Genomic DNA, 57294 nt, shown 5'->3' on the forward strand with positions numbered 1-57294 from the left:
GCAAGGGGGCCATGAGGAAGATGCGCCGGCCAGCGCCATATCGGATGCGGGTATATCGGAACCAGCCGGTCTGCAGAATAACCGAAGCGGCTTCCATGACAAAGACCCCGCCCGCGATCACCAGGACAAAGGGCTGATGAATCAAGACGGCGATGATGCCCAACGCCCCGCCTAAAGCCAGCGAGCCGGAATCACCCATAAACACCTGGGCAGGGTGGCAGTTGTACCAAAGAAAACCTAAGCCGGCGCCAATCATCGCGGCGCAGAAGACGGTCAATTCACCCGCGCCGGAAACAAACGGGATTTGCAAGTAGGCAGCGGCCCTGGCGTTACCGGCAAGATAGGTCAGCACGACGAAAACAAAGGAAACAATGAGCGTGCAGCCGATGGCCAGACCATCCAGGCCATCGGTCAAATTCACCGCGTTCGAACTGCCCACGATGGTCAGTAATGTCACCAGCAGGCCGGCAATTCCTGCTTCCCTGGCGATGGGGTACTTAAAGAACGGCACCGTGATTTCAGTCACCAGTTTGCGCGTGGCCGGAACGCGCCAAAGATAAAACCCAATAAACAAAGCCAGAACGACCTGGACCCAAAGTTTAACTCGTGATTTGGCCCCGCCGCCGCTTTGTTGGAGAATTTTGGCGTAGTCGTCATAAAAACCCAAGCCTGTCAGAACGACCACCGAGAGCAAGGTCAGCTCGACCAGGGCATTCAATTGCGCCCAAAGCAAGGTGGTAAAATTCAAGGCTAACACAATGAGTATCCCTCCCATGGTGGGAGTGCCCTTTTTACTGAGCAGTCGGGCCTTGATGTCTCCGGCCGATTCGGCCTTGTCGGCATACTCCTGGCCGAATTTCAACTGTTTGAGCCAGGCTATCACCCGCGGTCCGAGCCAAAGGCTCACGACGAGAGCCGTCACGGCGGCCCCGGCGCTGCGCACGGTGATGTAACGAAACAGGCGCAGGGCGGACAGCCGGCTGGCCCAGGGAGTTCCTGCAGACCAATCGAGCATTTGCTGGCTCAAATAATAAAACATCTTAGGTAATCGGATCGCTTCGCAATAATTCGGCAATTCGTTCAAGGCGGGTGGCCCGCGAGGCCTTCAACAGCAGCAGGTCGCCCGTGCGGACAAACTGCTTCACGGCGGCGCCTGCAGTCGGCACATCGGCGAACTCCAGCACCCGATTCAGCCCGGCATCGCGCGCGCCGCGCCCCATCACGGCCGCCATTTTGCCCACCACAAAGAGCTGCCCGACCCCCAGTTCGGCGGCGCGGCGTCCGACTTCCTCGTGGGCCGCTTCGCTCGAGGCCCCCAATTCGGCCATGTCCCCCAGAACAGCCACCCGCCGGCCTTTGCAGGGCAGCTCGAGAAGCGTCTCCAAGGCGGCGGTCATTGAATCGGCATTGGCGTTGTAGGCATCGTCCAGCACCCGCACTCCGTTCAGTTCCCACATCTCCATGCGCATCTTGGGCGCTTTGCAGCAAGCCAGGCCTTGCTCGACCTCAGAGGCCGACAACCCCAACTCACAGCCCAAAGCGATTGCAAACAAAGCATTCAGGGGTTGGTGCCTGCCAACCAGATTCACCCGGTGCTCCCCGGCAAATTCCGAATGAGGCCCCTCGACGCGAAAAGTGACACCTTGTTTATCCAGGCGTATGCCGCTGAGGCTCCAATCATTTCCAGGAGACAAACCCAGGCGCAGGACCCCGGCTCGACTTCGCCGCGCGATGGGGATACTCCAATCATTGTCACCGTTTATAAACAATTTGCCATCGGCCGGCAGCAGCTCGGCCAGCCACCCTTCCTCTTGCGCCACGCCCGCCATGTCCCCGAAAAATTCGAGGTGCTCGCGTCCAATCGAGGTGAGAATGCCGTATCTGGGCTGGATCATTCGAATCAATGGTTCAAGCTCGCCCGGGTGGTTTGTTCCAGCCTCCAAGACCGCTGCCTGATGACTGCCTTCGAGCCGTAACAAGGTCAGGGGCACCCCGATGTCATTATTGAAACTGGCCTGGCTCCACAGCGTGGCGAGCCTTTGCCTGAGCACAGCGGCCACTAATTCTTTGGTTGTCGTTTTTCCATTCGACCCGGCAACGGCAATCACCGGAAGGGCAAAATCCCGGCGATAAGCGCCAGCCAACCGGCCCAGTGCCGCGCGTGTATTCTCGACCACAATCACCCCGCAATCCCCCGGCTGCTCGGGGGCGCGCCCGCGCTCGACAACCACAGCCGCCGCTTTGGAAAGAGCCTCGGGCAGAAAATCATGACCGTTAAATCGCTCGCCCTTCATAGCGAAAAACAGGCCGCCCGTTTGCAGGATACGTGAATCGGTGCAAACCTCCAGCGCGCGAGCTTGCGCAGAACCCTTCAGGAGTTCTCCGTTGCATGCGGCAGCAATAAACTGTAACGAGCGAGCTTCCATAATAATAACCTGCTCCCGCGGGCCGCGCGGCTCGATGCACATCGAGGGCGCCCCTCTGGGCGGCATCTTAACGCAAGTGGCGCCTCAGGTGTCCCAGGAAAATGATAGTCGGCTACCTGCGTTGGCTGGCCGATAATGAGGCGCGCAGAGAAAACGCCGCCTCGCGGACCAGGTCCGCTGGGCCCAGCACTTCAAAAGAAACAGGGCGCGCGCTGGGGTGAGGGTCGGCAGGCCCCCGTTCAGTCGGAGCAGCTTTCAAAGCTATCCGGTCTTCCTGCCGGACAGCCGCCACGAACAAACGGTGCGAGATGAGAGGTAGTGAACTCATGTTGTCCTTTGGTTGTGGTGTTTCATTGCGTGCGCGCAGACGCCGTCTTCAACGGGTGTAACTCGGCAGGCGCTGCGAGAGGGTCCGAAAGCGACGGGCCATCGCCATCCTCGGGACGGATATTGAGGTAATTGGCTGCTTGTTCAGCGATGGCTTTGAAAATGGGGCCAGCAATCTGGCCGCCATAGTAACCTTGGCTGGTTTTGGGTTCGTCCAATGTGATCGAGATACACAACTCGGGATGGTCTGCGGGGAAAAATCCGATAAACGAGGAGAAGTACTTGCGCACATAAACGCCATTTTCGACCTTCCAGGCCGTGCCGGTTTTGCCTGCAACCGTGTAATGGTCCAGGGCCGCCTTGGGCGCCGTACCATCTGGTGAAACGACAGTTTTAAGCGCCTCGACCATCATTTTGGCTGTGGCGGGGCTGATGACCTGGCGCACCTTCTGAGGGCTATACTGGGCCACGATGTTACGGTCGTGGTCCTGAAGACGGTTGACCAGCATCGGCTGCATGAGCCAGCCGTCGTTGGCAATTGCGCACATCGCCATCGTCATCTGCATCCGCGTCACGGATATCCCCTGGCCCATGGGAATCTGCGCAATGGAAACCTTGCTCCACTTCTTCACCGGATGCACAATCCCCACCACTTCCCCCGATAAAGGCAAACCGGTGCGCGTTCCGAAGCCGTAATCGCATATATACTTGTAAAGCAAGGCCTCCCCCATTTTCACCCCGATCTTGCCTGCGCCGATATTGGAGGATTTGGTAATGATGTTTTCTACGGACAACGCGCCGAAGGGCTCATGATCATGCAGGGAGCGTCCGCCGTAATACCAATGGCCATGCTCGCAATCAAAGAGATCGCTGAGCCGCACAACGCCCTCGTTGAGGGCGCCCGAGACCACGACGATCTTGAACGTCGAGCCCGGCTCGGCTACATCGGCAATGACCCGGTTTCGCCTCTGATCAGGAGTGGAACTAGCCAGATTATTGGGGTCGAAGTTGGGCAGGGTAGCCATCGCCAGGATTTCTCCGGTGCTTGGCCGCACCACAATTCCCGACACACTGATGGGAGAGTGCTTTTCCATCGCATCAGCCAGCACCGCCTCGACGATGTGCTGGATGACCGCGTCAATAGTCAGCACGACATCCAACCCATCGCGCGGTTCGACGTCCTGCTCGCGCATGGTCACCAGTTCGCGCTTGTGTCCATCGGTCTCGGTCAGGCGCCAGCCGCGCACGCCCGCCAGCTTCGAATCGAAGGTCAACTCAATGCCGTCTTTGCCGACAATCTCCCGCACCGGCCTGTCATCGACCTCCCGCTCTTCGAACCCGGTATAACCCAGCACATGTGCCGCCAGTCTCTGGCTCGGATACACCCGCATCTGGTCGTCTTGGGCGAAGATTCCTTTTTGCCGTAGGTCGCGCAAAAAGGCGCGCTCGGTCCGGGACAACTTCTTTTCATCCAGGTGAAAGTCGAGTGCGGCCATCGTGGATTGGATTTTCTCCCACGTCTCGACCGGGACCTTGTTCTTGAGGACAACATAACGGAAATAGCGATTGGTCTGCGCCTCTCCCTTTTCATTTTGTCTCAAGCGCGGAGTGAGGTTCTGAAGGAGTTTATCCTCGCTGATTGCCAGCAGCGGGGCCAGCGCATGGGCCACCTCGGGTTGATGGGTTCCGATACAAACCGGATCCGCACAGACGGTTTTGACGTAAATGCTCGTGGCCAGCAGGTTGCCTTTGATGTCGAGGATGTCGCCCCGGTGAGGTTCCAGGAGGAATTCGCGCTGGGTATTTCGTTGGGCCGTGGCGCTGAGTTCTTCATGGCGCAGGATTTGCAGATCGATTAGGCGATAACCCAGCCCGGCAAAGGCCAGCACCAGCAACAGCACAAGCCAAATGAGTCGGTGCAATTGTAAGCGCTTTGCCATTTTAATAAGGGCCTTGTTCCGGGGACCGGCTGCCCGCGACTCTCGATTCCTCCGCCTGCAGTGTCACGGGCGCCGGTAAAATACTTCCCAAGCCGGCCGCGCCGCCATACAGTGCGCCGGTCTGAATTTGCCGGCCGCCCGCGTCGATCGGTTCCTCATCCGACCGCGCCACGGGCGGCGGCAAAATTGTTAGTTTTCTGTTCACGGGGTCCTCGGGGGGGATTGCGCCGCGTACTGGCGCTCGGGCGCAGGCCCTTGTTCAGCGGGCTCGGTCAGGTGCCAAACCTCCGTTGCCGGGCGCTGGACCAACCCCAGTTTCAATTGCTTGATCTGATATTCCACATAGACAACCGAACGCATCGAGGCCAGTTGCCGCCTGAGAATGTCATTCTGGCCTTCCAGGGCAGCCAGGCGCGCTTCGCGGGTGGAAATCTGGCGTCCCAAACGGGCTATCTGGTCTTTCTGCCAGACATAGCCCAACCCCGAGCCACCAATGACCAGGCAGAGCAAAAAGGCCTTTACAGCCGGTCCGAACCGGATAGCTGCTGATTCTGATTTGCGATTCCGCGCCATCAATTTTTTATATTTTTTCCATCACTCGCAACTGCGCGCTGCGGCTGCGGGGATTGTCTGCCAACTCTCCCGCCGCCGGCTTGAGCGCCTTGCGCGTCACCCATTTCAACTCGGGCGCGCGCGCTTCACGCAACTCCGGAACATCCACCCCTCCAGTGAATGTGTATTCCCGCGCGCGCGCGCGCCCGAAATCCTTCACCAGCCGGTCCTCGGCGGAATGGAAGGTAATGACCGCCAAGCGCCCGCCGGGCCGCAAAAGGCCGAGCACACCTTCCAAACCCCGTTGCAAAGAACCTAACTCGTCGTTGACGGCCATCCGCAGGGCCTGGAACACCCGAGTTGCCGGATGCCTCTTGCGCCCGCGCCGAGGCGAAAGACGCTCAATCAATCCCGCCAACTGTCTCGTCGTCTCGAAGCGCCGCTGCTCCCGGTCGTGAACCAGCGCCCGGGCAAATCGCCGCGCCTCGGGTTCGCCGCCCAATTCCCAAAATATCCTGGCCAACTCTTCAGCCGCCGCCGAGTTGACTAAATCCGCTGCAGTCAGTTGCTGGCGCGTGTCCATCCGCATGTCCAGCGGACCATCCCGCTGGAAACTGAATCCGCGCTGGGCGCTATCCATTTGCGGCGAACTCACACCCAAATCCAGCAACACGCCGTCGCAACTGCCCGAGGGCACCCACTCAGGCAATTCCGCGAAATTCCCCTGGCGCGCCTCGAAATGTCCCGTAAAGGGCGCCAACCTGGCCTTGGCCGCTTCAACCGCGGCGCCATCTCGATCGCACCCATATAACCAGCCATTGGGCGAGCTCGCTTCCAAAATGGCTGCCGCGTGTCCACCCCCACCGAGCGTCCCGTCGGCGTAGCGCCCAGCGCTTCGAGGGTTCAACGCTTCCAACACCTCGGTCAGCATCACCGGTTTGTGAACGAAATCTGCCACTAGCCATCGTTGCTTCTTTAGTTAGAGCTTGCTCGCGCCCAAAAATCGTCCCGTCACACGCTGCCAGCGTGACGTTTCCAACTCCCGCCCCGTTTGCACTCGAGCCGCAGTCGGGTACACGGGCTCAGGCCGTGATGCTTTGGCAGGGTCAATCCCTGGCTGCGCTTGAACTGCGCGCGATTGCGGCGTATTGGTCCGTACGATTTCCAGGTCGCTCTCGCTTAAGTCGTTTCTTACGACTTTGACGCTGTCCAAAGAGAGTTCAACCTGGACCATTTGGTCGGCAGACACCGGCGTGGACGCTTTGGGAGCTTTTCGCCGGCGAGGCAAAGGGGGCAGGTCCTTGAGCCAACCCATGAATCGGCCTGCCGTTTCCTTCACCGCTTCATTGGAGTCAACCGGCCCGGCTTGCGCCGGAGCGGAGCCTTGGGCGTCGCCACCCTCCTGGCAAAGCGCGTTGGATAGAGCTGGATTTGATTCCGGGGCGACAGATTGCCTTTCATCAACCGAGGTCTCCGCGGGACTAACTGCTAAAGCGCCTGCAGTGTGGGGCATCGCGGCGCTTTCCCCAGATTGCTCGGTCATCCTTTCAAAAGGCGCCGGAACGCGGCGCACACCAGGGGCCTCTCGAGGTTCGGTTGCCTCTTTGCCGCGTTGGGCCAAGTCAGGCCCGGCAGAGGAGCGGAATGGATTCTTTTTCGATCCGAACTGCGGCAGCAACGGCTTTAACTTGTACTGATTTGTGGATTCCCTTAATCCTACAAAACTTCGTCCGGCACTCAGTAGTCGCAAAAGACTCATAGGATTTATTCCATCATTTTGAAGGCTTCCTGCGCCATGACAGCATCCGAAGCTTTCACGCGATCATAGCGCTCCGGGTTCCAGATTTCGAAACGGTCCAACAATCCAACCAACACTGCCTGGTCAGCTATCTGAGCGGCACTCGCCATTTCCTCCGGCAGACATATCCTCCCAGCCTTGTCGAGGGGTGCTTGAACCGATTCGCTACCGATAAACCGCTTCAGGACCACTTTATTAGGATCGTTGTTTGGCATCGCATCAATGTCTCGCATCAAGGAGACCATTTGTTGCGGCGGCAAAACACGCAGACAAGGACCCTCCTTGGCCTTAGGCCAAAGGACCAGCGTGAACTCGACGCCCGGTTTGGTAGGTCGCCACTTGGCAGGGATTTGGACGCGCCTCTTCTCATCCACTCCATGGCGGTAGAGCGAATTATAATAAACTGGCTCGATGCTGTCGTTAGGTTCCATTACTTATCCACCGCAGGGCACCACGGCTCCCATTTGCCCCACAACGCCCCACTTTCTGCCACTTTACACCACAACTGTCAATAGGTTTTCGCTTACTTTATTCAAAAGTTATTCACAATTTCACTCCTAGCCCTGGAAAACTCCGAAACGCGAGGATAATTCGATTACTTTATCGATAAATAACAATCTTTAAACAGGCGGAAAGCCCCTTCATGGTGGGTGGAGCAGCTCGGCGAAGGGCCTATTACTGTGACACAGAAGTTTCGAGACAGAGCGCCCAATCTCCCTAGAACATCGTTCATCGTTTCATTAAAACGTTTACAGAAGTCCATTGATATGTTATTGTTGAGAGCATGGCCGGAAAATCCAAGCTCCCCGCTTTGGTCCTCACCCCGGAGGAACAACAGCGACTGGAAACATTGCAGGCTTCTCGCGTTGCGCCGGTGCGTGAAGCCGAACGGGCGCGGATTCTTTTGCAATATTGCGCCGGAAACAGTCCTTCGGCTATCCAAAAAGCCCTTGGGATCAGCCGAGTCACCATTTATCATTGTCTGCACAAGGCTCTGGAGATGGGAATGGAAGCCGGGCTTAAGGACGCTTTTCATCGCCCCAAAGAGCCGCTCATTACCAGCGATGACAAGGCTTGGGTAGTGCATCTGGCTTGCACCAAGCCTAAAGAGTTGGGTTACGCTGCGGAGTTGTGGACGCGCCAATCGCTGGCGGGGTATGTACGCCAGCAAGCGCAAGCCGCCGGCCATCCCAGTCTGGCGCAGGCGGCCAAAGCCACGGTGCAAAGAATCCTGGACGAGCAGCATTTGCAACCGCATAAAGTGAAGTATTACTTGGAACGACGGGACCCTGAATTTGAGCCGAAGATGAAGGAAGTGCTGATGGTTTATCAAGAGGTAGCGATGCAGAACCAGGCGGCGGCGGGGCCTGCGGAAACTGCCCCCAGCATCATCACGGTGTCGATTGACGAGAAGCCAGGGGTGCAGGCCATTGAGAACACGGCACCGGATTTGCCGCCGGTTCCAGAAAAACACCCCACTGTGGGCCGCGACCATGAATACAAACGGCATGGGACTCTTTCTATCTTGGCTTCGTTGGATTTGCACGACGGGCACGTTGTGGCCCGTGTGGAAGAGCGGCATCGCAGCCGGGAGTTTGTCGCGCTGCTCAAGGACCTGGACGCCTATTATCCGACCGGGGTGACGATACGGGTTATTCTGGACAATCATTCGGCCCACATTTCCAAGGAGACGCGGGCTTACTTGGCCACGCGGCCTAACCGCTTTAGTTACGTCCACACGCCCAAACACGGCTCTTGGCTCAATTTGGTGGAAACGCTCTTTGGGAAGATGGCCCACACGTTCCTGAGGCACATTCGTGTGAAATCCAAAGCCGAACTCAAAGAGAGGATCCTGCGGGGGATCGCTGAAATCAATGCGGCTCCGGTAGTGCATCGGTGGAAAAAGTTCGATCTTTTGGCTTCCTGATGTGTAAGTATTTAATGAAACGATGTACTAGCCCTCTCCACCAAACGGGGGAGGGAATTGGTTCCCAACGCATGTAACGAAATTTAGTTGCCAGTCTGCCAGCGAGGCGTCGTGGGGCGTTTTGGTTACCGGGGGTTACCGTGGGTTACCGTAAGCGACCGTACGGTTACCGAGGGTTACCGTCAGACGCCGGTGGAGCGACGTTGGACGGGGCCTCGGGCGGCTGTTTTGACGTTGAGGCCCCGCCGGCTCATCTCGCGTTCGAGCATCTCGCCAAAGGTCGGGCCGGGAGGGCAAAAGGGCATCTCTTCACGAGGCGGGAGGTCGTTTCGATGCAGAACATTGTCCTCACGCGCGGATTTGGCGAGTTCTTTGGCTGAAGCGATTTTGCGGACGACTTCGATTTCGCCGGCTTCTTCATGGCGAAGATTGGGGATGGAGTTGCGGATGCCGGCGAGCCTGGGAGCGAGCAGTTGCCGAGGAGGTTCAGCAGGTCTGCAGGGACCCGCGCACTCCGGGACAGGCACGGCGTCGAGCACGGTGAGCGTGTTGTTGTTGTTGGCGGGCTGGGAGCCGTTGTTGATAGGTGATGAATTTAGCATAGGAGAATAGTATAGAAAGGGGCGGAAGACTTCGAAATCGGGTAGATTTGGAGGATAGTTGTGATGATGGTTCATGGCCGAGGGATGAACAGATGTAATATTATTGTGCTTAAGTGGTTACAGATAATCGGAGCTGATGGGGGGGCGAGGGTGGCCTTGGTAATGAAACGGTGTATGTACTATGGGCGCGGCACGCCGAACGTGCCTCAATCTGGCGACATTAGTCCATCCCTGGCGTCTGTGGGCTCTTGTCTTGAGCAAGGTTTATACGGATGCTTCACGAAATGCGGACGGCGGATTTCGATTATGAATTGCCTGAAAATCTGATTGCGCAGCATCCGGCCGCGCGGCGTGACGATTCGCGTTTGCTGGTGCTACATCGGAATTCGGGAGCCATTGAGCATCGAGGGTTCCGGGACTTGCTGCAGTACCTCCAGCCCGCAGACGTCCTGGTGCTCAATGATTCGCGCGTCATCCCAGCCAGATTGCGCGGCAGAAATCTCCGCAGCGGCGGGCATTTCGAGGTGTTGCTGCTGGAACAAAACGGAGCCAACGATTGGTGGGTTTTGCTGCGTCCAGGCAGGCGCGCAGGGGTAGGGACGCGAATAGGTTTCAGAAATGCCCGGGATGAGATGAGCGGCATTGAGGCCTGTGTGACTGAGATAAATGCCGAGGGCCACCGGCGCCTGTGCTTTAGCGGGATTGCAGATATCAGGGACGCGCTGACGGAATTGGGGGAGGTCCCTTTGCCTCCATACATTCATCGAGCAGACTCGCGATTCTCCGAAGCAGACCGCGCGCGTTACCAGAGCGTTTTTGCTCAACCGCCCGGGTCGGTGGCCGCCCCAACTGCCGGTTTGCATTTTACCGAAGAACTGCTCAAAGAGATTCGCGCGCTGGGTGTCGAAGTTTGTTTTGTAACGTTGCACGTGGGACTGGGGACATTCGCGCCGGTCAAAGTGGAGAACTTGGATTTGCATGTGATGCACGAGGAACGGTTTTGTGTAAATGCGGAGACAACTCGGCGCATCAACGAATGCAAGGCAGCGGGCCGGCGGGTGATTGCGGTGGGCACAACGAGCCTGCGAGCGATCGAAGGCCTGGCCGCAGAAACGGGCGGACGCCTGGAACCCAAAGAGGGCCGGACGCGTTTGTTCATCCGGCCTCCACATGATTTCAAGATTGCCGATGCGCTGTTAACCAACTTTCATCTGCCGCGTTCGACGCTGCTGATGCTGATCAGCGCGTTTGCGGCCTCAAACAAAACAACAGGACGAGAGCTGGTGCTGCGGGCATATCGGGAAGCTATCGAACGGCGTTACCGGTTTTTCAGTTATGGTGATGCGATGCTGATAATATGAGCGGCTCTTCAATCGCGAGGACCAGAAAAGGCATGGACGATGCCTGGTTCCAGGCTTTTCGAAGGCGCCGTGGTCTCCCATACGTTCTAGTGAATATGGCCATGACGGCGGATGGAAAGATTGCCACCGCCAATCGCGCCATTGCATCCTTCAGCAGCCGGCGCGACCGGGAGAATTTGCTGAGGCTGCGAGCTACTGCGGATGCGGTGATGGCCGGGGCCCGCACGATCGACCAAGGGCGCGTGATTCTGGGGCCCGGCTCCGCAAAGCACCGCCGGTTGCGGCTGAGCCGCGGCCTGGCCGAATATAACCTGCGTGTAATCGTCAGCGGCTCGGGAAGCGTGGACCCGAGCTCAAAGATTTTTCAGAAGCGCTTTTCACCGATTATCATTCTGACAACGGGCCGCGCGGGCGGCCCCAGGCTCAAACGGCTCCGGAGGCTTGCTGACGAAGTGAAGATTTGCGGGAGGAGGGAAATAGATTTTCCCCGGGCGTTACGCTGGCTGCAAAGCAAATGGAAAGTGCGACGCTTGGTTTGCGAAGGCGGCGGGGAGCTCAACAGCCCCTTATTTCGTAAAGGACTGGTCAATGAATTGCACCTGACGGTTTGTCCAAAAATCGCTGGTGGCCGCAAGGCCCCGACCATTGTCGATGGGGCTGCAGCGCCGAATCTCGCCAAGGCGGCGCGCCTGGAGATCAAATCCTCCCGGCGCATCGGCGCTGAGCTCTTTCTCGTCTATCGCGCCAGGGCGTCCGCCCACCGCGCCAGGAGCCAGAGCAGGTCGGAAAGCCGGTTCAAATAAACCAGAATTTCAGGATTTACTGCCGCCTTCTCCTGGGGCAACGCGCAAACGCGCCGCTCGGCGCGGCGGCAAACGGTGCGCGCCATGTCGAGCGTCGCGGCGGATAAATTTGCCCCCGGCATCACCCAGTCTCGAGGGATCACTCTTTGCGCTTCCACAAGCTTAACCACCTCTTCCAGCCGCGCCGTCAATTCGGCGCGGACCACAGAAAAACCATCTTTGACATACCGCTCCAAATCCGCCGGTGAAGTCGCTAGTTCGCCCATGAGGACAATGAGGTCTGTCTGGACGAGCGCGAGGTTTTGGCGAATGAAGTCCTGCTGGGCAGCCGCCCGGGCAAGACCCAGGGTGGCATTTAACTCGTCCACCGCGCCATAGGCCTCGACGCGCGGATGAGACTTCGGCAGGCGACGCCCGTACATGAGAGAGGTCGTGCCGTCGTCGCCGGTTTTGGTTACGATGCTCATGGAACGACGTGAATGCGCCAATCCTTCAGGCCCCTTGTTCTACGGCATGCCGGTAGGCCAGCAACCCGGCGGCAATGGCCTGCGCCATCTTCTCGCGATATGCCGCTGTGAAAATTCGCCGGCCCTCGACCGGGTGGGACATGAAACCCGCCTCGACGAGGATGGCGGGCATCGAGGCCTCGCGCAATACAGCGAAGCGGGCGCGGCGCACGCCGCGGTCTTGCAACGACAACCCCTGTACCAGCGCTTTCTGCACGTCATAAGCGAGTAAAAGGCTTCTGTCGTTCTGCCGGTTGCCCGAGCACCAGCTTTGGTCGCCCCCTTCACCTTTGTTATTGGTGGAACCCGCCCCGGCCGGGGTGATGCAAAAAACTTGCGTGCCCTGTACTGAATCGCGCGACGTTTCGCTGGCGTTGAAGTGCAGGCTGACAAACAGGTCCGCGCCTTTCAGTTTGGCCAGTTCGGCGCGGGCAGGCAGTTCGACAAAACGGTCCGAGCTGCGCGTCAGGAATACTTTAAAGCCTTCGCGAGTCAGCAAGCGGCGCACCTCCTTGGCAAATAGCAACGTGTATTTTTTTTCCTGATGGGAACCGACGCAGTAACCGGGATCCTTGCCGCCGTGGCCTGGGTCCAGGCAGATGGTCCTTATTCGAAGGCCCGGTCTGTTCCTGGCCGGCGAAAGCAAAGGGCGCAGGGCCGTCTCGATGTCCAAGGGCGCCAGGTAAACCCCGCCATTCCTGCGGATAGGAGGAAATGAAAGCCATAGATCGATGCCATTAAGCCGTGCTTCGCAGGAATCGACTGTAAAGGAAAGGTCCCAGGACGGTTTGCTCAGTTCGAAAGTTTCCTCGCGTTTCAGCCAATGGATGTCGAAGCCATTGGCCCTCGCCCATTCGGCAATAGAAACCGTTTGCCTGCTGCCGCTTCGCGGGGCGGGTTCTGTGCTCGACGCTATCGAAGCCAATCCAGCGGCACAAACAAAGAGGATCGGGGGCCAACTCAATTTTCTGGCAGGCAAATGCATGCCCCTGGACTCTGCATGGCCAAGGGGCTGAATTCAAGCGCATGCTTGCAGACTCCTCTGTAATTTCATCGGGACTAGACGCCTACTGCTTGCTTGTCTAGCCCTAGATCAATTGCTAAGTGCAACTCGGGATGGAGGTCTTCAAGGAGAAATTTCCACACTAGCGCCGAGGGCAAGAGGTCCGGGTCTCGCATAGGGAGCACCGCGGCAACCCGCAGGGCCACGTTCGGGTCCTTGCACAGCATGTAAAGCCTGCGCCAGTCCTGGGTGCTTCCACGCTGAATCCAATCTAAATACGCTAGCGCGGAAACCCCCTTCGTATTTCGGCTCTGCATCATCGGTTCGAGTCGTTGTAAAACCCTGCATCCAATGTTTGAGGCAGGACATTGTTCAGCTCCAACTTCACAAGGGCGCGCGACAAGCGGCGGCAGGCCTCGGCCACGTAGGCCCAATCGGTAAAGGGCGCCTTCAGGCATTTGTAGGCCTGCAGCGGCGTTTCTGCCAAATCCAGTGGCGGCACTTCACACGCCTCGGCGAAGCGGCTCACCAGGCTCTGCGAACCGGCGGCCGGATAAACCAGGTTCAAATAACCCAGAGCCGTCAGCGCAGCCGAATCCCCCAGCAGCCGCGTCAAGGCCGCAACATCAACATAATACCTTGTCGCCCGCCGCTCGGTCAGCAAAAAGGCCTTAACACGCAACGTCTCCGCGGCAGTCGGCATGATTAGCCCGCTTACTTCGAGTGTGCGCAGGGGTTGTGCGCGCCGCCGTTGCCGCAAGCCCAAGGCCACTCCGCCCCGCTGTCCAAGAATGAGCACAGGCGGATTCCGCCTGGCCGTCGTCCAACCCTCCCAATCCTCCAGTCTGGCAGCTACCTCTTCGTAGCGGTCCCGCAGGTGCGGCGTGACCAAATCCACGTCCAGCGAAACTCGATGCCGGCAATGTGCCGCCGCAGCGGTCCCGCCGACCGCCACCAGTTCCAAATCCTGGAACTGGCGCTGCGCTGCCCGACCCTGCTCCAACACCCGTTCGAACTCAATCATCGCCTTAACTTGCGGCACGTCACTTTGCTTTGAAAGGCCAAGTCTTCGGAAGCCTAATTGACTGACACTTTTTGCGTTTGACAGATTTGGCGCGCCGTTGGCCACGGCAGAGCCAGTAGTGGTTCGAGGTTGCCGCGAGCGGAGGCGATCACCAAATCCCCCTCGTTGAGGACGACAACGCAGCAGGCCACGTGTTGGAGCGCGCGCATGTCACGGGGCAGATAAACAGCCACGAACTGCCCGCCCCGGGCAACGCCAACCATTCGCTCCCAACCTCGCCGTTTCATGGCCTTATCCGCGCGCGTGAACAGCGCCGAATAATCCAGCGCTTGCGGCGCATCCAGAAGCTTGTAAACGCCAACGTCCGCGCCGTGCAGAGCGCCCAGGGCGGCTTTGGGCTCTGGCGGCAGGTTGAAGAAGCTCGATCCGAACCGCGCGAAAGCCAAAGTGAGGCCGCCGGCATGAATAGCAAACCGCTTGTCCCAGTGTCCGGGGACGGACTCCATGACGCTGCTGCGCAAAGCTTGGTTCACCGAACTCAACCGGAAGCAGTTGGCGATGCCAATGGCGCACAGTAAAGGCAGGCAGAGAACAAGCGCCAAAATCACGTAGCCCGCACTGGTCCGGGGGTTCAGCCGGGGCGAAGCTGGGGGCCGGAGTATCGGGGGCGCCGACGGGGCCGCTGGCGTTGGGCTGATTGGCATGACGTTTTCCATACTCGATTACTCCTGCGCCTTGTCCTTAGGTTTTTCCTCCTGTTTTTGCGCGGCGTCGCCAATCTGCTTAAGGGGGTCGATGTGGAGTTTCTCACCCAGCAAGGCCAATTGCTCGGGCTTGATATCGCCGACCACGTTGGCGAACACGGCGTGCTCCTTGCCATCGAGCACCACCGCAGCCAGACCTTGGACAGCCCCCTTGTCAGTCATCTTGAGGTACACATTGACATCCTGGTCTTTTTGCTGGGCAGTCACGATGCGTTCCCAACCCTTGGCGGCCAGGTCCTTGCGGATTTTCTGGGCGCGCTTCTGCAACTCTGCCCGATTGTCCTCACCCAAGCCGATGACATTGACTCTGACCAATTTTAATCCGTTAAGAAGGCCGGCCACGTCGGGTTGGTCCTTCTCGACCAATCGAGCCGCCAAGCCGATCAGGCCGCTCGGCACGTTCACCTCGACAAATTCCCCGCCTCCTTTGGGCGGTGAAAAGGCGCCGAAATCGACTTGACCGGGCAATATTTCATCCGCTGCCAGAGTCACGGTTGCGGCGGCGCACAGCGTTACAGTTCCAATCATCCAGGGCTTCAAATGTTTCATATTCAATTCCACGTTGAGGTTGTCCGTGGGGCACTGCGCCCCTTTAGAGATGATACCCGGCAACTCGAACGAAAGTTTCAACAAACGCGAGGAAAGAAGAAGAACCGCTGAATACCTTCGAAACACCGCTGACGTGGTGGGGACGCAAACACGCATTTGTTGATCGAGGGCGCGGCTTGCTTGCCAGCAGCAATGCACTCACGCTCCTTCCCCAAAGCTTGCACGCCGTCAGACGAGCAGCCGCGGGTCAAAAGCAAAATCCTCGGGCGTTCCGATAGAGATTTTCTTGAAATCAGGGTGGGCCGGGTTGAGCAGGTAATTGGGTTCCCCCCATACGACGACGCTGGGCAAAGCCAGTATGGCGGAGCGTCCAGCTCGCACCCAGTCGTCGCCCAACTGCCTGGTGGAAACAGGGGGCGGCTCCGCGCGCCAATCTTTGGGCAAGCCGGTGAGAAATCTCTCAACCAGCGCGGCGTCAAACTCAATGGGTATCGCGACGTATCTGAACATGACAGGGGGATTCAGATGCACCAGGTTTTCCAGCGCCGCCAGAGACTTGGTGCTGCTGGCATAGACAACAGCCACCCCCCGGGAGTTCCACCGGCCACCGGTCTTGGCTGCTCCTTCACCTGAAAAGGCGGTGGCGGCGTGCTTCTCCTTGACGATACGCCAGGCTTCCAGCATCAGGAATAAACCCCGTATTCGATGCGACCAAGCAAATCCTCGACCTCGCGCGCCCCGACCTCGGTCTCGGCATAGTCCAGAGGCACGGCGCCACCCAAACCGATTTGCGGCGAAGTCAGCCAAAGGCGGGCTGTCCCTTGGGTCTCGAAAACCTCCGTGGCTTTGCCCATCAGACGCGCAAACCTGACCAGCCGGTCGGACTCCTCTGGTTCCAGCCGCCCTTTGGCCATCCGCCGGTTCAGAGTGGCTCTGGAAATGCCGAGTTTTGGCGCGAGCCGTTCCATCGGGACACCCAAAAGGCCTTGCAGCACGGCTAACTCCCGGACTGCCAAACCCTGCTGGATAACCTCAATGATGTTCGAGGCATTGACCTCTGCCTCTTTGATCTGTCCCTTCATCTCGCCTGAACCTCTACGTACAAAAAAGTTTACCACGCCTATCTTGTTGAGATTTCCTGATGCGGTGGAATGCCTTTTCGTTTTGCGCTCAACACTTGTGTTGCTCATTTGAGACTATTTATACAATCATTTGAACCCATTGTCAAGAAGCGATGAGCGACGAAGACATTCTAGTTCGGCCTGGGACTTGGAGCGGCGTTTACTTGTCGCTTTCACAGCATCAATTTGCCCTAAATGCCGATCGGGTTTAATTCTGAATTTCCAACGCGACAAATTCCCCCCCCCCCAATGTCCCTCCCCACTTGAAGGCAAAGGCGCTCCGGTCTAGAGTAGCGCATGGGAACATCGGGGAGAGCTTCAAACAGCCACTATAAGCCAATCGAGAACTACGGAATTATCGGGGACCTGCACACGGTTGCGCTGGTCGGCATGGACGGTTCGATTGACTTCATGTGTTTTCCCAATTTCGATTCGCCCACAATCTTCGCCGCGTTGCTGGATTATAAAAAGGGGGGCCGCTTTCAACTGGCGCCGCGGCTCAAAGGCGCGCGCCAGAAACAGCTCTACTTTCCAGACTCCAATATCCTCTTGAGCCGGTTCCTGTCGGATGAAGGCATAGGGGAAGTGTCTGATTTCATGCCCATCATGGAACTGGGCCATGCCCATGACCTGGTTCGCCGGGCCAAGTGCATCCGAGGCGACATCCCATTTCAAATGGTGTGTGACCCTCGCTTTGACTATGGCCGCGCCGGGCATCGAGTCGAAAAGAAACGAAACGAAGTGCTTTTCATCAGCCGCGGCGAAGACAAAACGGTTTTGCGCTTGCGCAGTGAAGTCCCTTTGCGCGTGGAAAATGGCGCTGCCACAGCCGAGTTCACCTTGCACTCAGGCCAAACTGCCGCCTTCGTGCTCGAAGATGTCCATGCCGGGGAAGGGGGGTCACCATCGGCGGCGCCCAATTATGTGACCGAGTCGTTTAAGCAAACGATGAATTACTGGCGGCAGTGGGTGCGCCAATCCCAATACCGAGGCCGCTGGCGCGAGGTGGTCAACCGGTCGGCTTTGACGCTCAAGCTGCTGACCTCAGCCGAACATGGTTCGATTGTTGCCGCCCCGACTTTTGGGCTGCCCGAAGAGATCGGCGGCGTGCGCAACTGGGATTACCGTTACACGTGGATTCGAGATGCGTCCTTTACCACCTATGCCTTGATGCGCTTAGGCTATACAGCAGAGGCGACCGCCTTCATGCGCTGGATTGAAGCCCGTTGCGCTGAACTCAAACCCGGCTCGCCGCTCCAGGTCATGTATGGCCTGGATGGACGCCAGAATCTGCAGGAGACCGACTTGCGCCACTTCGAAGGCTACAAAAAGTCGCGCCCGGTTCGCATTGGCAACGGCGCATGCGACCAGCTTCAGCTCGATATCTATGGAGAGCTGATGGACTCGGTTTACATCTACAATAAATTCGGAGAGCTGATCTCGTATGATTTTTGGCTGAACCTGGTGGGCCTGATTGATTGGGTTTGCGCCAATTGGCAGCGGCCAGACGAAGGCATCTGGGAAGTGCGCGGAGGGCCTTACGAATTTCTCTACTCGAGGATCATGTGCTGGGTAGCGGTGGACCGCGGCCTGCGCCTGGCTCAAAAGCGCTCCTTCCCGGCCCCATTAGCCAAGTGGCGGGAAATCCGGGATCAGATTTACCGCCATGTTTATCAAAACTTCTGGGACTCGGAATTGCGCAGCTTCGTGCAGTACAAGGGCTCGAAAGCGGTGGATGCGGCGGCGCTGTTGATGCCCTTGATGAAGTTCATCGGGCCTAATGACCCGCGCTGGCGCTCGACTCTTGACTTCATTAATAGCAACCTGGTCGAGGATTCGCTGGTTTATCGCTATAATGTCATGAAAGGAGCCAACACGGGCTTTCCTGGCCGCGAAGGCACCTTCTCGATGTGCTCATTTTGGAATGTCGAATGCCTCGCCCGCGCCGGTGACTTCAAATTGTCGCGGTTTTATTTCGAAAAAACCCTGGGGTATGCCAACCACTTGGGATTGTATTCAGAAGAACTCGGCCTCAATGGGCAGCAGTTGGGCAATTTCCCGCAGGCATTCACGCATCTGGGCTTGATCAGCGCCGCTTACTATCTTGACCGCTCACTGGACAAGCAGCAGACGGCCAAGGATGGCCCGTCTTTGGCAATGTAACCAGGAACGCCGGCCAAGCGTCAATCGTTAGGCACCCAGCCTTTGCCAGGGATGTACTCGCGGCTGCCAGAATGGGAAGCGCAACCTCCCGCCAATAGGGCGGCTGCCAATATCAAGAGCAGACAAAATTTTGACATGACCGCACTTTAAATCCAGATTGCAAACAGGGCAAGCTGGTAGGGAACGCGTGATATTATGCCTGAAACTGAGAAATCGCTAAAGGGCCAGTTGCTGCTGGACAGCGGCCAATTGCAGGGCTCCTTTTTCCAGCGAACGGTAGTCCTGATCTGCCAGCACGATGCGGACGGAGCGTTTGGCCTGATCCTGAATCGGGCGGCTGGCAGCAAAGCCGGGGAGATGATCGTGGCGGACCTGCCCGAGACGCTGAAGGCCTGCCCCTTGTTCTTGGGCGGCCCTGTCCAGCCATCCGCGTTGAGTTTCCTGCACAGCGACTCCTTTATTCCAGACGCCAATGTGATGGCCAATTTGAGCCTGGGACACTCGCTCGACAGCCTGGTCGAAATCGGAGATTCGTTTTCACCAACACAGCAAATCAAGATGTTCGCCGGGTACGCCGGGTGGAGCGCCGGCCAGCTCGAAGACGAACTCAAACGCGATGCCTGGCTCACCCACCCGGCCTCACTGGACTTGATCTTCGATAGCCAGCCCGACCAGCTCTGGCAAAAAATCCTGCGCCAAAAAGGTTGGAAATACCGGCTCCTGTCCCAGATGCCGGAGGATTTGTCGCTAAATTAGTCCGGCCATCGGCCTCAACGCTCCTAGCTCGCCAGAACTCGCGCCGTGCTTGACCTCAATTATGCCAACTCGGGAAATTCAACTTGCCTGGGTTTTGCGGGGTGATTAGGTTTCAGGGGCGAAGCCAAATCCCGGCTTTGCTGTCCCTATGAATGTGCAAACGGAAATCGGCTATAATTCAAAGGTCGAAGGCGACGTGGTAGTCACCCGCCTGGATGCGGCCATCAATTGGTTCCGCAAGAACTCGCTCTGGCCGATGCCGATGGGCTTGGCCTGCTGCGCCATCGAATTGATGGCCACGGGCGCCAGCCGGTTCGATATTTCCAGGTTCGGCTCGGAGGTGATGCGTTTTTCCCCGCGTCAATCGGATGTGATGATCGTCGCGGGAACAGTGACTTACAAAATGGCCCTGGCGGTCCAGCGGATTTACGAGCAGATGACTGACCCCAAATGGGTGATTGCGATGGGGGCTTGCGCGTCGAGCGGCGGGATGTACCGCAGCTACTCGGTACTGCAGGGGGTGGATAACATTGTGCCTGTTGACGTGTATATTGGCGGGTGCCCGCCGCGGCCCGAGGCCTTGCTGGATGCGCTGATAAAGCTCCAGGCCAAAGTCGCCCGCGAACCGGTGCTCGCAACGCTGAAGGTGGCCTGAACTGGGGATACAGGTGAAACCGCACCGCGATAATCGATTCGGTTCCTCTGAGAATCCGAATGCAGCCGTTCAGCCGTCCCTTCGGGACTCGTCTGCTTGCGGGCCAATTCCCAACGCTGAAGTGTTGGGCATTATCCGATGTCCCTCCGGGACATTATCCGGGTCCTACAATGAGTGATACGACTTCAACGCCCAAGCCTGCGTCCGCACCTGCAGGCGGCCCCGCAAAGCCTGAGAGCCCCGCCGCAGGATTGGCGCGCCAACTCAAGGCCAGATTTGACCAGTGGATTTCTGAACCCATCGAATTCCGAGGCGAGCTCACGCTGAAAGTCTCAGATGTCGAGCGGATGCCGGAGATTTGCGCGGTGGCAAGGAACGAAATGGGTTTTGATTACCTGGTAGATATCACCAGCATCGATAATTATGGCGAGGACCCGCGGTTCACGCTGGTTTTTCACCTCTACGGCTATGGCCATCGCCAGTACCTGCGCCTCAAGGCCGAATTGAGCGAGGAAAAAGGCGAGGCACCGACGCTCACGGGTATCTGGCGCACCGCAGATTGGCACGAGCGCGAGATTTACGACATGATGGGCATCCGCTTCCGCGGGCACCCCGACCTGCGCCGGATTCTGATGTGGGAAGGCTACCCTTATTTTCCGTTGCGGAAGGATTTTCCATTGGCCGGAAAGCCGAGTGAGATGCCCGAGGTTGCATTCACCGAACCGGCGCCGCTGGCGGGCGGACCGTTCGTCACCATCGCGGGCGGTAAAGACGCGCTCTCACGCGAACCTCGGGTGCGAATCCCGGAAACGGATGCTATCGCGCTGAACGCGCGAGTCGAACGCCGCAGAGACATCCGGGGCGCGCACGGCCACAGCCACGGGCCTGGACCAATCCCGAAGAAATGATTCTTCCGTTGCGCCACGATGAGTGAAGAACGACATGTCGCGTTTACTGATACGGCTGGCAGAACCGCCGAGGCGTTGCGCACTCTGAATCAGCCGGCCCCGGCCAATACATCTTCCGCTGATCTGCCGGGTGAGAAAATGGTCCTGAACATGGGCCCGTCGCACCCGGCCACGCATGGTGTTTTGCGCATTGTGCTCGAACTGGACGGCGAGATTATCACAAAGGCCATGCCGGATGTGGGTTTTCTTCATCGCGGAGATGAAAAGATAGCGGAGAACATGACTTACACCCAGTTCATTCCTTATACGGATCGACTGGATTACCTGGCCCCGCTGGCCAACAATGTTGCCTACGTACTGGCTGTTGAGAAACTGCTGGGCATTGATCGGCAGTTGCCCCCCCGCTGCCAGTTCATTCGGGTCATTTGCTGCGAACTGGCCCGGGTCGCTTCCCATCTTTTGGGTTTGGGGTCCTTTGCCATGGATGTGGGCGCAATGACCGTGTTTCTGCACACATTCACGGAGCGCGAAAAGACTTACAACCTATGCGAATCGCTCACCGGCGCGCGCTTTACGACCAGCTACACGCGCATTGGGGGCTTGTCCCGTGACCTGCCGCCCGGCTGGGTCGAGCAGTGCCGAAGATTCTGCAATGAAGTGGTGGTGAACATCGATGAGACCGAAACGCTTCTGAGCCGGAACCGCATCTTTGCGGATCGCACGCAGGGCGTTGGGGTCATTTCGCGCCAGGACGCCATCGATTTCGGCTTGAGCGGCCCCAACCTGCGCGGCAGCGGTGTCGAGCACGATTTGCGCAAGGTCCAGCCATACCTGGTGTACGATCAGCTCGATTTTGAAGTGCCAATAGGATCAAAGGGCGATTGCTACGATCGTTATTTGTGCCGCATCGAGGAGATGCGCCAGAGCGTGCGGATTCTTCACCAATGCCTGGACAAGCTCCCGGGCGGGCCGGTCAATGTGCCGGATGGCAAGATCGTCCTGCCGCCCAAGGACCGCGTGCTGACGCGGATGGAGGAATTGATTCATCATTTTATCAATGTAACCCAAGGCGTTAACGCGCCGCCCGGAGAGGTCTATTTCGCGCATGAAAATCCCAAGGGCGAACTTGGTTTCTACATCAACAGCAAAGGCGGGGGCACGCCGCACCGGTTGAAAATCCGCTCCCCTTCCTTCGTCAACCTGAGCATCCTTTCGCATCTGTTGCCCGGCCATATGGTCAGTGACATCGTCGCGATTTTGGGCTCATTCGATTTTGTTATGGGGGAATGCGACCGCTGAAATCTATGCAGCCGGAGATTCAAATCAATCTACCTAACGAACAGGCGATACCGGACCCGCTCGTGGAACAGCCGGACTTCGCTGTCCCGGCTGCTTTGGCGGCTGAGATTGATGAGATCATCACCCGCTATCCCAAAAAGCGAAGCGCCTCGCTGATGCTGCTGCACGCAATTCAGGAGCGTTTTGGCTTTATTTCGCGGCAGGCGGTGGAATGGATCGCCACAAAATTGGAGCTGCAGCCGATCAATATCTATGAGCTGGTCACTTTTTACCCAATGTTCCACCAGCAACCGGTGGGGCGCCATCACCTGCGAGTCTGCCGTACCTTGAGTTGCGCCCTGGGCGGTTCCTACAGGCTGCACGAACACTTGTGCGCCCGGCTTGGCCTGGACCCCCATGGCCATGGTCCACAAACCACCAAGGACGGCAAGTTCACGGTCGAGTTTGTTGAATGCCTTGCCAGTTGCGGCACCGCCCCGGTGATGATGTGCAATGAGGCGTTTTACGAGGGCGTTTCGGAAAAAAAGGCGGATGAAATCGTGGGGGGGTGCAAGTGAAGAGGAGTTGGCTGCCCGACATGGATTTGAACCATGACAAACAGATCCAGAGTCTGCTGTGCTACCGTTACACCATCGGGCAAACGAGCGCTTCTAAGGTAGGATGTACCCTCCAGGAGTCAAGGCTGGCGGGGCGCTTGAGTCCGGTCTTAAAACCTCGGCGCGCAGACTTCAAGGCTGCTGTCCCGGAGGGACATCCGACAATAGCCCAACGTTTCAACGTTGGGGAGGCGGTGTGGGACCTACTAGTCCCGAAGGGACGGCTGAATCCGAACTCTTTCACCCTCTATTCATCCGTGCCTTCGGGACTAACCGTCGCCCCCGACGTCCATCCAATGCTGAAGCGTTGGGCTATTCCCAACCATCCCTCCGGGATGACTTCTGGGATGACTGAGCTTCCTGCCATGCCAGTTTTCGACTTGAGTCCTTAACCATGCCCCAGGAATATCGCCTCATCCTCAAGTACGCCGATCAGCCGGGTTACACACCGGACATCGAGTGTTATTTGCGCAATGGCGGGTATGAGATTTTGAAAAAGGCCCTGGCGATCCAGCCCAAAACGCTGGCTGATGGCCGAAAAATCAGTGGCCCGGAACAAATCCGAGACGATGTGCGCCTCTCGGGCCTGCGCGGGCGCGGGGGCGCCGGCTTTTCCTGCGGGTTGAAATGGTCGTTTGTTGACCGCAAGAGCGGCAAGCCGATTTACCTCATCTGCAACGCCGACGAGTCGGAACCTGGCACGTTCAAGGACCGGCAGATCCTCTACAAGGACCCGCACCAGATGCTCGAGGGGATGATCATCGCCTGTTACGCCAATGACGTGCATTTGGCATATATTTACATCCGTGGCGAATTCATGGAAGGCGGCAGGATTCTCAATCGCGCCCTCCAAGAAGCTCGCGCGCGCAGTTTTCTAGGCAAGAACATCCTAGGCAGCGGCTATGACCTGGACATCCATCTGCACCGTGGCGCTGGGGCCTACATCTGCGGTGAGGAAACCGGTTTGATCGAATCGCTCGAAGGCAAACGCGCATACCCGCGCATCAAGCCGCCTTATTTCCCCGCCGTGCTGGGCCTTTACATGTGCCCCACCATCGTCAACAACGTCGAGACCCTCTGCACGGTCAAGCACATCATCGCCATGGGCGGGGCGGAATTCGCGAAACTGGGCACGCCCAACAACACGGGCACGCGGATCGTCAGCATCAGCGGACACGTCAAGAAACCGGGTTACTACGAGATCGAGGTGGGCAAAGTCACCCTGGGCGAGCTAATCAATGAGCCGGTGTTCGGTGGCGGTTTGCGTGATGGCCGCAAGCTCAAGGCGGTGATTCCCGGCGGTTCTTCGGCGAAGGTTTTCAAGGCCGGCGAGAAGTTCAAGTTGAAACGCAAGGGACCGGACGGAAAGGATGTTGAAAAGGAATTCGACATGCTGGATTTGCCGTATGATTTCGACTCCTTGATTGGGGCGGGGAGCATGTCCGGTTCGGGCGCGATTATTGTGCTGGACGATTCAACGGATATCGTCGAGGCGCTGGCGAACATCAGCGAGTTCTATGCGCACGAGAGTTGCGGCCAGTGCACGCCCTGCCGCGAAGGCTCGCTTTGGATGGCCAAGGCATTGCACCGCCTCGCACATGGTGAAGGCCGCAAGATAGATGCGGATTACCTGGTCCGAATAGCCGATAATATCCCCGGAGGGCGCACTATTTGCGCCTTTGGCGAGGCCTGTTCCTGGCCTGTGCAGAGTTTTGTGGGTAAGTTCAAGGATGAATTTGTCGCTCGCGGAACGGAGGACGAGGAACGCAGGACTAACCAAAGCAAGCGCGCCGAATCAGCAGTAGAATTGAAAGCGGGCAATACATTGGCAATGAAAGAGATTTGAATGTCCATCGCAACTGCAATTGAACCAAAGCCCACTGCCCCGCCTACGGTTGATAAAATCCGGGTGAAAGTGGACGGCAAAGAAGTCGAGGTGCCTAAGACGACGCCGGACCCTCTTTCGGGCAAGCCGCTGCCGACGACCATGATTCAGGCCTGTGCCGTTGCCCAGGTGGATGTGCCCCACTATTGCTACCATCCCAAACTACATGTCGCCGGCAATTGCCGCATGTGCCTCGTCGAATTTGGCACGCCGGCCATGGGGCCTGACCGCAAACCAATTATCAACCCGGACGGCTCGCCTAAAATCGCCAAATCTCCCCGCCCTGCCATTGCCTGCGCTACCCCTGTCGCGCCAGGCATGGAAATCTATACCAACACACCCGCAGTCAAGCAAATGCGCGAAGCCGTCCTGGAATTCCTGCTGATTAATCATCCGCTGGATTGCCCTATCTGCGATCAGGCCGGGGAGTGCAAGCTCCAGGAATATTCGGTGGATTACGGCAAAGCCCAAAGCCGGTTCGCCGAAACCAAGGTGCACAAACCGAAGCGGGTGGATTTGGGCCCGCGCATTGTACTGGATGATGAGCGCTGCATCCTCTGCACGCGTTGCGTGCGCTTCACGAAGGACATTGTCGGCGATGACGCGCTGGGCATTGTCAATCGCGGCAGCTATAATGTCCTGACGGCTTACCCAGGCCGCAGGTTCGATAACAATTACACCCTCAACACTGTTGATATCTGCCCCGTCGGCGCGCTGACCTCGAAAGATTTCCGCTTCCAGATGCGCGTCTGGTTCCTCAAAGAAACCAAAAACATCTGCACCAGTTGCGCCACCGGCTGCAACATCGTTATCAGCTCGCGCCAGGGCAAAGTCTATCGGTACGAGCCTCGGGAAAACGACGCGGTGAATTCGGCCTGGATGTGCGACTATGGCCGGCTGAATTATAAGTGGATAGGGCGCGAGGACCGGCTCGTTGAGGTGCGTGGGCCGCAGCCCGAACTGCGTGGCTGGACGGCTGTGCTGGCGGAACTATCGCAAAAGGTCAACCAGGCCCCCCGCGGCTCGATCGCCATCATTGGCTCAGCGCGACAGACCAACGAAGAGCTTTACTTGCTCTCCAAACTGGCCCGGAAAGCTGGCGCGCTTACCGATTCGATCCCACGCATTGGGGAAGGTGACAAATTGCTGCTCAATGCCGACCGCAACCCGAACAGCGCCGGGGCGCGCCTGACAGGGATAGCGGCCGACCCGATGGGGTCCAATCTGCCTAAGATTGCCGAAGCCATTCGGGATGGCCGAATCAAAACATTAATCGTGTTTGGCGAAGATGTAACCAAACACGGGATAGGCGCAGACCTGCTCGCCCGGCTCGAGACCCTTATCGTCAGTGATATCCTGCCCAATGCCACTACCCGGGCTGCCCATTACTTGCTTCCTGGCTGCGCCGCCGCTGAGAAGCGAGGCACCTTCACCAATACCAAAGGCCGCGTGCAGAAGTTTATGAAGGCGGTTGAAGCTCGAGGGGACGCCCGGCCCGAATGGGAGTTTTTGCACGAGCTGGTTTTCGAGGTCACCGGCCAGGGCGGCTTTGTAAGCATCGAAGGGCTGTTTAACCTGATGGCCAAAGAGGTCGCGGCATTCAACGGGTTAAACTGGGCAGCCTTGGGAAACGCGGGCGTGACCATCAACCTTTGAGGGCAAAAAAACATGCATGACCTGAACCCATGAAATCGAATTTCCAAACCTCCAAACCCTGTAGGGGTGTCCTGTATGTAGAGACCGCGCCCACTTTCCATTTCCCTTTTGTTTTTTCAGCGGCGGGGCGGTTCAGCCAAAGGGTTAACATTATAACCGCCCGCCGCGGCGCTGAAAAAACAAAAGGGACAATCCGGCATGCCGGTTACTATAAACAGGCCACCCCTACGGGGTTTAGTACGCACTTGATCGGTAAACAATCGCTAAGTCTGCAGGGCCCCCGGCCGAGCTTACGCTAACTGCCCATGTTCGCCGCGACTGAACTAACGCCTGCGTCACAATTCGCGCTCTTCAGCGCCATCAAGATCATCTGCGTCTTCTCGGTGTTGATGTTCATCGTGGCTTACGCCGTGTGGGTCGAGCGCAAAGTTTCCGCAGCCATCCAGGACCGGCGCGGCCCCAATCGCGTCGGCTTGTTCGGCTTGCTGCAGCCGGCTGCTGACGCCGTCAAGGCCTTCTTGAAGGAAGATTTTACGCCGGCCCACGTGAGGAAGGCCTACTTCTGGCTGGCGCCGGCGATTGTGATGATCCCGAGCCTGCTCACCATCGCCATCATTCCTTTCGGCTCGCAATTGGGAGATCAGAAAATGGTTATCGCGGACCTCAATGTGGGCATCCTCTACACCTTCGGCATCGTCTCGCTTGGGGTTTATGGGATCGTGCTGGCCGGTTACGCAGCCAATTCCAAGTACCCGTTTCTGGGCGGCATCCGGTCCAGCGCCCAAATGATCTCCTACGAAATCGCCATGGGGATGTCGGTCATTCCGGTGTTCCTGCTGGTAGGCGGGTTGAACTTGAGCGAGGTGATTCAATATCAAACCGGCAGTTTCCTGCATTGGTTGATTTTCAAGCAGCCGCTCGCATTCGGCATTTTCCTGGCCGCGATGTTCGCGGAAACCAACCGGTTGCCTTTCGACCTGCCGGAATCGGAGCAGGAACTGGCCGGTGGCTATAATGTGGAGTACAGCTCGATTAAGTTCGCCCTGTTTTTCATGGGCGAATACGCTGCGATGACCGCTGCCTGCGCGATGATGGTGACGCTGTTTCTGGGCGGTTGGACTCTTCCAATCGCCGGGCTGGACCAACCCGCTCACACCATCGGAACAGGCATCCTCCAAATCTTTATATTTTTGGGCAAGATGCTGTTTGTGGAGTTCATGGTCATCTGGGTGCGCTGGATGTGGCCCCGCTTCCGCTACGACCAACTCATGGATTTGGGCTGGCGGCGCTTTATCCCGCTGGCCTTGGCCAATATCGTGGTGACTGCAATCGTGCTGTGGGGAATCGCAAAATGAACGCGCACGCACGCTAAATCGTTCGATGATCGTCAAACGCAAAAAGCTCAACCTTTGGGAGCGGCTTTACCTGCCCGCCATTATTGGCGGCTTTAAAGTCACCATCCGCCACTTCTTCCGCAAGAAAGTCACGATGCAGTATCCGGAGGAAAAATGGGTCGTTCCGGAGGGCTACCGTGGCGCCCCGTATTTGGTTGAAAACCAGGACGGCCAAATCAAATGCGTTTCCTGCCAGTTATGTGAGTTTGTTTGCCCGCCCAAAGCCATCCGCATTGTGCCCCCCGGCCCTGCGGGTGCGCCCGAGGCCGGCAACGTCGAAAAGGCGCCCAAAGAGTTCGAGATTAACATGCTCCGGTGCATCTTCTGCGGTTTTTGCCAGGAGGTTTGCCCCGAAGAGGCAATCTTCCTCATGAAAGATTATTCCCTCACCGGCTTGAGCCGCGAGGAGATGCTTTACGATAAAGAAAAACTGCTGGCCCTCGGCGGGATGCACCAGGACAAAATCCGCAAATGGCAGCGAAAAGCCGCCGAGGCCAGGGCGCAAGGCGTTCCGCCCTGAGCGCGGCATCGGGATTGGCTCAGATAGGGATTGCAAGTCCGGGGGCGTATCGTTACATCGTTGCGCCGTTAATTATCGGATTGACAGGAAAACTACGTGGCAGAATTCTTATTTTACTTTTTTGCGTTCTTGACGCTGGTGTTTGGATTCCTGGTCGTGCTGAATCCCTTCAGCCGGAACCCGGTCACCAGCGCCATGTTCCTCGTGCTGACGCTTGGGGCCTTGGCAGGGCTGTTCGTCCTGCTGCACGCGTTCTTTCTGGCGGCGGTGCAGGTGCTGGTTTATGCCGGCGCGGTGATGGTTCTGTTCCTGTTTGTTATCATGTTGCTGGACCTCAAGGCTGAGGAGGGCCGAAAAATCAAAATCTTCAGCGTTACGACTGGCATAGTTGCCGTAGGGGCTATCTTATTCATTTTCCTGCGGACATTACTTCATTCATCGCTCGGAGCCACGAGTCCCAGCGCGCCGGAAGGCGGCACAATTCCTCTCGGCAGGCTCCTCTTCACGAATTACCTGCTGCCTTTTGAGATTGTTTCCGTCCTGCTCCTGGTGGCCATGGTGGGCGTTGTATTGCTCAGCAAAAAGGAGCTGAAATGAACCCCATCGGCATCGAACATTATCTTGTGGTGAGTGTGATCCTGTTTTGCCTGGGGTTGCTGGGCGTGATCGTCCGGCGCAACTTGCTGGTAATGTACATGGGCCTCGAATTGATGCTGAACGCCGCTAACCTGGCCCTGGTGGCCTTTTCGCGGTTCAATCACAACCTGGATGGCCAGGTCTTCGTGTTTTTCGTGATCACGGTGGCCGCCGCCGAGGTCTCGGTTGGTCTGGCGCTGATCGTGGCGCTCTATCGCCGGCGCCAAAGCGCTCATGCCGAGGACCTCACAACTCTGAAGCTATAGCGTCACATGAACGCCCTGCCCTGGATCATTTTGTTCCTCCCGTTGTTTGCGGCGGCGTTGATCACCCTCTTCGCGCATTCGGACCGCAAGCTCAGCGCTGGTCTTTCCATCGGAGCGGTGGTGGCTGGGTTTCTTCTGAGCGCAGTGTTCGTCGGCGCCACTCATTGGGGACCTGCTCGTGAGACAGCGGTTCAATGGCTGGCGATAGGTGATTTTCAGGTCGAGTTCGGTCTGCGCTTTGACGCTTTGAGCCTGCTGATGATGCTGGTCGTAACCGGCGTGGCAGGGCTCATCCACATTTATTCCTGGGGCTATATGCGCGAAGACCCTGGGTTTTCGCGCTATTTCGCCTGCTTGAGCCTGTTTACCTTTTCCATGCTCGGCATCGTGCTGGCCAACAATTTCATCGAGCTATTCATTTTTTGGGAATTGGTCGGCGTTTCCAGTTACCTTCTCATTGGTTTTTGGTTCGAACGCCCGTCGGCTGCGGATGCCGGCAAGAAGGCCTTCCTGACCAACCGGCTTGGGGATTTTGGTTTCATTCTAGGCATCTTGACGGTCTGGGCCGTCTTGGGTTCGCTGAACTTCAGCGCGCTGCAAGAGAGAATCCAAGCCGACCCCCAAGCGCTGGGCACGTTGGCCACCGTTGCGGCGCTCCTGATTGCCTGCGGGGCGGCTGGCAAAAGCGCCCAGTTCCCGCTGCATGTGTGGCTGCCAGACGCCATGGAAGGTCCCACGCCAGTCAGCGCGCTGATTCATGCCGCGACGATGGTGGCGGCAGGCGTTTACATGCTGTGCCGCGTCCTGTTCCTGCTCAATGCCCCCGCTTTAACCGTAATCTCCTGGGTGGGCGGGTTTACCTCGTTGCTCTCGGCGGTCATCGCCGTGCAGCAGAACGATATTAAACGCATTCTGGCCTACTCAACCCTTTCACAATTGGGTTTCATGGTGCTGGGGGTGGGCTTGCACGGACCTGCCCAGGCCATGTTCCACCTGACAACCCATGCCTTTTTCAAAGCGCTGCTATTCCTGGCAGCCGGTTCGGTGATTATCGCGTTGCATCACGAACAGGACATTTGGAAAATGGGCGGGCTGCGCAAAAGAATGCCGGTCACGTTCTGGACTTTCCTGTTCGGCGCGATGGCCATATCAGCGTTTCCGCCGTTCAGCGGGTTTTATAGCAAAGACGCCATCCTCGCCCGCGCGGCGGCAGACCACGCCTATGGCCGCTTCGCCCTCGGCTGGGTGGTTGCGATTCTCACCACATTTTACATGTTTCGACTGATTTTCGTCGTCTTCGGCGCTTCGGCCAGGACCGAAGCCGCCGGCCACGCCAGGGAAACTCCGCCTGTGATGCTTTTCCCGTTGCGCATTCTGGCAGTGCTCAGCCTTATTGCCGGATTCATTGGGGTCGAGAATATCCTGAACCGCCAGTTTGAACCGGGTGCCGCCGAGCATCCGATGTCAGCGCCCATGCAAGTCATCGCGCCATTCGTCCAGGCGCCCGCCGCCGCTTCGCTCGGCTTGCTCGCGGTGGCGCTCGGTTTTTTTGCGGCTTACGCGCTGTATGCGGGCGCGCAGACCGACCCACTCCCAGCCAGGCTCGGGGCGCTCTCGGTTTGGATGCGCAACCGTTTTTATATCGATGAGTTTTACGAGGCAACATTCATCCGGTTGCACGACGGGTTGGCGGCAATCGCCGCCTGGATCGATCGCTGGCTGATTGCCGGTCTTGCGGTGCGCGGCACCCATGGAACCATCGAACTGATTGGCCGGGCCTTGCGCCAGGTACAGACCGGCAACCTCCAGACCTATGCCTTTCTCTTTGCGCTGGGCGTGGCGTTTCTCCTGTACTTCGTTCTGAAATAATGTCCACACTCACCTATATCCTCGGCTGGCCACTGTTTGGGGCGCTGGTGCTGGCGTTTGTGCCGCGCAATTTGCGCGTGGTAATGCGCTCGGTGGCCCTGCTGGCGACGCTGGTCTCGGCGGCCCTTGCCATAAAGATGTTCGTGATGTTCAACGGCGCCCCGGCCGGCCTTTACGGTTTCAAGTTTGAATCTCAGGCGCCCTGGATCGAGAGCCTTGGCATCAGCTATCACGTCGGCGTGGACGGCATCAACGCGGGCCTGGTTCTCATGGCCGCGCTGGTTGCCTTTGCGGCGGCCTGTGTTTCCTGGGAAATCAAAGAGCGTGAGAAGGAATTTTATATCCTGCTGCTGCTCATGGCCGGGGGCATCCTCGGCGCCTTCGCTTCGCTCGACCTGTTCCTGTTTTATTTCTTCCACGAACTGGCGCTGGTGCCGACCTTTATCATGATCGGCGTCTGGGGGCGCGGCGAGCAGAAGAACTATGCCACCTTCCAAATCACGCTTTATCTCAGCCTCGGCGCCCTCATCGCCCTGGTTGGACTGATTGCCCTCTACGTGCAAGCCGGCGCCGGCACGTTTGATATCCCCGTGCTGACCCGCATTTTGCACCAGGCCCCGCTCTCGCGCGCAGAACAAGGTTTCATCTTTCCGCTCCTGCTGTTCGGCTTCGGCATTCTCGTTTCACTCTGGCCGTTTCACACCTGGGCGCCGCCTGCTTACGGCTCGGCCCCCACCCCCACGGCCATGCTTCATGCCGGTGTGCTCAAAAAATTCGGCTTGTATGGCATCATCCGAATTGCCCTGCCGATGCTGCCCGATGCGGCCAGGAGCTGGATGGGCGTTGTAGCCTGGCTTTGCCTGGGCAACCTGGTTTATTGCGGCTGGGTCGCCATGCGCCAAAAAGATTTCAACTGGCTGATTGGCTATTCGAGCGTGGCGCACATGGGCTTTGTATTTCTTGGCATTGCCACCCTCAACCTCATTGGCATCACGGGCGCAGTGCTGGTCATGATCGCCCATGGTTTTCTGGCAGCGCTGGCCTTTGGGTTGAATGGCTTTATCTACCAGCAGACCGGCACGCTTCAAATGGACCAACTCGGTGGCCTGCTTCGTCGCCTTCCATTCATCGGCGGCGCATTGATCATGGCCGCGTTCGCCGGCTGCGGCTTGCCCGGTTTTGCCAACTTCGCCGGCGAGGTCACCGTGTTCTTTGGCGCCTGGCGGACGTTGCACGTCGTAACGATTTGCGCCATCTGGGGCGCATCGATCATCGGCGCGGTCTATTTGCTGCGCGCTGTTCGCGCGCTCCTGCAAGGGCCGTTGCCCGAGCGCTGGGCCGCAATAACCGATGCCCCCCACCTCTGGCGCAAAACGCCCTTTGCACTTCTGCTGGCCGGGTTATTGGTCTTCGGCTTTTTCCCGCGCCTTCTAACCGACAAAATCCAGAAGAGCGTCGAACCCATTGTGGCCCAGTTCTCCACGTCGTCAGGTGCCTATGGCATGATGCTAAACTCCAATCCGCCTGTTGTCGCCAGCGACAAAGATGCCGGCCTCCAATCCGTCACAATTCGACGGGCGCGCGCACGATGAATCTGGCCCTTCTGAGTCATGAATGGCTGGTGCTGGCTCTGGCCATTGGCTTGCTGCTGGTCGATTTGTGGGCGCCGCCTCGGGCGCGGCGCAATCTGGGTTACGTGGCTGCCGCTGGGATTCTCGCTATCTTTCTCTACAGCGTTTTTTTCGTGCGGATTGCTGCTCAGCCGGACGCCGTTCCAAGCGCTTTCAATAATATGTACCTCCTGGACGGCCTGGCGCTGTTTTTCAAACGCTTCTTTCTTCTCGCCGCGCTGCTCGTCCTGCTGATGTCGGTCGAGTTCGCCGAGCGCATCCAGGCAGGCATTGCCGAATTCTACGCCGTCATCCTGCTGGCGCTCATGGGAATGCTCTTTGCCTGTTCGGTGAACAATTTCGCGCTGCTATTCGTCTCGCTCGAACTGATTACGGTCTCCTTTTACGTCCTCACCAGCTTCGAGCGCGCCCGAACCACCTCGCTAGAGGCAGGGGTCAAATACCTCATTATCGGCGCGCTTTCCACCGGGTTTACTGTGTTTGGCATCGCCCTGGTTTATGGAATCTCGGGCAAACTCGATTTCGGCGACCTGGCGGCTGTGACGTCGCAGCATAGTGATAACCACATCTTTCTGTTTGGGCTCTTGCTCGTGATGGTCGGACTGGGCTTTAAAATCGCCGCCTTCCCATTTCAAATCTGGGCGCCTGATGTCTATCAAGGCGCTCCGACACCGGCGACTGCGTTCCTGGCGGTAGGCTCAAAGGCAGCCGGGTTCGTGTTGCTCTTGCGGGTGTTGTTCCTGGCAGTTCCGGCCATCACGGTGCAATGGTCGAAACTCCTCATTGTGACCTCCGCTATCACGATTCTGTATGGCAACCTCTGCGCTATTCCGCAAAGGAACGTCAAACGCTTGCTCGGTTATTCCAGCATCGCCCACGCGGGTTACATGCTCCTTGGCCTGGCGGCCATGGCTGCGGGCATTTCCAATACAGGCGAGGGCATCGGCGCAGGCGGCTCTGCAATCCTCTATTATTTGAGCGGCTACCTCTTCACGGTGCTGGGGGCCTTCACAGTCATTTGCCTGGTCATGCGTCAGGCCGATGGGGAAGATGTCTCCACCCTGGCGGGGCTCGGCCAGCGTTCGCCTTTATTGGCGGCCACGATGACCCTGTCAATGGTTTCCCTGGCCGGCATCCCGCCAATGGCCGGTTTTTTCGGCAAATTCCTGCTCATTAAGGCGGCCCTGGGTCAAGCCCAAGGCCCGGTGCAAAACGCGTTCTACGTTCTCGTCGCCATCGCCATCGCCGGGGTCGTGATGTCTCTCTACTACTATTTCGGCATCGTCCGCGCTATCTACTGGTCGCGCCAGGTGCCCGACTCGTCGCCTATCCCGATGTCCAGACCGATTCGCCTCTCGCTCTGCGTCTGTATCGCCGGGATGCTTTTTCTGGGCATCTATCCCAACCCGGTACTCAACCTCGCCTCACAGGCGATTAAAGCCTTGCACTAAGGGGGCCAGAACGGAGCGCAAATGCCTGATGGAGTGCGCCGGCAAAGCGCAGCGACGACGGCGCTTTTGCATGCTGCTGTGCCGAGCGCCCATCCAAAGCGGTGGCATCTCGCTTCGCTTGCCGCCGCACTCCACATGCTGCGCTTACCAGCTTACGGGCACGCTGAGCTTTTTGCCGAAGCGGTTGTGGTAATGGAGTTGGTGATTGTGAATGCCAAACTCGTGAACCAGCCGGGTCAGCTTCACGTCGTAACAGCAATACTCGGCGATTTCCAGAAGCCGGCCTTGTCTGAACCAATCGATGGCCTGCATTCCTTCAGCGGTTTTCTCGACCCCGAACGTCGCGCCGGCGATGGCGTCGAGTGAGAGCCGATGCTGGAGCCGGTTCTGCAAATCCAGCAGCAGGTCGAGCGTGGGCAGTTGGCGCAGGTCCAGCGCGGTATAACCGTGAAGGACCTCGTAATCGAACCGCAGATTGTTGAAGCCCACAATCAAGTCCGCCCGCTGCAATTCCCGCACCAGGTCATCGACCTGCCGTTCGTCATAAATCCGGTAACCCCCGCGCGCGGTGCTGTAGGTCACCCCGATACTCAATCCCATCCGGCTGATTTTGTCCCAACCGCCGACCTCCTCGGCCGACCGCTGGGTTTCCAGATCAAAATAGACAATATTCTTCATCCTGCGTCGAGTTCGTGACGCGTGATTTTAAGCAGCGGCTCACCCAAGGCAAAAGGAAATTGAAACTCGTTTGAAGATCGCGTTAAAACCGCAGATGAACGCGGATGAACGCAGATAGAAAGTTAAATTCCAATAATCCCAGCGCATCCTGCGGCGCGCCGTAATCCACCCGCGCTCGGTCGGGATCGGCGACGCGATTTGAGCTTGTCACCCGATTCGGGGTTTTGCTCCAATCGGATGGATTGAGCAGTCAGCAAGCCGAGCGGAGTAACGCCATGCGATGGACCGCACGTCGAGAGACATTCCCAAACCGAGAGGGAATGCATCTTCGCCGCCTGTTGACGGGTTGGCGAGAGTTGGCAGGGATGATGTGCCTGGCTTTGCTGCTGACGCTTTTGCCGGCGCTTGGCGCGCGCGGCGCACCTGCCGGCGCTGGCGTCGCGCAAGAGCCGGCGCCTGGCGTGAAATGCTGGCCATTAACCGTGCCTGCTGGCGGCAAACCGGGTTTCACACTGATGCCGGGCGCCAGCACCGGCATCCTGTTCACAAATGAGCTATCGTCTGCAGACGAAAACGCCAACCAGAATCTCTTGAATGGTTCCGGTCTGGCTTTGGGCGATTACGATGGCGATGGCTGGTGCGACATCTTCCTGTGCAACCTCGACGGCAGCAGCCGGCTCTATCGCAACCTGGGCGGCTGGAAATTTGAGGACGTGACCGAAGCAGCCGGCTTGGCCAATACCAACCTCCTGGCGCGCGGCGCGGTTTTTTCCGATGTGAACGGGGACGGATACCTGGACCTGTTGGTAACGTATTCCGGGAAAGGCACCCGTCTGTTTCTCAATGACGGGGCCGGCCATTTCCATGACGCGCGCGCCACTGAACTGGCGGACAATACCGGGAGCATGTCCATGGCCTTGGGCGACGTCAACGGCGACGGCTACCTCGATTTGTATGTGGCTAATTACGGTGAGAACACGATGCGCAGCGGCCTTAAGATCACCACCCGGATGGTGGACGGAAAGGAGCAGGTCATCGGACGCTACCGCAACCGGCTCAAGATTATCAATGGCAAGCTCGTCGAGTACGGCGAGCCGGGTGCATTTTATTTGAATGATGGTCATGGGCGCTTCCAGAAGAAGTCGTGGACCGACGGCACGTTCAAAGATGAAACCGGCGCGCCCCTCCAGCAAGCGCCTCGGGACCTAAGCTTCACGGCTGTCATCCGCGACATTAACCAGGACGGCAGGCCGGATATTTATGTTTGCAACGATTTCCAGGACCCGGACCGCCTATGGCTCGGCGACGGCCACGGTGGTTTCCGAGCCATTGCCCGCGAGGCGCTGCGCAGCATCCCTAATTTCTCGATGGCGGTCGATTTCGCCGATATCAATGGCGACGGCCTGGATGACTTCTTCGTGACGGACATGCTCAGCCGCTATCACTCCCTGCGCATGCGCGAGCTGCAACCCATGAGCCCCCCGCCCGCCTATACTCGCGAAGCGGCCTGGGACCGGCCCCAGGTGCGGCGCAATTTCCTTTTTGTAAATCGCGGCGACGGTTCCTATGCCGACATTGCCAATTATGCCGGCGTAGCGGCCTCCGACTGGTCCTGGTGCACCGCTTTTCTTGATGTCGATCTCGATGGCTATCCGGATATTCTGGTCGGCAACGGGCATTACTATGACACCCAGGACCTGGATGCTATCGAGCGCTCCAAGGCCTTAACCTCGGCTCAGCGCAACGACGGACGAACCCTGCTCTCGCTTTTTCCCCACCTTTTCATCCCGAATGTCGCCTTCCATAACCGGGGTGATTTCACGTTCGAGGAGCGCGGCCAGGCCTGGGGTTTTGATTCTACACAGGTTTCTCAGAGCATCGGTTTGGCGGATTTGGATAATGATGGAGACCTGGATGTGGTGGTGAACTGTTTGCGCGGCCAGGCCCTGGTTTATCGGAATAATTGCTCGGCCCCGCGAATCGCGGTGCGCCTGAAAGGCCGTGCGCCAAACACCCGCGGAATTGGAGCGCGCATCAAGCTGCTTGGCGGCGCGGTGCCGGTCCAGTCGCAGGAGATGACTTGCGGGAGCCGGTTCCTTGCAGGGGATGCCCCGTTACGGACGTTTGCCGCCGGCAACGGCAATGGGTCCATGACACTCGAAATCACCTGGCGCAGCGGCAAGCAAAGCGTTGTCCGGGGAATCAAGGCCAACTATCTCTATGAAATCGATGAGACGACCGTCCCTGCCGCGCCCGCGCCCGCAACAGTTCAACAAATCATTAGCCTTTTTGAAGATGTAAGCCCCGCGCTTGGACACCGACATACCGACCCGCCTTTTGACGATTTCAGCCGTCAATTGCTACTGCCCCGGCGCTTAAGCCAGCTCGGACCGGGCGTCGCCTGGGTCGATCTCGATGGCGATGGCCGGGATGATTTGGTCATCGGCGGCGGGCGCGGCACACCATTAGGAATCTACCTGAATGAAGGTCAAGGCCGCTGGAGGCGAGTTGAGAACGGATTGCCCAGCGGCCTTGCGGATGACTCCGCCGGGATAGTGGGCGGTGTTCTCAAATCCGGCCAAACCACCTTGTTGGTCGGGCTTGCTAATTACGAGCGCGAGCAAACCAATGGCCCCTCCGTGCTGCGCTTTAACTTTGCCGGACGCGCCGTGACGAACGAGACTTGCCTCGCGGGTCTTGGCGCCAGCACTGGGCCGCTTGCTTTAGCTGATGCTTTTGGCAACGGTTCCCTGGCGTTGTTTGTTGGGGGGAGGTTGGAGCCGGGGCGCTACCCCGAGCCTGCCGACTCGCATCTGTTTATCAACAAAGACGGTCAGTGGAAGCCGGATAGCCCCACCGACGCGCTTCTCGCCAAAGCCGGATTGGTGACCGGCGCCGTATTCAGTGACTTGGAGGGTGACGGCTTTCCGGACCTGGTTTTGTCGTGTGAGTGGGGACCGATTCGCGTATTCCGTAATGATCGCGGCCAGTTCCGGCCTTGGGACATTCCACTAATTCAAGCTCCGTCGAGCGCCAAGGGAATATCCGGGTTTGCTTCAAGGGCATCGAAGCTCAGCGACCTCCCGGGATTGTGGACTTGCGTGGCCAGCGGCGACTTCGACGGTGATGGCCGGATGGACCTGGTCATTGGGAATTGGGGTCTTAACAGTTCCTATCAACAGGTCGCCCCTGGTCCCTGGTACCTTTATTATGGCGATTTCAACCAGGATGGCGTGGTGCATTTGATCGAGGCCAACCACGATGCGGCCTTGAACCAGGTGGTCCCGTGGCGGGACATGCTTTTTATGGAAAAGGACCTGCCCTGGTTGCGCGCTCGCTTCCCCACACACGCCGCGTACTCACAGGCTTCCTTAAATGACATCCTGGGCGACCTTATGCCCCGGGCGCGCGTTCTCAAAGCCGAGTTTCTGGGGTCCATCCTGCTGTTGAATCGAGGCGATAAATTCGAAGTCAAACTGCTGCCTGCTGAAGTTCAATGGTCGCCTGCAATGGGTTTAGCCGTTGGAGACCTCGATGGCGACGGGCATGAAGACTTATTTGTAAGCCAGAATTACTTCGCCGTGCGGCCAGAGGATGCCCGCTTGGACGCCGGGCGAGGACTGTTGTTGCGCGGGGATGGGCGGGGCGGATTTTCACCCGTCGCCGGCCAGGATAGCGGGATTCGGGTATATGGTGAACAGCGCGGATGCGCTGTGGCCGATTACGACGGGGATGGGCGCCTGGACCTGGTGGTGACCCAGAACGGCGGGGAGACAAAGCTCTACCATAATCGAGGCGCCAGGCCAGGGTTGCGTGTGCGCCTCGATGGTCGGGAGGGCAACAGGGCAGGCATTGGGGCAGTGATGCGGCTGCAGTTCAACTCGAGGATGGGCCCAGCCCGCGAGGTGCATGCCGGCAGTGGATTCTGGTCACAGGATAGCGTGACACAAGTGATGGCAACACCGGAGACGCCCAGCCAAATCTGGATTCGCTGGCCTGGCGGCAGAACAACAACAAGCCCAATACCGGCGGGGGCAACAGAGATTCGGGTGGATGATAAAGGGACTCTGAGAACTAATCGCTAGTATCGAGCATTACTGGTTGGAGAAAGGTTCCAAGGGCGGCTGAGTCCTCGCCTGAGCGCGCGCCTGTTTTGCTTTCGCCAGTAATCTCGAGGCGGGTTCAAAATCCGGTTTCAGGCGCAGCGTGGCCTCAAACTCGCTGACAGCGCCATCCAAGTCTTGCTGGCTCAGGCGGGCCGCGCCTAGATTGTAGTGGGCTTCCACGTAATCGGGCTTGAGGCGGATCGCGTCGGCAAAAGCGGCTATGGCCTCATCCGTTTTGTGCTGCCGCGCCAAAGCGTGCCCAAGATTATTGTAAGCCATGGGGTCCTCGGGATCGATTTGGAGCGCCGCCCGGAAATGTGTGATTGCATCGTCCAGTTTCCCATCTGCCAGGAGCAGATTCCCCAGGTTATTGTGCGCTTCGGCGTAATCGGGATAAATCTTCAGCGCCTCGGCGTATTCCCGCTCTGCTGCTGCGCGCTCGCCTTTCCTGGCCAGGGCCAAACCCAGGTCGTAATGGGCATCTTCATCGTTGGGGTTGAGCTTCACGGCTTGTTGAAGCTTAACCACGGCTGCATCGGCGTCTCCCTGCTTCAAAAGCGTTGTTCCCTCGTTGATCAGTTGGTCAGCAGCCTCTTTAGGCAACGGCTTCGGGCGGGGGCCGGGCGCCGCGCGCGGCTGAACGGCATTTTGGGTCATTGTGCCGGGGTGCAATGCGGGACCATTGGGCGCCGTTGTAAAGTGAGTCCCTTCCGCCGGCCCTCCCCTGTGGCGCAACGCAACCAATGCTAACACCAAAACCCCCTCCGTAACCAGAAGCCACCACAATCCGCTGGGACAGAATCCAGGTTGCTTTGTTTGCAATCTGCTCTTGAGCTGCGCGGATTTGAGCTTACCCACTGAATTGTTCTGCCATTAGCAGTGTTAGCGCCGGATTTTTTCCCGGGCGGCTTCCAGGATGCCCCGCTCGCGCTCAGTCAGGCTTTGAATGCCATGGGCGGAGATTTTATCGAGAATCGGATCGACTTCTTTGCTCAGAAATTCGTCGCGCGGCAATTCTTCTTCGGTTTTGCTGCGGCTCCAGCGCCCGCTGGAACTCGACCCAACCTTCACCAGCCGGCGCGGGGTTTGTGTTCCCACGCGCCGCAGGCGTGGCCAGTGGAAATTCCAATGCATGGCGTAGCGAACAAACGCGAGGCCGGTCAGCATGCCGCCCAGGTGGGCTGCGTCCGCAATATGCACCCCGGTGGTGCTGTTTTCCGGGCTCAGCAGCCCAATGACCACCAGCACCCCGCAGAGCACCAGGAGGTACTTTGCTCGAATCGGAATAATGAAGAACAGCAAAATGACACGGTCGGGAAAAAGCAGGGCGAAGGCGGCCACCAGCCCAAAAGCCGCAGCGGATGCCCCCAAAACCGGCGCGGCAAACCAGCGCCCCAGGAACAGGCCCGCAAGCGTTTGCACCAGACCGCCTATGATCCCGCTGGAAAAATAAAGCGCCACAAAAGCTTTGCGCCCCAGGGCCTCTTCGACCTCCTGCCCGAAAACATAAATAGCCCAGCAATTGAACAGCAGGTGAAGCACGCCGACGTGCATGAATTCGTAGGTGATCAACTGCCACACATACCCATGCTTCAGTCCGTCCAGGCTCAGAGCAAAGTAGTCATTAACGGGGAAACTCGTAAATTGCTGCAAGGCCAACTGGAGCACGAAAACAGCCACGTTCACCATCAGCAGCAACACCGTAATCGACCGTCTCGCATCGAACGGCGACTGGCGCATATAATAGCGGTCCTCTAACATATTGACTGGCTTAACCTAGTCGCGGAGCAAAGATTTTTCAAACTGGCTTTTGACCCGACAGCGATTGAACAGGCTTTCGGCACATTTATTACGTGTTCCTCCAGCCGGTTCCCAGGGTTTGAAGGGAAAATCCATCTTTGGTTTCAGAAGCCACCAGCGTGCGCATCCCTGGCCGCAGCCCGCCAACATGCTGATGCCCCTCCTGGCCGAGGGTCAGCAGGGCCGTCGAGAGGGCGTCGGTCTCGGTTGCCGAAACGCAGGCAACGGCGGCCAAAACCGCGCCGGCCGCCGGCCATCCGGTGCGCGGGTCGAGGATATGGCCGTAGGTCTTGCCTTCAGCTTGGAAAGATTTTCCCCAAACAGCCGAGACAGACAGAGCCTCGTCCCGGAGTGAGATCGAGATAAATAACTCCGAATGCGATGCCGCGCCCAGTTGGGGACTTTCGGCAGAGGACAAAGCCGCCGATAATGGGGGTCTGTCTGGGGAGAAGGCGGGCCTTAGAACCGCACAAGAGCCGGTTTCGGGAGATTCTTGAGGCGCCACGCGGCTCGCTGGATGTTCGATGGCCACCTGCCAGGCATCGGCTCCGGGTGGTTGCCCCAAGGCGTAGATGGTGCTGGTGCCCCCGTGAATCAGGGCATTGGTCACGCCCGTTTCGCGCAGCACATCCGCGGCTCGCTGGATGGCATATCCCTTGCCTATCGCCCCCAGATCAATCATCACGCCCTCGCGCGCGAAACGGACCGTCACATTCTCCGGGTCCAGCAGGACCAATCCCATGCCTACCTTGGCACGAGCCTCGGCAATTTGACCTGGGGATGGCAAGCTGCCGGACCCGCCCATAAAACCCCAGCATCGCACCAGAGGCGCAATAGTGATGTCAAAGGCGCCTCCGGTTTCCTGGTGCAATCGCCTGGCGTGCTCGAGCAGGCGAAAGAGCGGGGGTGTTACACGCACCACTTCTCGCGCCGCGCGCGCATTGAGACGGGCGATTTCGCTGCTGGGCCGATAAAGGCTAAGCTGGGCTTCCAGCCGGTCGATTTCATCGAGGGCTTCTTCGCCAGCCGCCCGTAAGCTCACCGGGTTGTCCCCGTGTAACACAAGCTCAAATCGGGTTGCCATGGCATGCCGCGCGAGAGTGACAGTGGGCATAAAGGCATCCTTATCGCAAGGCCGCAAAGAAGCACAGGCGCAACGAGTTTCCGCACTCAAACGGACAGAATCGCGGCGCGGCACAGCCACAACCGAAAGGACAGAGCCGTAACAAAGTCACCGGCGTCGGGGGCAAAGAACGCCGGCTACACCCAGCGGAGGAAAAACCCCTTTTGTGTGAGGCTAATCCAGCCCCGCGTTGCGCCTCCGCACCTTTGGGTCTCTGCGTTGAATCCTTGCTCAGGAAAGCGGCAGCGTCCCGTAAGTGATAGGGTCGTATTCCTTGCCGCTGGCATCTTTGACCTTGCGGCTCTTTTCGTCGAACATGCAGGTCGTCTTCAACCGGTCCGACATCTCGGCCAGCGAAATGACCGTCTGGACCCGGATGGCCAGGTCGATGTCGGCGTTGGGCTGTTGGCCGGACCGGATGCAATCAAACCAGTTCTTCTCGTGAACGCGAATATCCTCGGGCTGCAGCCCGGCAAAGTTGTTCGGGTCGATGTCATCGGCGAATTCCTTCTCCGGAATGAGTTCAACGCGTTCGCCGCTGCTGCCGATGTTGAGCGTCGCCTTGTGTGTATAGATGACAAAACCAGGGCTCTTGGCGTTCACGCTGCTGGTCGTGATGGTAATCAGATACCCGCTGGGGAACTCGGCCAGGAATTGGATGTGTTCGGCCACTTCCCGTTCCGGTTGGCCCGGCACAGCCAAATCACTATGCACATTATGTGTCCCAATCGCATTGACGCGCACCGGGAACTCCGGGGTGCCGGAAGCCAGCATCAGCGGATGGAGCTTGTGAGGGACCAGGTCCCCCAGCAACCCCGCGCAATATCGGTAGTACTTGCGCCAGCGATGAAAATGTTCCGCGCTGAAGGCCGAGCGGGTCTTGATATTGGGCCCTAGCCAGCGCTCCCATTCGATGTTCTCCGGCGTGGATTCAATCTCGATCGGATAATTCCATTCGCCGCCCACGCTGTTGCGGCAATAATAACCTTGCGACCAGACAAGCGTCCCGAGTTTGCCGCCCTTGATCAACTCGGCGCACTTGTGCCAGCCGCCCGCCGAGCAGCCTTGGCTGCCCACCTGGAAGATCTTTCCGGTCTTTTTCACCGTGTCATGCACTCGGAATGCCTCGCCCAAGTACCGGCTCATGGGTTTTTCGCAATAAACGTGCTTGCCGGCTTCCAGGGCATCAATGGTGATCTGGGCGTGCCACGGGTCATGGGTGGCAATCAGCACCGCGTCAATGTCTTTTCGTTCGAGCAGCTTGCGGTGGTCATCGTAAAGATCGGAATCTTTGAGGTTGGCCTTTTCCTTTGCAAAACTGCGTCGCTTGTTGAAGACGTCGCAGGCAGCCGCGACAACGGTATTGTTTTCGTTGCTCTTCTCGTGAATACCAATCAGATGATTCTGGCCAATGCCAAAACCGACCCCCACCACAGCGACCGCGATGCGGTTATTGGCGCCGGTTGCGTTGGCCGACGGCGCCTGGTTCTGGCCATAAACCGGCGTTCGAAACAACGGGGTGGCGGCAACTGCCGCAGCGGCCGTAGCTGTTTTCTTGATAAAATCCCGGCGCGGCAGCCCGCCCGGCACAGAGGTTGCATCTTTTTCCATAAAGAAGTTTTATTTTGATACCTTACGTTACCGCAGGTTTGACGAAGATTAATGAAAAGGAATTCGCGGTCAATAGCGCATTCGCGCCCCAAAACCGCCTAAAGAATTCTTTGAACCGCGGAATACGCTGAAATCACAACCTCAAGCAGCGGGCTTCTTCGTTTTGCGAAGCCTGGCCAACTCGCCGTGGGCAAGGACCACATCCGGGTCGCGTTGGAGGGCCTCGTAATAGTGCTTTGAAAAGCCCTCTCCGGTTTCTGTGGGGACCAGGAGACGTTGAGATTGGTTGGCCAAAGCTTCAGCCCCGGCCATGGTCAGGTGCTCCTTTGGATCGAGGGCTTCATCAATCGAGACGATCAGTTGCGACAGGGGACTCAACCAAGCGAACCAAGGGTCAGTGGTCAGGAGTTGCAGAAAATGGCTGGGGGAACGTATCTTCCCCATCGTTTTCTCGTAGTCCACCCGCTCGGAATCGACCAGGGCTTTGTGAAGATTGAGCAACGAGGCGCGCAGCGTTTCGAGGCGCTGCCGCACACCCTCGGGCTCCGGCTTGCGCTGTGTTGCATCCTGTTTCATCAGGCCCAACATAGCACAAATCTCCGCCGCCGAGGCGGCTTTGGTCCGCGCGAAGCGTTTTGGAGGACTCCCAGCGCTGTTCCGCGCGAAGCGTCATGGACTGCGCCAGCCCTCTGGCACTTTTGGCCGCACCTTGCGTAATATTCCGCTGCTACGCCCAGAGTTATTGAATTGGGCGGGCGAGGTCAGAATGAACGGACATCCAAAAGCGGTAGAGGACTACCGCAGTCCAAAACGCTAGCGCTACTTCCGGCGCTGTTCTGCGCGAGGGGTCTTGGCTTTGGCCTTTTGCAATTTGTGACCGTATTTTCGTTTGAACCGGAAGCACGAGGCGAACTCTGTTCGTCCTTCATCATTCTCCCAGACCTCATGGTAGCGCGGTTGGCGTGGCAGGCTGCGCAACCGGCGCTGTTTGAGGATATTGCCCTCAGGATCACAATCCAGCTCCAGGAATCGCGCCGGATGGTTCCGGTCCCAACGATTTGAGAGGATGACGAGAATTTTGCGTTTCATGCTCCCCTGCAGATTGCCAGAGAACCTGGTCCGGGTCCATTTCCTTCATGATTTGGAGTAGTCACCTACTAACCAGGAAAATTAAAAGGACTAAACTGCGCCAATCATGAAATGACTGCATGAGAATTCTCCTGCGCAATACCCAGACGGGCCTGTTCTATGCCGGACCCGAAAAATGGACGGAGCACGACGCCGAGGCGGTGGATTTCGAAAAAACGGACCGGGCCCTGGACACCGCCTGGGCAAGCCGCATCGCATCGGTCGAGGTCCTCGTGCGATTCGAGGAGCCCTTTTTCGAGATTCCACTGCGAGTGGTGGGGTTCGGCAAATAAGGCTAGAACGCGCCGTGTTCCAGGCGGGCGATGCGCTCCTCGAGGGGCGGGTGCGACGCAAATAGCGACAGAACCCCCCGGCGGGGACCCGAAATCTTAAGCGCCTGAAATGAGGGATGCTGCTGTGCTTCGGCAGCAACGGCTGCCGGGTCGTTCAACCGGGCCAGCGTTTTCAGGGCATTAATCATGTTTTCCCGGCCCGCCAGGCGCGCCCCGCCTGCGTCGGCTCGGAACTCGCGCCAGCGAGAGAACCAGCACACCACGATCATGCCCAGGATGGAGAAAACGGTTTGGAACAGCATGATGAGCATCCATTCCACAATGCCGCCCCCGCTATCGCGCTCATTGCGCGAGCGCAATGCCTGGCTCACCACAAATGCCAAAACCCGCGCCAGGAACAAGACGAACGCGTTGATCACCCCTTGAATCAGGGTCATCGTGACCATGTCGCCATTGGCGACGTGGGTTATTTCATGCCCCAGGACCCCCTCGACATCCTTGGAACCCATCCGTTGGAGCAGGCCGCTCGATACCGCCACCAGCGCCCGCGAGCGGGTTGGCCCGGTGGCAAAAGCGTTTACCTCATTAGATTCATAAATCCCCACCTCCGGCAGCTTGGGCAACCCCGCAGCCCGGGCCAGGCCATGCACCGTCTCGACCAGTTCTCTCAGGCGCGGGTCGTTCGTGTCGGGGGGAATCACCTGCACACCCATCATCCACTTGGCCATCACACGCGACAGAGCCAGCGAAATAAACGCCCCGGCAAAACCCCAAACCAGGCATAGCACCGCCAGACCGGCCAGATGCCCTTGCGGGAAGTAGTTGCCCACCCGAAGCAAACCCAGAATCACCGTGATGGTGAGCATCACCAGGATGTTCACCAGGACGAATAGGAATATTCTTTTCCCGATTTGAGCCATTTTCATAATTAATAGACTACGCCGTTCGCAATAGCATACCGACTTACCCGGCTTTTGCAATGCCCCGCCCCATTACATCGGGATGACATTTTTGTAATGCCCGCTTCCCTCCCGGAGGGCCGGGTGGGAGCAAGAGCAAGAGCAGAGACATTGAGGCCGCGCGGACACCGGCGCGGCAAGGCAGGACGGACATTTTACTCGTGCAGCGCTGGGAGGAATCCCAGGCGCGCGGCCTCATCCCTACTTCAGCAACCCTTCATAAAGGAAGACGCCATAGGCCGCTGTTAACGCCCAGCCCATCAGGCGCGGAAGACGGCCCAACAAAGCGATCAGCACAAAATGCAGGACGGCGGAGGCCAGCAGAATAATCAAGCCGGTCTCGAAGAAAGCCGGCGTTTGAATCGGACGGTAGAGGGCATAGATTCCGATGCACAGCGGGATGCAGATGTGGCCATCGCCGACTTGCGAAGTGTACACCACCTCGGGGTTGCCCCGCCAGCCATAGTAAAAAGCCAGGAGCCCGTTGGGCAACACCATCAGCCAACCGCTGAGCCAGCCCAGGTGCCGCGCGCTGATGAAGCCGGTATGGATATTTGAAATCCAGTCCACCAACCAATCGGTGCTGACGTAAATGGCGTAAGCCCCGATTGCCAGCAGGACCAGGTCCACCGGCAGTCTCCAGGTGAAGGATTTGTTTTGCTGAACATTGCTCTTGAGGACATCGAAGACATGGAAACATTGCCAGAACAGGAAAAGTCCTATCAAAACCAGGCCGTCATCGAAGTCGATGTGTCCGTGCCGCGCCATGGCCCAGACCGCCCCGGTAAAGAACAGCACGGCCGCCAGCGTCAGCAGGAGGGATAGGCGGTTAATTTTGCGAATTTGCTGTTGAGCCTTGTTTTTCTTTTTCTTCGATTCTTTTTTCTGGGGAGCGGGCATGAGGTTCATGCCCCAGATGATCGTCGGCACACCGATCAGCAAGGTTAGATTGGTCACGTTGTTGACCAGGCAATTCGTCAGGACTTCCGGGCCTGAACCGGCTTTGGCAGCCAGCAGAAAGGCGAAAATCAAATTGCCCAACCCCGAGCAATACGGCATCACCAGGGTCCCCAGAACCGTTCCTTCAAAGCCGCTGGCATTCATGGCTTCCAGGCGCCAGATCATCAGGACCGAGCCGGCCAGGAAGAGCAGCAGGAAACACCACGGCGCCCAGACGCCGGTTGCTTCGAGTGATTTGATCAGCGAGTCCAATCCAGTTTCGCCAGAACGGCTTCGGCGGGCAGTCCGTAACACTTCACAACCTTATGGCTCGAGGTATGGCCGCGCAGCAGTTCAATGCGGTTGCGCGGGCAATCCAAGGCCTCAGCCAGCAGCTTGATGAGCGCCTGGTTGGCCGCCGCATCCACCGGCGGCGCCGTCACGTGGACGCGCAGTTCCGCCCCCTGCGGCTCTCCAATCCGATTGGCCGCGGCCCGAGGTTGCAGTTTGATAGACAAGAGGATGCCATCGGTTTGAACCCGAAGAAAGCTGGGCACAGTCATTCTGTTGAAAGGATTCTTGCTGCAAAATGTTTGCTCGCCGAGCGCCGTGTTGGGGCCTAACCTACAGCCTCAGCAGAACATGAGCAATTCAAACCGGCTGGCTATCTGGATTCTTTGTGGACTTTTCTTTAGCGCCTGCGCCTCGCATTCCGCAAGTCCTCCTGCCCAGCCGGCTATAGCCGGCCCGGAACCATCCCAAACCGGCGCTGCGGCTCCCAACCCCGCGCCTGCGCCGCCGGCGAAGGACGAGTTAAAGGAGGCCGCAGCCAAACCTGCCGCGCCATTCGAGGGTGAGGGCTGGCACTCGATGTTCGACGGCGAGACCCTGACCGGGTGGCGCCAGACCGCCTTCGCCGGACGTGGCGAGGTCGAATGCCGGTCGGGCTTAATTGTTTTGAACATGGGCGACCCGTTTACGGGAATCAATTGGACCAATTCATTTCCCAAAATGAACTACGAAATCGCCCTGGATGCCATGCGCACGATGGGCGCTGACTTTTTTTGCGGCCTGACCGTTCCGGTAGGGGATTCCTTTTGCAGCCTAATCGTCGGGGGTTGGGGAGGGTCGCTGTTGGGCATATCGAGCCTCGACGGCATGGATGCCTCCGAAAACGACACCACCAAATTCGTTAACTTCGAATCCAAGCGCTGGTACCGCATTCGCCTGCGCGTTACTCAAGGCCGCATCGAGGGCTGGGTTGATGACAAGAAACTCATTGATGTGGGCACAACCGGCAAAAGAATCGACCTGCGCCCCGGCGATATCGAGATGTCAATGCCGATGGGCATTGCCTCCTGGCAGACCTCGTCGGCCTTGCGTGAGATCAAATGCCGAACCGTCGCCGGCCCCGCCGACCCGCCGAAAAAGGAGTTTTGATGGGGACACCGCAGATAACGCAGATTCAGAAAGGGGAGTCCCTCCGAGAGACCACGGACAGGGAAAAAATGGATTTTGAAGTCTGATTTTAGATTTTCGATTAGGGGAGGAATTGCATGGGGGCGATGAAACCGAAGGACTTGTCGGACAGTTATAAGTTCTCCTCGTTGAAGTTCTTCCGCACCGTAAAACCCGAGTAATCGGTTGTCCTTCCACAATCGAAAATCTAAAATCAAGATTCAAAAATCCACTGCAATTCGTATTATGCGGCAGGTGGTCGTAGTTCCACCGCTGCGCTCGCCCGAGGCCAGATGACCAGCAGGGCGCTGGCGAAATCCGCCGGAGAGCGGGCCATCCAGGTTGTGACCTCGCGCGGGCTGAACCAATCGCCCCGCTCGATTTCTTCGGGGTGCAGGGTGAAAGGACCTTCGGCCTCGCAGCGGTAAACCCAGACGTGCTCCTGGTCTGTCTGGGGTGAGGCAGCCATTTTAAACAAGGGCAGCGGAGGGGCGCTGAGAGAGAGCCCGAGTTCCTCGCGCAACTCGCGCACGGCGCAGGCGTCATATGTCTCGCCGGTATCCACGTGGCCCGAGGCCGAGGAATCCCAAAGCCCAGGCTGGCGGTCTTTTGTGAGCGAACGCTTTTGGAGGAAGACCTGGCCCTTGGAATTGAAGACCAGGACATGAATAGCCCGATGCATCAATCCCAGGCGATGGACTTCGCTCCGGGGCCGCTGCCCTACAACCTCGTCGCGCTCGTTGACCACGTCAAAGATTTCCTCAGCCATGGGATCAGCCTGTGGGGAGGCATTTGGTGAGTCGAACAAAATGTTCAACGCTTAAGGTTTCCGCCCGAGCTTGCGGCGAGATGCCAGTCTCGGTAAAGGCCCTGTCGAGCTCGGCGTCGGGCCATTCTGTTTTCAGCCGCTTGAGCATCATCTTGCGTCTTTGCGAGAAGCTGCGCTTAACAATCCTGGCAAAGAGGGCACGTTGCGCAGGGCTGAGCTGGAACTCGCTGCGTCGATGCAGGGAGACGCAGGCCGAATCAACCTCCGGCTCAGGGAAAAAGCAACTGGTGGGGATTTTGAACCAGTGAAGGGGCTGGTACTCGAGTTGGACCAGGAGAGTCAAAACGCCGTAGTCTTTCTGGCCGGGCTGTGCCATCAAGCGCCTGGCCACTTCCAGTTGCAGCGTCACGACCATTCGTTGCGGCCCGCGCTCGCTTTGGGCCAGCTCGACCAGGATTGGTGAAGCCACCGAATAGGGGAGGTTAGCCACAAGCTTCCACTCGCTCCAATCGCGCCGCTCGCGTCGCAGGAACTCCAGCGCGTCATCATGAATCAAATGGAAGACCGCCGCTCTCCCTCCCATCAGACCGGAACACCCAGTCGCATCCGGCGGAACAGCTCCCTGCCCTGAGCCGGTTGGGTTTGGCGGCGGAGCAGAATCTTCAGGCAGGTTGAACCGTTGCCGCAAAAACTCAATCAGGCGCGCGTCCTTTTCGATCGCCAAAACCTCGCCGCTTTTGGCCACAAGCAGCTCCGTTAAAGGGCCGAGTCCGGGACCGATCTCCAAAACTCGATCCGTTGGCCTCAATTCGGCCGCTGCTATAATCCGCTGGAGCTGATTGGCATCGTGCAGGAGATTTTGGCCCAGAGATTTGGTGAGCTGAATATTGGTTTCTGAGAGGACCTGTCGGATTTGAGAAAGCTTCATTTGGTATCTCGGAAGTTGGCAGTCACATGAGATCGCTTGGATTGGCCAGGACATCCGTCAGAGCGGTCAAAGCGGCATCGAGTTGTTGTTCCGAGATGATGAGCGGAGGCGTAAAGCTGAGCACGTTGGCATGCTCGCCCTCGGGGAGCAAAATGAAACCGCGCTCGAGCATCGCTTTGAGCGCACTCAATGCGGGCCCGGTCGCAGGACGCCCATCGGGATGGGCCAATTCCAAGCCGGCCAGCAAGCCGAGTCCGCGAGCGGCGAAATGCATTTCTGACGAGGGGGACTTAATCGCCGAGAGCCGCGAGAGCAATACCTTGCCCAACCTGGCCGCGCGCGTTGCCAGGCGGCGCTGCTGGATTTCCTGAATCTGCGCCAGCGCCATCGCGCAGCCGACGGGATGGCCCAGAAAGGTGCTGGTGTGGATGGCCTCGCCGCTCGATGCCGGCCACGCGGCATCCATCAAATCGGCGCGCCCGACACAAGCCGAAAGCGGGAAGCCGCCGGTCAGGGCCTTGCCGAGGCAGACCAGGTCCGGAATCGCGCCGGTATGTTCGCAAGCAAACCACTTCCCCGTCCGGCCAAACCCAGTGTAAATCTCATCCAGGATCAGCAGCGCTCGATGCCTGTCACAAAGCCGCCGCAGCATCGGGAGAAATTCCGGCGGCGGAATATTCACCCCGCCACGGACCTGGACGGGTTCGACCAGGAACGCGCCGATTTGATTGCGGCGGAATAATTGTTCGATCTGTGATTCGATAGCGTCGAAGCCGGGATTGGCATCCTGCGCGCGGGGAAAAGGAACAAAGAAACCGAACTCACGGAGCTGGGTCTTGAAGGGGGAGCGAAAATGCTCGCGATGCGTGGCATTCAAGGCGCCATAACCCAACCCATGATAGGCGCCCGTGAAGGCGATTACGCCGGGCTTGCCGGTCGCCAGCAACGCCGTCTTGAGGGCAGCCTCGACGGCTTCAAAACCCGAGTTGCAGAAAATGGTCTTGCCTGAAGTGGCTCCGGGCGCGGCTGATGGTGTGCCGGGGGTAGCTTCGTTCTTAGCTCTTCCCGCTGTCCTGCGCGCGGGATCCTGCGACCACCGCTCGAACGTGATGCGGCTCAACTCGCGGGCGAGCCGGGCTTTGAGGGCATGGGGATGCGCATCTCCCATTGCGTGCAACAGTTTACCCATCTGCGCGCGCCCGGCTTTAACCACCCGCGGGTTCGCGTGCCCGGCGGCGGCCACTCCGAAGGCCGCGGTCAAATCCAGATACTTCCTGCCGCGGGCGTCCCAAACGTGCGCGCCCTTGGCCCGCTCCCAAACAATCGGCCAGGAACCGTCGGACTCGATGAACGTGATGTTGCGCGATTCATAAGCCCGAAGCAGGTCCAGCACCATTTTGGCTTTTCGAGTCATGTTTAGACCCCACGTTGGGCAGGAGGCCAAATGACCTTATGCAGTTGCGCTTGGAACCGTACCGGCAGCGCATCGGCAATGATTCGTTCCGCCAGGTCTTGCCGCGAAATCAGTGTTTGGCCGGCTGGGACTCCTTTCAAAGACTTCTCTTTCTGTTCCGCTGACAGCGGATGCACCCACGAAATGAGCAGCGGGCAAATGGAATCGAGCTTGTGCGCCGCAATTTTCTCTTTCGCCCACTCATAATCCTCGACCGTGCCGATCACGAATTTGATTTCGTCGGTGTTTTGGAGGTGGCGCAGGTTCTCAAAGCGGTTTCGCGCCGACTCACCGCTGCTGGGGCATTTCAAATCCATGATGCGGCGCACCCGTTTATCCACTGGGGCAATGTCATGCGCCCCGCTGGTTTCGAGCAGGACGACGAAGCCCTCGTCGCAGAGACCGCTCATTAGCGGCAGCGAGTTTTTCTGGAGGAGCGGTTCACCCCCCGTAAGTTCGACCAGGGGCAGCGGGACCACCGCTAAACCGCCGGCCGGCTCCCGAGCGCCCGCTTTAGAGCGCAACGGCTGGGCTACCCGGCGAACCTCCGCGAGGATTTGTGTCACGGCCATCTTCCGCCCTTCCTTGAAGGCGTAGGCCGTGTCGCAATACGAGCAGCGCAGGTCGCACGCGGTGAGCCGTATGAAAATGCACGGCAAACCCGCGAAGGTGCTTTCCCCCTGCAAGCTCAGGTAAATCTCATTGACGATCAATGTGTCTGCCACTGGAAGAAGTGTAAGGGAGAGAAAGGGGTTTTTGAATTTTGATTTTTGATTTTGGGCCTGGAATGCGCAACAATGGCCGTGAGTTCAAATCGCAGGTTGCGCCCTTATTTTTGAAACCGAAATCAAAAAAGCTATCATGCCCAACACCATGGAAATCTACGACCATCCGACCTTCCGGATGGCCTGCCAGCAATTCGATTTGGTTGCCGACCATCTGCAAATCCCCGAATCGGAGCGTGGGCGGCTGAAGTTTCCCAAGCGGGCGATGGTGGTGGCCCTGCCGATTCATCGCGACGATGGCCGCACCGAGGTGTTTGCCGGTTACCGGGTGCAGCATCATCTGACGCTCGGGCCGACCAAAGGCGGGTTGCGTTACCATCCGGACGTGAGGTTGGGGGAGGTGGCGGCGCTGGCGATGTGGATGAGCTGGAAGTGCGCCTTAACCGGGCTGCCCTACGGCGGCGCCAAGGGCGGCATTGCCTGCGACCCGGGCAAAATGTCCAAAGACGAACTCGAGCGTTTAACGCGGCGTTATACGCAGGAGATGATCCCGTTTATTGGGCCGCAGGTGGATGTGATGGCGCCAGACCTGGGCACCAACGAGCAAGTGATGGCCTGGATAATGGACACGTATTCCATGCACATGGGCGCCACCATGCCGAGCATTGTGACGGGCAAACCAGTCGGATTGGGTGGGTCGCTGGGCCGGCGCGAGGCCACCGGGCGCGGGGTAGGCTATCTCGTCAACCGCGCGGCTGACACCATTGGATTGGATGTCGGCAAAGCCACCGCTGCCGTGCAGGGCTTTGGCAATGTGGGTTCGGTGGCCGCTCTTTCACTGGCGCGTTACGGCGTCAAAGTTATCGCTGTGACCGACGCTTTCGGCGGCGCCTTTAACTCGAATGGCTTGAACCTGTGGGAGCTTGAAAAGCATGTGGCCAAAACCCGGACGGTCGCCGGCTTTCCGGAGGCTGAGCCGATAACGAGCGAACAATTGCTGGTGCTGCGATGCGATATCCTGGTGCCGGCGGCGCTCGAACGGCAAATCACCGAGGCCAACGCAGGTAAAATCCAATGCCGTATATTGGCCGAAGCCGCCAATGGACCCACCACGCCCGAGGCCGATCAAATCCTTCAGAAACGCGACGAAATCTTTCTTATCCCGGATGTCTTGTGCAACGCGGGCGGCGTCATCGTGTCGTATTTCGAATGGGTCCAGGATTTGCAAAGCTTTTTCTGGGGTGAAACGGAGGTGGTGGACAAATTATTCCGTATTCTGGAGACCTCCTACTCCCAAATCGTGGCTCTGAGCCGCAAACAAAAGCTGTCCATGCGCCTGGCCGCCCTGAGCCTGGGGATCAAACGCGTCCAGGAAGCCAAGAGGATGCGAGGGTTGTTCCCTTAAACAACGCGCGCGGGATGGTTAAAATGAAAGGACACCCTAAAGCGGCAGAGGACTGCCGCAGTCCAAAACGCTGGCGCGCTCCCGCAGGAGGATTGTTTTCAATACTCCTGCTCGCGGCACTCCTGGTAACTGCCTGCGATAAAAACCAACCGGCGAGTTTGGCGCAGCCGGGAGCCTTACAGACCACCAACCGCCAAACATTCGAGGCGCGTGGAGTCGTTCTGGCAGTCAAACCGCTCGACAAGCAGGTCGAGATCAAACACGAAGCCATTCCCGGCTATATGCAGGCCATGACGATGCCCTTCGATGTAAAGGACACAAACTTGCTGGCCGAGCTCGAGCCGGGCGAGAGGATTTCATTCCGGCTGGTCGTGACAAAGTCGGAAGGCTGGATTGACCAAATCCGCAAGCTAGCGCCGCCCAATGCCAATGCCTTGCCCCCAGCGGCCTCAATTCGCAGGGCGCGGGATGTTGAGCCGCTGGGAATCGGTGATGTGCTGCCCGAATGCCATTTCACCAACCAGTTCGGCCAATCGTTCAGCACGCGGCAATTCGACGGCCAGGCGCTGGCTATCACGTTTCTTTTTACGCGCTGCCCATTCCCGAACTTTTGTCCTCGCATGGCAACCGATTTCAGCGAGGTGCAGCAGAAACTTCTCGCACTGCAAAATGGGCCAACCAATTGGCATCTGTTGACGATTTCGTTCGACCCCGCTTATGATACACCGCAAGTGCTCAGGCGTTATGCCCAGGCCTTTAAGTTTGATCCCGCCCGCTGGACATTCGCAACGGGCGGCCTTATGGACATCACCGCCATCACGGAGCAATTCGGGATGGCCTTCTGGCACGATGAGACCGGCAGCATCAGCCATAACCTGCGCACCGCCGTAATTGACTCGAAAGGGCGCGTGCAGAAAATTCTCAACGGCAACACCTGGACTGCCGATGAACTGGTGGACGAAATGATAAAAGCTTCCGGGAAGTGAGTCGCCGCCAATGGGCCAAGGCCCAAATAGCGTCCCCGCCGGCGAGTTCACCGAGCGTCTCGCCCGGTCTTTAGACAGCATGGCGCCGCCCAACCCGCGGCCTCGCAGCCACGCGCTACTTTGTCATGCGCCCCGTCGCCGCATCCAACCTGACAGCGCTTCCCTGTCCGAGGGCCGATTCGTGGCAGGCCTGCATCACCGCCTGCGTCTTCAACGCCATCTCCGGCCAAAGGTCGTTAAGACGCCCAGACTGAACTTGTTCGGTGAAATGCCGAAACAGATTGCTTTCCTGCGCCGTTGGGTCGCTATGACTTGCTTCTTTAACCGTCCATTGCCGGATGTGCGGCTGCACATCGAAATCGCAGCCGCGCGCCTGGTGGATCGGGTTTCCGGTTTCAAACCCTAATTCGGTTCCGGAGAAAGGCAGGACAAAGTCCGGCACACTGAGGTGTCCATGTTCGCCGCTGATAATGGCCCACTGCTCGATTTCGGTAAGAAAGGAACAATAAAGCCCGCTGGTGACCCCGCCATCAAAAGACAGCTCGGCTGAAAATTCGGTTGGCACAGGCGGCTGGCTGGCCTGGTGCTTGAGCTCCGAAAGGCAGTGGCCGGTCACGCGTTCGGGGAGTTTCCAGTTCATGGCCCAGAGCGCAAAGCGGATGCAGTACCAGCCGAGGTCGCCCAGGCAGCCGTAGGGCTCCAGGTCGCTTCGCGCACGAATATTGGATTCAAAAAAACCTTCCGAACCCCGAAAGCTGAACGCCGAGGTAATCCGCCGGATGGGCCCGATGGTCTTGCCGTCTTCGAGCAGTTCGCGGATGCGTTCCAGGCGGCGGCTGTGCATGAACATCACGCCGTCCATGAATTGCACTCGGTTTCGCCGGCAAATTTCGAGCATCCCTCTCAACTCCGCTACATTGGCTGCGCAAGGCTTTTCGCAGACGACATGTTTGCCAGCCTCAGCCGCTCTTTTGATCCAATCCGCGCGAATGCCAGTCGGGAGCGGGACATAAACAGCGTCGATATCGCTGGAGGCCAGCAACTCCTCGTAACGGCCCAGCGCGCGTGGAGGCGGATTGAATGGGGCGCACGCCTGGCATTCCTGGATGAACTCCTGGCTGCGCCGAGGATCACGGCTGGCCACAGCCGCCACGCGGCCATTTTGCGAGTTCCAGATCGCTTTCCAGTTCTTTCGGGCAATGTTGGCTGTGCCCATAATGCCCCAGCGCAGCAATGGTCTATCCATAGTAAGCCTGACGCCGAATCAAGCAGCTTTGGCTATTCAGAGCAAGAACGGCGATTCTGCGGTTTAAAAAGTTTGCTTTAGCCGACGTTTTGGGCCGCTCACAATAACTTGACACCACACCCCGACTGATTAGGTTCCAGCCCGTAGCATCGGCGCAAATACATTTTCCTGCGCTGCTTGTTGGATCGGCGACCTCCGTTCAGAACGCTGCTGAAACTGCTGACATGAATCTTACCCGCTGTGACCAGTCCTATTCCGCTCAGATCCTTGACATATTCAATGAGACCATTCTCAACTCGACCTCGATATACGATTATAAATCGCGAACGCCGGAGTTCATGGGAACGTGGTTCGAGACCAAGCGGAAAGGGAATTACCCGGTCATCGGCGCCGTCGGTCAGGCGGGTGAGTTGATGGGATTTGCCACCTACGGCAGCTTCCGCGCCTGGCCGGGGTACAAATATTCAGTCGAACACTCGGTCTATGTCGCGGCCGGTTTTCGTGGACAGGGCATTGGGAAACGTTTGCTGCAGGAGCTGATTTCAGCGGCTCGGTCGCAGGATTACCACGTGCTCATCGGCGGGATTGATTCGCAAAACACGGTGAGCATCCAACTCCACGAGAAACTCGGATTTCAGCACGCCGGGACCATACGCCAGGCCGGATACAAATTTGGCCGCTGGCTGGATCTGGCCTTTTACCAACTGATTCTGGACACCCCCGCTCACCCCGTCAGCGCGTAAAATTGATATTGAGCTTATTTTCTGTGGCAGTTGATAATGGCAAGAATACGGGGCGATTCTTCAAAACCTTGTGGAGTCGACCTTTTTTCATTTTTGCGCTCGGCATAATTTACGGAATATACAAAAGCGATGTGTACCGGTGTCTATCTGCTGATGAAATCTCGACCTAACGCACCTTGGATAACCGCGATGATCGCGCTGGCAGTCGGACTTGTGTTACCGTGCTCGGCACGCGATGAGAACATTCCAGTAAAACTCCTTCAGGAGGATTTCCAGATCATGCGGCACGCGCTGGAGGAAGCGCATGGGGGAATTTACCGATACACCGGCAAAGCAGAAATGGATCGCACGTTTGATCGCGCTTATCAAAAAATTGATCACCCAATGACCGCCCTTGAATTTTGGCGATTGGCGGCCCCTGTGGTTGCAAACATCAAATGTGGCCATACTTATCTTTTCTTTCCAAAAGCTGTGCAAACTCAGATGGTAACAACTCTTCCTCTTTTTCCGATGGTAACCAGGATAGTCGATGATCGGCTTTATGGTTATCAAGATT

56 protein-coding genes and 1 tRNA gene (1 of these 57 only partly in view) are annotated in these 57294 nt (G+C 58.1%); 25 read left to right on the plus strand and 32 right to left on the minus strand.

From position 1 onward, the window contains the following. From mraY to VG146_20710, 8 genes are all read right to left on the minus strand, one after another. On the minus strand, positions 1 to 1039 hold a 1039-nt coding region (mraY, locus tag VG146_20675), incomplete at its 3' end, for a phospho-N-acetylmuramoyl-pentapeptide-transferase (GenBank protein ID HEV2394773.1). A 1-nt stretch (position 1040) separates the two neighbouring features. Continuing rightward, positions 1041 to 2426 carry a UDP-N-acetylmuramoyl-tripeptide--D-alanyl-D-alanine ligase gene (gene murF, locus VG146_20680; protein HEV2394774.1) on the minus strand — a complete coding sequence of 462 codons (1386 nt, stop codon included), beginning with the start codon at positions 2424 to 2426 and terminating at the stop codon, positions 1041 to 1043. A 112-nt stretch (positions 2427 to 2538) separates the two neighbouring features. After that, positions 2539 to 2754: a hypothetical protein gene (locus VG146_20685; protein HEV2394775.1), complete on the minus strand. Its 216-nt coding sequence runs from the start codon at positions 2752 to 2754 to the stop codon at positions 2539 to 2541. A gap of 22 nt (positions 2755 to 2776) precedes the next feature. After that, entirely contained in the window at positions 2777 to 4693 is a 1917-nt protein-coding gene (locus VG146_20690) for a penicillin-binding protein 2 (GenBank protein ID HEV2394776.1), read from the minus strand. Positions 4694 to 4894: 201 nt separating this feature from the next. Next, positions 4895 to 5266, minus strand: coding sequence for a hypothetical protein (locus VG146_20695; GenBank protein ID HEV2394777.1), 372 nt, complete (start codon positions 5264 to 5266; stop codon positions 4895 to 4897). A gap of 7 nt (positions 5267 to 5273) precedes the next feature. Further along, the gene (rsmH, locus tag VG146_20700) at positions 5274 to 6203 is read right to left on the minus strand and encodes a 16S rRNA (cytosine(1402)-N(4))-methyltransferase RsmH (protein ID HEV2394778.1); all 930 of its coding nucleotides are present in this window, start codon (positions 6201 to 6203) and stop codon (positions 5274 to 5276) included. Between the two features lie 21 nt (positions 6204 to 6224). After that, the gene (locus VG146_20705; protein ID HEV2394779.1) at positions 6225 to 7004 is read right to left on the minus strand and encodes a hypothetical protein; all 780 of its coding nucleotides are present in this window, start codon (positions 7002 to 7004) and stop codon (positions 6225 to 6227) included. 5 nt (positions 7005 to 7009) lie between these two features. Continuing rightward, on the minus strand, positions 7010 to 7474 hold the full coding sequence (locus tag VG146_20710; protein HEV2394780.1) for a hypothetical protein: 465 nt from the start codon (positions 7472 to 7474) through the stop codon (positions 7010 to 7012). A 353-nt stretch (positions 7475 to 7827) separates the two neighbouring features. Between VG146_20710 and VG146_20715 the strand changes: the two genes are divergently transcribed. After that, complete coding sequence (locus VG146_20715) at positions 7828 to 8970, plus strand: IS630 family transposase (GenBank protein HEV2394781.1); 1143 nt, start codon at positions 7828 to 7830, stop codon at positions 8968 to 8970. A gap of 182 nt (positions 8971 to 9152) precedes the next feature. Here VG146_20715 and VG146_20720 read toward each other — a convergent pair whose 3' ends face one another. Then, positions 9153 to 9572 (minus strand): hypothetical protein, encoded by a 420-nt coding sequence (locus VG146_20720; protein HEV2394782.1) that lies wholly within the window; start codon positions 9570 to 9572, stop codon positions 9153 to 9155. Positions 9573 to 9856: 284 nt separating this feature from the next. Between VG146_20720 and queA the strand changes: the two genes are divergently transcribed. Both queA and VG146_20730 read left to right on the plus strand, forming a co-directional pair. Then, positions 9857 to 10933, plus strand: coding sequence for a tRNA preQ1(34) S-adenosylmethionine ribosyltransferase-isomerase QueA (gene queA / locus VG146_20725; protein ID HEV2394783.1), 1077 nt, complete (start codon positions 9857 to 9859; stop codon positions 10931 to 10933). A 32-nt stretch (positions 10934 to 10965) separates the two neighbouring features. Next, positions 10966 to 11736 (plus strand): dihydrofolate reductase family protein, encoded by a 771-nt coding sequence (locus VG146_20730; GenBank protein HEV2394784.1) that lies wholly within the window; start codon positions 10966 to 10968, stop codon positions 11734 to 11736. Here the strand turns inward: VG146_20730 and VG146_20735 are convergent. The 7 genes from VG146_20735 to VG146_20765 form a co-directional block, all read right to left on the minus strand. Beyond that, complete coding sequence (locus VG146_20735) at positions 11670 to 12203, minus strand: cob(I)yrinic acid a,c-diamide adenosyltransferase (GenBank protein ID HEV2394785.1); 534 nt, start codon at positions 12201 to 12203, stop codon at positions 11670 to 11672. The genes VG146_20730 and VG146_20735 overlap by 67 nt on opposite strands. 25 nt (positions 12204 to 12228) lie before the next feature. Next, positions 12229 to 13206, minus strand: coding sequence for an N-acetylmuramoyl-L-alanine amidase (locus VG146_20740; protein HEV2394786.1), 978 nt, complete (start codon positions 13204 to 13206; stop codon positions 12229 to 12231). A 355-nt stretch (positions 13207 to 13561) separates the two neighbouring features. Further along, a complete protein-coding gene (locus tag VG146_20745; protein HEV2394787.1) occupies positions 13562 to 14269 on the minus strand; it encodes a hypothetical protein in 708 nt (235 codons plus the stop codon). A gap of 53 nt (positions 14270 to 14322) precedes the next feature. Continuing rightward, complete coding sequence (locus VG146_20750; GenBank protein ID HEV2394788.1) at positions 14323 to 14985, minus strand: hypothetical protein; 663 nt, start codon at positions 14983 to 14985, stop codon at positions 14323 to 14325. Positions 14986 to 14991: 6 nt separating this feature from the next. Beyond that, positions 14992 to 15582, minus strand: coding sequence for a DUF4252 domain-containing protein (locus VG146_20755; GenBank protein ID HEV2394789.1), 591 nt, complete (start codon positions 15580 to 15582; stop codon positions 14992 to 14994). Positions 15583 to 15810: 228 nt separating this feature from the next. Beyond that, a complete protein-coding gene (locus VG146_20760) occupies positions 15811 to 16266 on the minus strand; it encodes an RES family NAD+ phosphorylase (protein ID HEV2394790.1) in 456 nt (151 codons plus the stop codon). Continuing rightward, positions 16266 to 16664: an antitoxin Xre/MbcA/ParS toxin-binding domain-containing protein gene (locus tag VG146_20765; protein ID HEV2394791.1), complete on the minus strand. Its 399-nt coding sequence runs from the start codon at positions 16662 to 16664 to the stop codon at positions 16266 to 16268. The genes VG146_20760 and VG146_20765 overlap by 1 nt, the downstream gene beginning before the upstream one ends. 336 nt (positions 16665 to 17000) lie before the next feature. On the opposite strand from VG146_20765, the gene VG146_20770 reads away from it, so the two are divergent. From VG146_20770 to VG146_20795, 6 genes are all read left to right on the plus strand, one after another. After that, the gene (locus tag VG146_20770; GenBank protein ID HEV2394792.1) at positions 17001 to 18866 is read left to right on the plus strand and encodes a glycoside hydrolase family 15 protein; all 1866 of its coding nucleotides are present in this window, start codon (positions 17001 to 17003) and stop codon (positions 18864 to 18866) included. A gap of 195 nt (positions 18867 to 19061) precedes the next feature. After that, the gene (locus VG146_20775) at positions 19062 to 19622 is read left to right on the plus strand and encodes a YqgE/AlgH family protein (GenBank protein ID HEV2394793.1); all 561 of its coding nucleotides are present in this window, start codon (positions 19062 to 19064) and stop codon (positions 19620 to 19622) included. 148 nt (positions 19623 to 19770) lie between these two features. Next, a complete protein-coding gene (gene nuoB / locus VG146_20780) occupies positions 19771 to 20277 on the plus strand; it encodes an NADH-quinone oxidoreductase subunit NuoB (GenBank protein HEV2394794.1) in 507 nt (168 codons plus the stop codon). Positions 20278 to 20447: 170 nt separating this feature from the next. Further along, on the plus strand, positions 20448 to 21185 hold the full coding sequence (locus VG146_20785; protein ID HEV2394795.1) for an NADH-quinone oxidoreductase subunit C: 738 nt from the start codon (positions 20448 to 20450) through the stop codon (positions 21183 to 21185). A gap of 18 nt (positions 21186 to 21203) precedes the next feature. After that, a complete protein-coding gene (gene nuoD, locus VG146_20790; GenBank protein HEV2394796.1) occupies positions 21204 to 22484 on the plus strand; it encodes an NADH dehydrogenase (quinone) subunit D in 1281 nt (426 codons plus the stop codon). Positions 22485 to 22489: 5 nt separating this feature from the next. Continuing rightward, positions 22490 to 23041 (plus strand): NAD(P)H-dependent oxidoreductase subunit E, encoded by a 552-nt coding sequence (locus VG146_20795; GenBank protein HEV2394797.1) that lies wholly within the window; start codon positions 22490 to 22492, stop codon positions 23039 to 23041. An 8-nt stretch (positions 23042 to 23049) separates the two neighbouring features. On the opposite strand, the gene VG146_20800 is transcribed toward VG146_20795, so the two are convergent. Next, a tRNA-Gln gene (locus VG146_20800) sits at positions 23050 to 23123 on the minus strand. Positions 23124 to 23474: 351 nt separating this feature from the next. Between VG146_20800 and nuoF the strand changes: the two genes are divergently transcribed. From nuoF to VG146_20845, 9 genes are all read left to right on the plus strand, one after another. Beyond that, positions 23475 to 24926, plus strand: a complete 1452-nt coding sequence (nuoF, locus tag VG146_20805) for an NADH-quinone oxidoreductase subunit NuoF (GenBank protein ID HEV2394798.1) — start codon at positions 23475 to 23477, stop codon at positions 24924 to 24926. Next, entirely contained in the window at positions 24927 to 26621 is a 1695-nt protein-coding gene (locus VG146_20810) for a molybdopterin-dependent oxidoreductase (GenBank protein ID HEV2394799.1), read from the plus strand. Between the two features lie 305 nt (positions 26622 to 26926). Further along, positions 26927 to 27976 carry an NADH-quinone oxidoreductase subunit NuoH gene (gene nuoH / locus VG146_20815; protein HEV2394800.1) on the plus strand — a complete coding sequence of 350 codons (1050 nt, stop codon included), beginning with the start codon at positions 26927 to 26929 and terminating at the stop codon, positions 27974 to 27976. Positions 27977 to 28001: 25 nt separating this feature from the next. Then, positions 28002 to 28535, plus strand: a complete 534-nt coding sequence (locus VG146_20820) for an NADH-quinone oxidoreductase subunit I (GenBank protein HEV2394801.1) — start codon at positions 28002 to 28004, stop codon at positions 28533 to 28535. A gap of 96 nt (positions 28536 to 28631) precedes the next feature. Next, positions 28632 to 29132 carry an NADH-quinone oxidoreductase subunit J gene (locus tag VG146_20825; GenBank protein ID HEV2394802.1) on the plus strand — a complete coding sequence of 167 codons (501 nt, stop codon included), beginning with the start codon at positions 28632 to 28634 and terminating at the stop codon, positions 29130 to 29132. Beyond that, entirely contained in the window at positions 29129 to 29437 is a 309-nt protein-coding gene (nuoK, locus tag VG146_20830) for an NADH-quinone oxidoreductase subunit NuoK (GenBank protein ID HEV2394803.1), read from the plus strand. Before VG146_20825 ends, nuoK begins: the two co-directional genes overlap by 4 nt. Before the next feature lie 6 nt (positions 29438 to 29443). Next, the gene (gene nuoL / locus VG146_20835) at positions 29444 to 31306 is read left to right on the plus strand and encodes an NADH-quinone oxidoreductase subunit L (GenBank protein HEV2394804.1); all 1863 of its coding nucleotides are present in this window, start codon (positions 29444 to 29446) and stop codon (positions 31304 to 31306) included. Continuing rightward, entirely contained in the window at positions 31306 to 32898 is a 1593-nt protein-coding gene (locus tag VG146_20840) for an NADH-quinone oxidoreductase subunit M (GenBank protein HEV2394805.1), read from the plus strand. Before nuoL ends, VG146_20840 begins: the two co-directional genes overlap by 1 nt. Beyond that, positions 32895 to 34388 carry an NADH-quinone oxidoreductase subunit N gene (locus VG146_20845; GenBank protein HEV2394806.1) on the plus strand — a complete coding sequence of 498 codons (1494 nt, stop codon included), beginning with the start codon at positions 32895 to 32897 and terminating at the stop codon, positions 34386 to 34388. Before VG146_20840 ends, VG146_20845 begins: the two co-directional genes overlap by 4 nt. Before the next feature lie 144 nt (positions 34389 to 34532). Here VG146_20845 and VG146_20850 read toward each other — a convergent pair whose 3' ends face one another. Continuing rightward, a complete protein-coding gene (locus VG146_20850) occupies positions 34533 to 35066 on the minus strand; it encodes a ribonuclease H-like domain-containing protein (protein ID HEV2394807.1) in 534 nt (177 codons plus the stop codon). A 320-nt stretch (positions 35067 to 35386) separates the two neighbouring features. Between VG146_20850 and VG146_20855 the strand changes: the two genes are divergently transcribed. Continuing rightward, complete coding sequence (locus VG146_20855) at positions 35387 to 39151, plus strand: VCBS repeat-containing protein (protein ID HEV2394808.1); 3765 nt, start codon at positions 35387 to 35389, stop codon at positions 39149 to 39151. Between the two features lie 9 nt (positions 39152 to 39160). Here the strand turns inward: VG146_20855 and VG146_20860 are convergent, their stop codons facing one another. The 6 genes from VG146_20860 to VG146_20885 all read right to left on the minus strand — a co-directional run bounded on the left by VG146_20860 (position 39161) and on the right by VG146_20885 (position 44795). Further along, on the minus strand, positions 39161 to 39925 hold the full coding sequence (locus VG146_20860) for a tetratricopeptide repeat protein (GenBank protein ID HEV2394809.1): 765 nt from the start codon (positions 39923 to 39925) through the stop codon (positions 39161 to 39163). Positions 39926 to 40054: 129 nt separating this feature from the next. After that, a complete protein-coding gene (locus VG146_20865) occupies positions 40055 to 40912 on the minus strand; it encodes a rhomboid family intramembrane serine protease (protein ID HEV2394810.1) in 858 nt (285 codons plus the stop codon). Between the two features lie 109 nt (positions 40913 to 41021). Further along, positions 41022 to 42086, minus strand: a complete 1065-nt coding sequence (locus tag VG146_20870) for an FAD:protein FMN transferase (GenBank protein HEV2394811.1) — start codon at positions 42084 to 42086, stop codon at positions 41022 to 41024. Positions 42087 to 42326: 240 nt separating this feature from the next. Beyond that, positions 42327 to 43706 (minus strand): Gfo/Idh/MocA family oxidoreductase, encoded by a 1380-nt coding sequence (locus tag VG146_20875; GenBank protein ID HEV2394812.1) that lies wholly within the window; start codon positions 43704 to 43706, stop codon positions 42327 to 42329. Between the two features lie 141 nt (positions 43707 to 43847). Further along, positions 43848 to 44282: a hypothetical protein gene (locus VG146_20880; protein ID HEV2394813.1), complete on the minus strand. Its 435-nt coding sequence runs from the start codon at positions 44280 to 44282 to the stop codon at positions 43848 to 43850. Positions 44283 to 44525: 243 nt separating this feature from the next. After that, positions 44526 to 44795 carry a hypothetical protein gene (locus VG146_20885; protein ID HEV2394814.1) on the minus strand — a complete coding sequence of 90 codons (270 nt, stop codon included), beginning with the start codon at positions 44793 to 44795 and terminating at the stop codon, positions 44526 to 44528. Positions 44796 to 44914: 119 nt separating this feature from the next. On the opposite strand from VG146_20885, the gene VG146_20890 reads away from it, so the two are divergent. Continuing rightward, positions 44915 to 45127 carry a hypothetical protein gene (locus VG146_20890; GenBank protein HEV2394815.1) on the plus strand — a complete coding sequence of 71 codons (213 nt, stop codon included), beginning with the start codon at positions 44915 to 44917 and terminating at the stop codon, positions 45125 to 45127. Positions 45128 to 45129: 2 nt separating this feature from the next. Here VG146_20890 and htpX read toward each other — a convergent pair whose 3' ends face one another. From htpX to VG146_20905, 3 genes are all read right to left on the minus strand, one after another. Next, positions 45130 to 46047: a protease HtpX gene (htpX, locus tag VG146_20895; GenBank protein ID HEV2394816.1), complete on the minus strand. Its 918-nt coding sequence runs from the start codon at positions 46045 to 46047 to the stop codon at positions 45130 to 45132. A 240-nt stretch (positions 46048 to 46287) separates the two neighbouring features. Next, positions 46288 to 47298, minus strand: a complete 1011-nt coding sequence (locus VG146_20900) for a sodium:calcium symporter (GenBank protein HEV2394817.1) — start codon at positions 47296 to 47298, stop codon at positions 46288 to 46290. Beyond that, on the minus strand, positions 47286 to 47588 hold the full coding sequence (locus tag VG146_20905) for a DUF167 domain-containing protein (GenBank protein HEV2394818.1): 303 nt from the start codon (positions 47586 to 47588) through the stop codon (positions 47286 to 47288). Before VG146_20905 ends, VG146_20900 begins: the two co-directional genes overlap by 13 nt. A 79-nt stretch (positions 47589 to 47667) precedes the next feature. Here VG146_20905 and VG146_20910 point away from each other — a divergent pair, with 79 nt between their 5' ends. Beyond that, the gene (locus VG146_20910) at positions 47668 to 48465 is read left to right on the plus strand and encodes a DUF1080 domain-containing protein (protein HEV2394819.1); all 798 of its coding nucleotides are present in this window, start codon (positions 47668 to 47670) and stop codon (positions 48463 to 48465) included. A gap of 262 nt (positions 48466 to 48727) precedes the next feature. On the opposite strand, the gene VG146_20915 is transcribed toward VG146_20910, so the two are convergent. The 4 genes from VG146_20915 to VG146_20930 are packed head-to-tail and all read right to left on the minus strand — an operon-like array spanning position 48728 to position 52358. Next, complete coding sequence (locus VG146_20915; GenBank protein HEV2394820.1) at positions 48728 to 49252, minus strand: NUDIX domain-containing protein; 525 nt, start codon at positions 49250 to 49252, stop codon at positions 48728 to 48730. A 4-nt stretch (positions 49253 to 49256) separates the two neighbouring features. Continuing rightward, a complete protein-coding gene (locus VG146_20920) occupies positions 49257 to 50180 on the minus strand; it encodes an rRNA adenine dimethyltransferase family protein (protein ID HEV2394821.1) in 924 nt (307 codons plus the stop codon). 22 nt (positions 50181 to 50202) lie between these two features. After that, positions 50203 to 51594 (minus strand): aspartate aminotransferase family protein, encoded by a 1392-nt coding sequence (locus VG146_20925; protein ID HEV2394822.1) that lies wholly within the window; start codon positions 51592 to 51594, stop codon positions 50203 to 50205. A gap of 2 nt (positions 51595 to 51596) precedes the next feature. After that, positions 51597 to 52358 carry a 7-carboxy-7-deazaguanine synthase gene (locus VG146_20930; GenBank protein ID HEV2394823.1) on the minus strand — a complete coding sequence of 254 codons (762 nt, stop codon included), beginning with the start codon at positions 52356 to 52358 and terminating at the stop codon, positions 51597 to 51599. 148 nt (positions 52359 to 52506) lie between these two features. Here VG146_20930 and VG146_20935 point away from each other — a divergent pair, with 148 nt between their 5' ends. Then, the gene (locus tag VG146_20935; protein ID HEV2394824.1) at positions 52507 to 53763 is read left to right on the plus strand and encodes a Glu/Leu/Phe/Val dehydrogenase; all 1257 of its coding nucleotides are present in this window, start codon (positions 52507 to 52509) and stop codon (positions 53761 to 53763) included. A 23-nt stretch (positions 53764 to 53786) separates the two neighbouring features. Beyond that, positions 53787 to 54749: an SCO family protein gene (locus VG146_20940; GenBank protein ID HEV2394825.1), complete on the plus strand. Its 963-nt coding sequence runs from the start codon at positions 53787 to 53789 to the stop codon at positions 54747 to 54749. 115 nt (positions 54750 to 54864) lie between these two features. Here VG146_20940 and VG146_20945 read toward each other — a convergent pair whose 3' ends face one another. Then, positions 54865 to 55995: a Gfo/Idh/MocA family oxidoreductase gene (locus VG146_20945; GenBank protein ID HEV2394826.1), complete on the minus strand. Its 1131-nt coding sequence runs from the start codon at positions 55993 to 55995 to the stop codon at positions 54865 to 54867. A gap of 224 nt (positions 55996 to 56219) precedes the next feature. On the opposite strand from VG146_20945, the gene VG146_20950 reads away from it, so the two are divergent. Together VG146_20950 and VG146_20955 are read left to right on the plus strand one after the other, a co-directional pair. Further along, positions 56220 to 56738 carry a GNAT family N-acetyltransferase gene (locus tag VG146_20950; protein ID HEV2394827.1) on the plus strand — a complete coding sequence of 173 codons (519 nt, stop codon included), beginning with the start codon at positions 56220 to 56222 and terminating at the stop codon, positions 56736 to 56738. Positions 56739 to 56867: 129 nt separating this feature from the next. Continuing rightward, on the plus strand, positions 56868 to 57294 hold the 5' portion of the coding sequence (locus VG146_20955) for a hypothetical protein (protein HEV2394828.1). It continues 398 nt past the right edge of the window; 427 of the gene's 825 nt are visible here — the first part of the coding sequence; the start codon lies at positions 56868 to 56870; its stop codon lies off the right edge, out of view.

The organism is Verrucomicrobiia bacterium (genome assembly GCA_035946615.1).
Lineage (GTDB): Bacteria > Verrucomicrobiota > Verrucomicrobiia > Limisphaerales > UBA8199 > DASYZB01.

Coding starts and splice junctions, on each gene's coding strand:
- murF (HEV2394774.1), bottom strand. CDS start 2,426: ATGGAAGCTCGCTCGTTACAGTTTATTGCTGCCGCATGCAACGGAGAA.
- VG146_20685 (HEV2394775.1), bottom strand. CDS start 2,754: ATGAGTTCACTACCTCTCATCTCGCACCGTTTGTTCGTGGCGGCTGTC.
- VG146_20690 (HEV2394776.1), bottom strand. CDS start 4,693: ATGGCAAAGCGCTTACAATTGCACCGACTCATTTGGCTTGTGCTGTTG.
- VG146_20695 (HEV2394777.1), bottom strand. CDS start 5,266: ATGGCGCGGAATCGCAAATCAGAATCAGCAGCTATCCGGTTCGGACCG.
- VG146_20705 (HEV2394779.1), bottom strand. CDS start 7,004: ATGAGTCTTTTGCGACTACTGAGTGCCGGACGAAGTTTTGTAGGATTA.
- VG146_20710 (HEV2394780.1), bottom strand. CDS start 7,474: ATGGAACCTAACGACAGCATCGAGCCAGTTTATTATAATTCGCTCTAC.
- VG146_20715 (HEV2394781.1), top strand. CDS start 7,828: ATGGCCGGAAAATCCAAGCTCCCCGCTTTGGTCCTCACCCCGGAGGAA.
- VG146_20720 (HEV2394782.1), bottom strand. CDS start 9,572: ATGCTAAATTCATCACCTATCAACAACGGCTCCCAGCCCGCCAACAAC.
- queA (HEV2394783.1), top strand. CDS start 9,857: ATGCGGACGGCGGATTTCGATTATGAATTGCCTGAAAATCTGATTGCG.
- VG146_20730 (HEV2394784.1), top strand. CDS start 10,966: ATGGACGATGCCTGGTTCCAGGCTTTTCGAAGGCGCCGTGGTCTCCCA.
- VG146_20735 (HEV2394785.1), bottom strand. CDS start 12,203: ATGAGCATCGTAACCAAAACCGGCGACGACGGCACGACCTCTCTCATG.
- VG146_20745 (HEV2394787.1), bottom strand. CDS start 14,269: ATGATTGAGTTCGAACGGGTGTTGGAGCAGGGTCGGGCAGCGCAGCGC.
- VG146_20750 (HEV2394788.1), bottom strand. CDS start 14,985: ATGGAAAACGTCATGCCAATCAGCCCAACGCCAGCGGCCCCGTCGGCG.
- VG146_20755 (HEV2394789.1), bottom strand. CDS start 15,582: ATGAAACATTTGAAGCCCTGGATGATTGGAACTGTAACGCTGTGCGCC.
- VG146_20760 (HEV2394790.1), bottom strand. CDS start 16,266: ATGCTGGAAGCCTGGCGTATCGTCAAGGAGAAGCACGCCGCCACCGCC.
- VG146_20765 (HEV2394791.1), bottom strand. CDS start 16,664: ATGAAGGGACAGATCAAAGAGGCAGAGGTCAATGCCTCGAACATCATT.
- VG146_20770 (HEV2394792.1), top strand. CDS start 17,001: ATGGGAACATCGGGGAGAGCTTCAAACAGCCACTATAAGCCAATCGAG.
- VG146_20775 (HEV2394793.1), top strand. CDS start 19,062: ATGCCTGAAACTGAGAAATCGCTAAAGGGCCAGTTGCTGCTGGACAGC.
- nuoB (HEV2394794.1), top strand. CDS start 19,771: ATGAATGTGCAAACGGAAATCGGCTATAATTCAAAGGTCGAAGGCGAC.
- VG146_20785 (HEV2394795.1), top strand. CDS start 20,448: ATGAGTGATACGACTTCAACGCCCAAGCCTGCGTCCGCACCTGCAGGC.
- nuoD (HEV2394796.1), top strand. CDS start 21,204: ATGAGTGAAGAACGACATGTCGCGTTTACTGATACGGCTGGCAGAACC.
- VG146_20795 (HEV2394797.1), top strand. CDS start 22,490: ATGCAGCCGGAGATTCAAATCAATCTACCTAACGAACAGGCGATACCG.
- nuoF (HEV2394798.1), top strand. CDS start 23,475: ATGCCCCAGGAATATCGCCTCATCCTCAAGTACGCCGATCAGCCGGGT.
- VG146_20810 (HEV2394799.1), top strand. CDS start 24,927: ATGTCCATCGCAACTGCAATTGAACCAAAGCCCACTGCCCCGCCTACG.
- nuoH (HEV2394800.1), top strand. CDS start 26,927: ATGTTCGCCGCGACTGAACTAACGCCTGCGTCACAATTCGCGCTCTTC.
- VG146_20820 (HEV2394801.1), top strand. CDS start 28,002: ATGATCGTCAAACGCAAAAAGCTCAACCTTTGGGAGCGGCTTTACCTG.
- nuoK (HEV2394803.1), top strand. CDS start 29,129: ATGAACCCCATCGGCATCGAACATTATCTTGTGGTGAGTGTGATCCTG.
- nuoL (HEV2394804.1), top strand. CDS start 29,444: ATGAACGCCCTGCCCTGGATCATTTTGTTCCTCCCGTTGTTTGCGGCG.
- VG146_20840 (HEV2394805.1), top strand. CDS start 31,306: ATGTCCACACTCACCTATATCCTCGGCTGGCCACTGTTTGGGGCGCTG.
- VG146_20845 (HEV2394806.1), top strand. CDS start 32,895: ATGAATCTGGCCCTTCTGAGTCATGAATGGCTGGTGCTGGCTCTGGCC.
- VG146_20850 (HEV2394807.1), bottom strand. CDS start 35,066: ATGAAGAATATTGTCTATTTTGATCTGGAAACCCAGCGGTCGGCCGAG.
- VG146_20855 (HEV2394808.1), top strand. CDS start 35,387: ATGCATCTTCGCCGCCTGTTGACGGGTTGGCGAGAGTTGGCAGGGATG.
- VG146_20865 (HEV2394810.1), bottom strand. CDS start 40,912: ATGCGCCAGTCGCCGTTCGATGCGAGACGGTCGATTACGGTGTTGCTG.
- VG146_20870 (HEV2394811.1), bottom strand. CDS start 42,086: ATGCCCACTGTCACTCTCGCGCGGCATGCCATGGCAACCCGATTTGAG.
- VG146_20875 (HEV2394812.1), bottom strand. CDS start 43,706: ATGGAAAAAGATGCAACCTCTGTGCCGGGCGGGCTGCCGCGCCGGGAT.
- VG146_20880 (HEV2394813.1), bottom strand. CDS start 44,282: ATGAAACAGGATGCAACACAGCGCAAGCCGGAGCCCGAGGGTGTGCGG.
- VG146_20885 (HEV2394814.1), bottom strand. CDS start 44,795: ATGAAACGCAAAATTCTCGTCATCCTCTCAAATCGTTGGGACCGGAAC.
- VG146_20890 (HEV2394815.1), top strand. CDS start 44,915: ATGAGAATTCTCCTGCGCAATACCCAGACGGGCCTGTTCTATGCCGGA.
- htpX (HEV2394816.1), bottom strand. CDS start 46,047: ATGGCTCAAATCGGGAAAAGAATATTCCTATTCGTCCTGGTGAACATC.
- VG146_20905 (HEV2394818.1), bottom strand. CDS start 47,588: ATGACTGTGCCCAGCTTTCTTCGGGTTCAAACCGATGGCATCCTCTTG.
- VG146_20910 (HEV2394819.1), top strand. CDS start 47,668: ATGAGCAATTCAAACCGGCTGGCTATCTGGATTCTTTGTGGACTTTTC.
- VG146_20915 (HEV2394820.1), bottom strand. CDS start 49,252: ATGGCTGAGGAAATCTTTGACGTGGTCAACGAGCGCGACGAGGTTGTA.
- VG146_20920 (HEV2394821.1), bottom strand. CDS start 50,180: ATGAAGCTTTCTCAAATCCGACAGGTCCTCTCAGAAACCAATATTCAG.
- VG146_20925 (HEV2394822.1), bottom strand. CDS start 51,594: ATGACTCGAAAAGCCAAAATGGTGCTGGACCTGCTTCGGGCTTATGAA.
- VG146_20935 (HEV2394824.1), top strand. CDS start 52,507: ATGGAAATCTACGACCATCCGACCTTCCGGATGGCCTGCCAGCAATTC.
- VG146_20940 (HEV2394825.1), top strand. CDS start 53,787: ATGAAAGGACACCCTAAAGCGGCAGAGGACTGCCGCAGTCCAAAACGC.
- VG146_20945 (HEV2394826.1), bottom strand. CDS start 55,995: ATGGATAGACCATTGCTGCGCTGGGGCATTATGGGCACAGCCAACATT.
- VG146_20950 (HEV2394827.1), top strand. CDS start 56,220: ATGAATCTTACCCGCTGTGACCAGTCCTATTCCGCTCAGATCCTTGAC.